A 57,671-nucleotide genomic window follows, 5' to 3' on the forward strand; every position below is an offset into this window, starting at 1 on the left:
CTCGGCCGCTTCCGGCTCGACCTGATCCACCCGCACCCGCTGCCGTCCCCCGAGGACGTCCAGCGCGGCGAGCAGTTCCTCACCCGGCTGCGCGAGTTCTGCGAGACCAAGGTCGACGGCGCGCTCATAGAGCGCGAGGCCCGCATCCCCGACGACGTCGTCAACGGCCTCAAGGAACTCGGGGCCCTCGGCATGAAGATCGACGTCAAGTACGGGGGGCTCGGCCTCACCCAGGTCTACTACAACAAGGCGCTCGCCCTGGCGGGTTCGGCGAGCCCGGCCATCGGCGCGCTGCTCTCCGCCCACCAGTCCATCGGCGTACCGCAGCCCCTGAAGATCTTCGGCACCCAGGAGCAGAAGGACACCTTCCTGCCCCGCTGCGCCCGCACCGACATCTCCGCCTTCCTGCTCACCGAACCGGACGTCGGCTCCGACCCGGCGCGGCTGGCCACGACCGCGGTGCCCGACGGAGACGACACGTACGTACTCGACGGCGTGAAACTGTGGACCACCAACGGTGTCGTCGCCGACCTGCTCGTGGTCATGGCCCGCGTCCCGGCAGGGGAGGGCCGCAAGGGCGGCATCACGGCCTTCGTCGTGGAGGCCGACTCCCCCGGCATCACCGTCGAGCACCGCAACGCGTTCATGGGCCTGCGCGGCATCGAGAACGGCGTCACCCGCCTCCACCAGGTCCGAGTACCCGCCGCGAACCGCATCGGCCCCGAGGGCTCCGGGCTGAAGATCGCCCTCACCACCCTCAACACCGGCCGGCTCTCCCTCCCCGCCATGTGCGCGGGCTCCGGCAAGTGGTGCCTGAAGATCGCCCGCGAATGGTCCGCCGCCCGCGAGCAGTGGGGCAAGCCCATCGCCCGGCACGAGGCGATCGGCTCCAAGATCTCCTTCATCGCGGCGACGACCTTCGCCCTCGAAGCGGTCCTCGACCTGTCGTCCCAGATGGCCGACGAGAAGCGCAACGACATCCGCATCGAAGCGGCCCTCGCCAAGCTGTACGGCAGCGAGATGGCCTGGCTGATGGCCGACGAACTGGTCCAGATCCGCGGCGGCCGCGGATTCGAGACGGCCGCCTCCCTCGCAGCCCGCGGCGAACGCGCCGTACCCGCCGAGCAGTTGCTCCGCGACATGCGCATCAACCGGATCTTCGAGGGGTCCACCGAGATCATGCACCTGCTGATCGCCCGGGAGGCCGTCGACGCCCATCTGTCGGTGGCCGGCGACCTCATCGACCCCGACAAGTCCCTGTCGGAGAAGGCGAAGGCCGGCGCCGGCGCCGCCGCCTTCTACGCCCGCTGGCTCCCGAAACTCGTCACCGGTCGGGGCAGGCTCCCGCGCTCCTACTCCGAGTTCCACCCCGCGGGGCACACCGACCTCTCCCCGCACCTGCGCTACGTCGAGCGGTCCTCCCGGAAGCTCGCCCGCTCCACCTTCTACGCAATGTCCCGCTGGCAGGGCCGGATGGAGACCAAACAGGGCTTCCTCGGCCGGATCGTCGACATCGGCGCCGAACTCTTCGCGATGAGCGCGGCCTGCGTCCGCGCCGAGATGCTGCGCACCACCGGTGAGCACGGGCGCGAGGCCTACCGGCTGGCCGACGCCTTCTGCCGGCAGGCGCGGCTGCGTGTGGAGGAGCTCTTCGACCGGCTCTGGAGCAACACCGACGAGCTCGACCGCAAGGTCGTCGCCGGTGTGCTCGACGGCGCCTACACCTGGCTGGAGCAGGGCGTCGTCGACCCCAGCGGCGAAGGGCCGTGGATCGCCGACGCCACCCCAGGCCCGGCCACCCAGGAGAACGTCCACCGCCCCATCCGCTGACCCGGGCCGTGCGCGGCCGGTCCGCGCCCGTCCGCCCACGGACACCGCCCCTGCCGACCCGGCGGCACGGCAGGGGCACCCGTGCGGCAAGAATGGGGGGATGAGCGACAGCCCAGCCCCCCTCGCCGACCCGCACATCGTCTTCGACCCCTCCGAAGGCCGCCGGGACATCGTCGTCCTCGGCTCCACCGGGTCCATCGGCACCCAGGCCATCGATCTGGTCCTGCGCAACCCCGACCGGTTCCGGATCACGGGGCTCTCCGCCGCGGGCGGCCGGGTCGCCCTGCTCGCCGAACAGGCACACCAGCTCCGGGTACGGACCGTCGCCGTCGCCCGCGAGGACACCGTCCCCGCCCTGCGCGAAGCCCTCGCCGCCCGGTACGGCGCCGGTGAGCCGCTGCCCGAGATCCTCGCGGGCCCGGACGCGGCCACCCAGCTCGCCGCATCGCCCTGCCACACGGTCCTCAACGGCATCACGGGCTCCATCGGGCTCGCCCCCACCCTCGCCGCCCTCGAAGCCGGCCGCACCCTGGCCCTCGCCAACAAGGAGTCGCTGATCGTCGGCGGCCCGCTCGTCAAGGCGCTCGCCAAGCCCGGCCAGATCATCCCCGTCGACTCCGAGCACGCGGCGCTCTTCCAGGCGCTCGCCGCCGGCACCCGGGCCGATGTACGCAAGCTGGTCGTCACCGCCTCCGGCGGGCCCTTCCGCGGCCGCACCCGCGCCGAACTGGCGCACGTCACCCGTGAGGACGCCCTCGCCCACCCCACCTGGGCCATGGGCCCGGTGATCACGGTGAACAGCGCCACACTGGTCAACAAGGGCCTGGAGGTCATCGAGGCCCATCTGCTCTACGACATCCCCTTCGAGCGCATCGAGGTCGTCGTGCACCCCCAGTCGTACGTTCACTCGATGGTGGAGTTCACCGACGGCTCGACGCTCGCCCAGGCCACCCCGCCCGACATGCGCGGCCCCATCGCCCTCGGCCTCGGCTGGCCCCAGCGGGTGCCGGACGCCGCCCCGGCCTTCGACTGGGCCACGGCGTCCAGCTGGGAGTTCTTCCCCCTCGACACCGAGGCCTTCCCCGCCGTGGGACTCGCCCGGCACGTCGGCGCGCTGGGAGGAACCGCCCCTGCGGTGTTCAATGCCGCGAACGAGGAGTGCGTCGAGGCATTTCTCGCAGGCAGACTCCCGTTCAACGGCATCATGGACACCGTCACCGAGGTCGTGACCGAGCACGGGACCCCCCGCGGGGGAACTTCCCTCACGGTCGGGGACGTCCTCGAAGCGGAGACCTGGGCGCGGGCCCGGGCCCGTGAACTGGCCGGGGAACTCACCGGAGAGAGCACAGCGGAGGCGCGCGCATGACGATGATCCTGATGACGGTCCTCGGCGTACTGATCTTCGTCGTCGGTCTGCTCGTCTCGATCGCCTGGCACGAGCTGGGTCACCTCTCGACCGCCAAGCTCTTCGGCATTCGTGTCCCGCAGTACATGGTCGGCTTCGGCCCGACCATCTGGTCCCGCATGAAGGGCGAGACCGAGTACGGCATCAAGGCGCTCCCGCTCGGTGGCTACATCCGCATGATCGGCATGTTCCCGCCGGGGCCGGACGGCCGGATCGAGGCCCGGTCCACCTCCCCTTGGCGCAGCATGATCGAGGACGCCCGCTCGGCCGCCTTCGAGGAGCTCCAACCGGGCGACGAGACACGGCTCTTCTACACGCGCAAACCGTGGAAGCGCGTGATCGTCATGTTCGCCGGCCCGTTCATGAACCTGGTCCTGGCCGTCGCGATCTTCTTCGGCGTCTTCATGACCGTGGGCGTGGCCCAGCAGACCACCACCGTCGAATCGGTCCAGCCCTGCGTCATCGAGCAGACCGAGAAGCGCCGGGACTGCCGGTCCAGCGACCCGGAGGCGCCGGCCAAGGCGGCCGGTCTCCGGGCCGGCGACACGATCGTCGCCTTCAACGGCAAGCGGGTGGACGACTGGCAGACGCTCTCCGAGAGCATCCGCCGGACCATCGGCCCCGCCACCGTCACCGTCGAGCGCGACGGCCGGGAGACGGTGCTGAACGCCACGCTCACCAGCAACAAGGTCGCCCAGAAGGACGAGAACGGCAACATCGTCCCCGACAAGTACGTCGAGGCCGGCTACCTCGGCTTCGCCGCGGAGACCGTCGACAAGCCGCTCACCCTGGCCCAGTCGGCCGACCGGATGGTCGACATGATGGAGTCCGGCGTCCAGGCCCTGGTCGACATGCCCTCCAAGGTCCCCGACCTGTGGAACGCCGCCTTCAACGGCGCCGAACGCAAGGCCGACTCCCCGGTGGGCGTCGTCGGAGCCGCACGCATCGGCGGCGAGATCTTCGGTCTCGGCCTGCCGATGGAGAACACGATCGGCATGTTCCTGTTCCTCGTCGCGGGCTTCAACCTCTCCCTCTTCCTGTTCAACATGCTGCCCCTGCTGCCCCTCGACGGCGGACACATCGCGGGGGCGCTCTGGGAGTCCCTGCGCCGCAACGTCGCACGCCTGTTCCGGCGTCCCGACCCGGGACCGTTCGACGTGGCCAAACTGATGCCCCTCGCGTACGTCGTCGCCGGCATCTTCATCTGCTTCACCCTGCTCGTCCTCATCGCGGACGTCGTCAACCCCGTCCGCATCTCCTGAGAATCCTGTGAGCAGAAGGGCCGGACACCCCCGGGTGTCCGGCCCTTCACGTCCGGTCCCGCTCCCGGCTGACACACGGACGTGATGTGCTCCGCGCAAGGCTCGTGCCGTAGTCTCGGAGACCGGAGCCCGCTCCTATCGGGACCTTGATCCACACCTTGGGGTTGCACAGCAGATGACTGCGATTTCTCTGGGAATGCCGTCCGTTCCGACGAAGCTCGCCGAGCGCCGCAAGAGCCGGCAGATCCAGGTCGGATCCGTGGCGGTCGGTGGAGACGCACCCGTATCGGTGCAGTCGATGACGACGACCCGTACCTCGGACGTGGGCGCCACGCTCCAGCAGATCGCCGAGCTCACCGCGTCCGGCTGCCAGATCGTCCGGGTCGCCTGCCCGACCCAGGACGACGCCGACGCCCTGGCGACCATCGCGAAGAAGTCCCAGATCCCCGTCATCGCGGACATCCACTTCCAGCCGAAGTACGTCTTCGCCGCAATCGACGCGGGCTGCGCCGCGGTCCGCGTCAACCCGGGCAACATCAAGCAGTTCGACGACAAGGTCAAGGAGATCGCCAAGGCCGCCGGGGACGCCGGCACCCCGATCCGCATCGGCGTGAACGCCGGTTCCCTCGACCGGCGGCTGCTCCAGAAGTACGGCAAGGCCACGCCCGAGGCGCTGGTCGAGTCCGCACTCTGGGAGGCCTCGCTGTTCGAGGAGCACGGCTTCCACGACATCAAGATCTCGGTCAAGCACAACGACCCCGTGGTCATGGTCAACGCCTACCGGCAGCTCGCCGCCCAGTGCGACTACCCGCTGCACCTCGGAGTCACCGAGGCCGGACCGGCCTTCCAGGGCACCATCAAGTCCGCCGTCGCGTTCGGCGCGCTGCTCAGCGAGGGCATCGGCGACACCATCCGCGTCTCGCTCTCCGCGCCGCCGGCCGAGGAGGTCAAGGTCGGCATCCAGATCCTGGAGTCGCTGAACCTCCGCCAGCGCCGGCTGGAGATCGTCTCCTGCCCCTCCTGCGGCCGCGCCCAGGTCGACGTCTACAAGCTCGCCGACCAGGTCTCCGCCGGCCTGGAGGGCATGGAGGTGCCGCTCCGCGTCGCCGTCATGGGCTGCGTCGTCAACGGCCCCGGCGAGGCCCGCGAGGCCGACCTCGGCGTCGCCTCCGGCAATGGCAAGGGACAGATCTTCGTGAAGGGCGAGGTCATCAAGACCGTGCCGGAGTCGAAGATCGTGGAGACCCTCATCGAGGAGGCCCTGAAGATCGCCGAGCAGATGCAGGAGGACGGCATCGCCTCCGGCGAGCCCCAGATCTCCGTCGCCGGCTGACCCGCCGTCGCGCTCACCGGAACCGCGGTCCTGCTCACCGGACCGCCGTCCTGCCCGGCAGCCCCTGCGCACCGTTCACCGACCCCGCTCCGCGCCCAGGCGCGGAGCGGGGCCGCAGCCGTGTTCGGCACGCCCGGCGCCCGCCGGGTACAGTGCGGAGATCAGCAGACCTGATGGTGAGGCCCCCACGTGTTGACGCAGACCACCACCCGGGTCCTCGAACCCAGCGACCTCGACGCAGCGCTCGCCGTCCTGGACCGTGACCCCGTCACCAACGCCTTCGTCGCCTCCCGCGTCCGCGCCGCGGGACTGGACCCCTGGCGGCTCGGCGGCGAGATGTGGGGCTGGTACCAGCAGGGCGCCCTCACCTCTCTCTGCTACTCCGGCGCCAACCTGGTGCCCCTCTGCGCCACCCCTGACGCCGTGCGCGCCTTCGCCGACCGCGCCCGCCGCGCCGGCCGCCGCTGCTCCTCGATCGTCGGCCCCGCGGAAGCCACCGGCCGGCTCTGGAAGCTCCTCGAACCCAGCTGGGGCCCCGCCCGCGAGGTACGCGCCAACCAGCCGCTCATGGTCACCGAGACCATGCCCGAAGGAATCGAGCCCGACCCCTGCGTGCGCCGCGTCCGCAAGGACGAGATGGACGTGATCATGCCGGCCTGCGTGGCCATGTTCACCGAGGAGGTTGGCGTCTCACCGCTCGCCGGCGACGGCGGACTCCTCTACCAGGCGCGCGTCGCCGAACTCGTCGGCGCCGGCCGTGCCTTCGCCCGCATAGAAGACGGCGAGGTCGTCTTCAAGGCGGAGATCGGCGCCGCCACCCCTCAGGCCTGCCAGATCCAGGGCGTCTGGGTCGCCCCCGGGCACCGCGGCCGCGGCCTCTCCGTCACCGGCATGGCCGCCGTCCTCCGCTACGCCCTCGACGAGGTCTCGCCGGTCGTCAGCCTCTACGTCAACGACTTCAACACCGCGGCCCGAGCCTGCTACCGCCGTGTCGGCTTCCGGGAGACCGGGGCCTTCATGAGCGTGCTCTTCTGACATCTGTTGCGTGCTCTTCCGACATCCACACCCGCGGCCGACGAGTAGGGTCGAGCCCATGATGGACGTCGTGGTCGGCCCCCTCGACCTCACCGCACGCGTCGACGACGCACTCGCCGTACAGGCCGTCGCCTTCGGGCTCAGCGACGACGAAGTCAGCGTGCGCCGCCACATCGTCCTGCGGCACCTCACCAACCCCGGCGCCCGCGCGTTCGGCGCGACCACCCGGGACGGAAGCCTCGTGGGCTTCGTCTACGGCATGCCCAACGACCGTACCCACTGGTGGTCCACCGTCGTCGAGCCGTACATGCGCAGGCGCGGCACTGACGGATGGCTCGACCAGTCCTTCGTCATCACCGAACTGCACGTCCACCCCGACTACCAGGGACGGGGCCTCGGCCGCTCGCTGATCACCACGATCACCGACACCGCGGCCGAACCCCGGTCGATCCTCTCCGCGATCGACACCGAGAGCCCGGCCCGCGTGCTGTACCGCGCACTCGGCTACACCGACCTCGCAAACCAGGTCTACTTCCCGTCCGCGGCTAGGCCCTACGCCGTGATGGGGGCACCCCTGCCGCTGCGCAGGGACTGAGCCCGGACCGTTGCCGCGGCCGCCGTACGCCCAATGGATTTCCGCGTGCCCCCGGGCCCCGGCTAACCTCCTGGGACCACCTTTCACACGCAGGAGAGAACCCCATGGCCCAGGTCCAGCGCATGTCCCGGTTGATGGTCAAGACATTGCGCGACGACCCGGCGGACGCCGAGACGCTCAGCCACAAGCTGCTCGTCCGTGCCGGCTACGTCCGCAGGACGTCCGCCGGCATCTGGACCTGGCTGCCGCTGGGCAAGAAGGTGCTGGAGAACATCACCCGCGTCGTGCGCGAGGAGATGGACGCCATCGGCGCCCAGGAGGTGCTGCTGCCGGCGCTCCTGCCCAAGGAGCCCTACGAGGCCAGCGGCCGCTGGGAGGAGTACGGCGACCTGCTCTTCCGCCTCAAGGACCGCAAGGGCTCGGACTACCTCCTCGGCCCGACGCACGAGGAGATCTTCACCCAGGTCGTCAAGGACCAGTGCACGTCCTACAAGGACCTGCCGGTGATGCTCTACCAGATCCAGACCAAGTATCGGGACGAGGCCCGCCCCCGCTCCGGCGTGCTGCGCGGCCGCGAGTTCCAGATGAAGGATTCGTACTCCTTCGACACCACCGACGAGGGCCTCGCCGAGTCCTACCGGCTGCACCGCGAGGCCTACATCAAGATCTTCCGCCGTCTCGGCCTGGACCACCGCATCGTCTCCGCGGTCTCCGGCGCCATGGGCGGTTCGGCCTCCGAGGAGTTCCTGGCGCCCGCCGCGGCCGGCGAGGACACCTTCGTCGACTGCCCGAACTGCGACTACGCGGCCAACACGGAAGCGGTCACCTTCCGCACCGAGCCGGAGGACGGCACGGCCCACGGTCCCGTCGAGGAGCTCGACACCCCCGACACCCCCACCATCGAGTCGCTCGCCGAGCACCTGGGCGTTCCTGCCTCCGCGACCCTGAAGAACCTCCTGGTCAAGGTGGACGGCGAGATCACCGCCGTCGGCGTGCCCGGCGACCGTGAGGTCGACCTCGGCAAGCTGGGCGAGCACCTCGCCCCCGCGGTGGTCGAACTGGTCACGGCCGAGGACTTCGAGGGCCGCCCCGACCTGGTGCGCGGCTACGTCGGCCCGCAGGGCCTGGAGAAGGTCCGCTACATCGCCGACCCGCGGGTCGCACCCGGCACCGCCTGGATCACCGGCGCCAACAAGCCCGACAAGCACGCGAAGAACGTCGTCTGCGGACGCGACTTCGAGGTCGACCAGTACCTCGACGTCGTGGTCGTCGAACCCGGCGACCCCTGCCCGCAGTGCGGCGCCGGACTCAAGCTCGACAAGGCGATCGAGATCGGCCACATCTTCCAGCTGGGCCGGAAGTACGCCGACGCCTTCCAGCTCGACGTCCTCGGCCAGAACGGCAAGCCCGTCCGCGTCACCATGGGCTCGTACGGCGTCGGCGTCTCACGCGCCGTGGCCGCGCTGGCCGAGCAGACCGCCGACGAGCAGGGCCTGTGCTGGCCCCGCGAGGTCGCCCCGGCCGACGTGCACGTCGTCGCCGCCGGCAAGGCGCTGCAGACCGAACTCGCCCTCGACGTAGCCGAGAAGCTGAACGCCGCGGGCGTGCGGGTCCTCGTCGACGACCGTGCCGGTGTCTCGCCGGGCGTCAAGTTCACCGACGCGGAGCTGATCGGCGTCCCGAAGATCCTCGTCGCCGGCCGCCGCTCGGCCGAGGGCGTTCTCGAGCTGAAGGACCGCCGTACGGGCGAGCGCGAGGAGATCACCGTCGACGAGGCCGTCGCCCGCCTCAGCGCGTGACGACGCGCGGCGCATGACGACGTCTCGCGTATGACCAAGGGCCCGGGCTCCAGCCCCGGGCCCTTCGGCGTGTCCGGGCGTGACACCGGGAAGGACCCGACCCCGAGGATCAGACCCCGAGGATCAGACCCCGAGGATCAGACCCCGGGGATCAGAGCCAGCCCGCGAACTCCAACAGCAGCTCGGCGTCCTGGTGACGCCCGGCCGCACGGGCGCGGACGCCCGACTCGACCGCCCGGAAGAGGGTCCAGCCGTGCAGACGGGCGCGGTCCACATCGAGGGAGTCGGCGAGCCGGCTGACCCGCCGACGGGCCGCCGCCGCGCCCGAGGGGGCGGCGATCAGGTCTTCGACACGGTCGCGTACCAGCCGGGCCAGGTCATAGGCGCGCTCCCCGACGAGGGGCTCCGGACCCACCGCCAGCCAGGGGGCGCGGTCACCGGCGAGCACCTTGCTCTGGCGGAAGTTGCCGTGCAGCAGCAGGACCTCGGAGGAGGACCCGACCAGCTCGGAACGGGCCGCGAGGGCAGCCTCCACCAGGGCCGCGCTCTCCGCGTCCGCGTGGCGCCGCATCGGCTCGGCCTCCCGGCGGGTGCGCTCCTCGACCGTCTCGAAGGGATGCCCCTCGGCCGGCGGGACCCACAGCCGCCGTACCGTTCCGGCGGCCTCCAGCAGTGCCTTCGCCTCGGGCAGCGAGCGCAGCGACACATCGGGATGCAGCCGCTCCAGCAGCAGCGCCCCCGAGTCCGCGGTGCCGTCCAGCAGCCGCACCGCGCCCGAGCCGTTCCAGTGCTCCAGCGCCGCACGCTCCAGATCGGGACGGGCCCGGGCCGGCGCGATCTTCAGCGCTGCCGGGGTGCCGTCCGGCCGGCGGACGAGGACGACCAGGCTGCTCCGGCCGCCGGGGGCCTGCACCCGGTCGGCGGTCAGTCCCATGCCGGCCATCGCCTCGTCGGTGAGTGCGGGCAGCCGTGCGAGCCACTGCTGCGCCGCCGCGTCACCGTACGTCTCGCCGAGCGCTCGTACGAGCCGCTGCGGCGGTTCGAAAGCCATGCGTGCGTCGTCCCTTGGTCAGGTACCTGAGGGGGCTGCCGTCGCGGTGGCCGGAACCGACCGTTCGGCGAGCCCAGGAAAGGCTACGCTCCCGCCGCGCCAGCGAACCGCCCGCACTGCCGCCTCGCGCAGCGCGCCCGCCGCGTCCCGCCGCAGCGGCCCCCCGGCGGCCCGCACCAGGTCTCCGTAGACGCCCGCGATCCGCTCCTCCAGATGGGCGGCGAGGCGGGCCGCCGCCGCTCCGTCCGGCACCGGGAAGGGCAGCGCGTAGCCGGCGGCGGCCGGCACCGGGGTGCCGCCGAGGTCGCGCACGGTGCGCTCCAGCATGTCGCGGCGCGCGCGGTGCGCGGTGTAGGCGTCGCGGGCCTCGGCCGTGCGGTCGGCGCCGACCCGGGCGCCGACGACCCCGTATCCGTAGACGGCGGCGTGCTCGGCGGCGAGGGCGGACTGCGCGGCGGTGAGTGCGGTGTCGGTCACGAGCGGTTCCCTTCCGTCAGCAGGTACGCGTGCGCGGCGGCAGCCGCGGCGACGGACGCGAGCAGCCGCGCGAGCTCCGGCGGGGCCGTCTCCAGGGCCTTCAGATGGGTGTCCGAAACCCGTCGGGCGGCGGACGCGAGGTCCCGGAGCGCGGCCGCCGGCTCGGCGGCGACGGCCGGCCGGCCCGCGACCCCGGCGCCCGGCGCGGCGGGCGGCGAAGCAGGGGCGGACGGCGCGGCCGAGGGGCTCGTTCCGGCGGCGGGCCGTGCGGACCCGGGGGACAGCGCCTCGGCGTGCCGCTCCGTCTCGGCCCGCAGGACCGCGATCCGGTCCGCGGTCGACGGATGCCGCGCGGTCACCGCGTCGTACAGTCCGAGGAGTTCGAGGCTGGTGCGGGCGGACCGCTGCCGCAGTGCCGCCTCGGCACGGGCGGCCGCCCTGCGCCGCCGGGCGGCGGCGTCCTCCTCGCGGCTCCGCGCGCCGTCGTCGGAGCAGCCCGCGAGCAGCGCCGCGGCGGCGCCCGTCGCGAGGAGCGCGTGTCTCCGGGTGGGTCCGCTGCTCGGCACGTCCGCCTCCTCTGGCCGGGGCCCGCGCCCTCCGTCACTGATCACCGCAGGCGAGCGTACCCGCGGGTCAAGCGCAGGTGGACGGCAACACCCCCCGCGACCGGATACCCTTTGATCTGACACGCGACGTATCCACAACAGCACACGCGGCCGAGGAGTCACCCGGATGAGCACCACCCAGAGCGAGAGGCTGCGCGGGCTGGTCGAACCGCTCGTCAGCGCCAAGGATCTGGATCTGGAAGAGATCGAGGTGTCCCGGGCCGGAAGGCGTCGCGTGCTGAGGATCGTCGTGGACTCGGACGAGGGCGTGGAGCTGGACGCCTGCGCCGATCTGAGCCGTGTCATCTCCGAGAAGCTCGACGACTCCGACGTCATGGGCGACGACGAGTACGTCCTCGAAGTGAGCTCCCCGGGTGCGGAGCGCCCGCTCAAGGAGCCCCGTCACTACGTACGCGCCACCGGCCGGCTGGCCCGGTTCCACCTGCACGAGGGCGGCGAACTGGTCGCGCGCATCCTGCAGGTGGACGAGGACGGACTGGACCTGGAGGTCCCGGGCGTGAAGGGCCGCAAGGCCACCACCCGGCGGATCTCGTTCGAGGACGTCGACCGCGCGCGTGTGGAGATCGAGTTCAGCCGCAAGGACAAGAAGGAAGAGGAGGCGTAGCCGTGGACATCGACATGAGCGCCCTGCGGGGCCTGGTGCGGGAGAAGGAGATCTCCTTCGACCTGCTGGTCGAGGCGATCGAGTCGGCCCTCCTCATCGCCTACCACCGCACCGAGGGAAGCCGCCGCCACGCGCGTGTCGAGCTCAACCGCGAGAACGGGCACGTGACGGTCTGGGCGAAGGAGGATCCGGCGGAACTCGAGGAGGGCCAGGAGCCCCGCGAGTTCGACGACACGCCGTCGGGCTTCGGCCGGATCGCGGCCACCACCGCCAAGCAGGTGATCCTCCAGCGTCTGCGGGACGCCGAGGACGAGATCACCTTCGGGGAGTTCGCCGGCCGGGAGGGCGACGTCGTCGCCGGTGTGGTCCAGCAGGGCAAGGACCCCAAGAACGTGCTGGTCGACATCGGCAGGCTGGAGGCGATCCTGCCGGTGCAGGAGCAGGTCCCCGGCGAGGACTACAGTCACGGCACCCGGCTGCGGACGTACGTCGTCCGGGTCGTCAAGGGTGTCCGTGGTCCGTCCGTGACGCTGTCCCGCACCCACCCGAACCTGGTGAAGAAGCTCTTCGCGCTGGAGGTGCCGGAGATCGCGGACGGTTCGGTGGAGATCGCCGCCATCGCCCGCGAGGCCGGCCACCGCACCAAGATCGCCGTTCGGTCCACCCGTTCGGGTCTGAACGCCAAGGGCGCCTGCATCGGCCCGATGGGTGGCCGGGTCCGCAATGTGATGGCCGAACTGCACGGCGAGAAGATCGACATCGTCGACTGGTCGGACGACCCCGCCGAGATGGTCGCCAATGCCCTGTCACCCGCACGGGTGAGCAAGGTGGAGGTCGTGGACCTCGCATCGCGCTCCGCACGGGTGACGGTGCCGGACTACCAGCTGTCGCTGGCGATCGGCAAGGAGGGGCAGAACGCCCGTCTGGCCGCACGGCTCACCGGATGGCGCATCGACATCCGCCCGGACACCGAGCAGCCGCGGACAAGGCCTGACGAGCCCGCGGACAAGGACTGACCAGCCCGCCCCGGCCGGCCGCGGGCCATACAGCGGATTTTGAGACATCAAGTGTTCGATTTTTCCCCCAAAGGGGTTAGGTCGGCGCGGGGAGGTAGACTTAAGCGTGTCTGGCCGGACGCATGCCCGCGCATGCCCTGAGCGAACCTGTGTGGGATGCCGGGAGCGAGCGGCCAAGAACGAACTGCTGCGCATCGTGGCGGTCGGGGACGCCGTCGTCCCCGACCCTCGCGGTACGCTGCCCGGCCGGGGTGCCTATGTACACCCCGCCTTGGTCTGTCTCGACCTGGCGGTCCGCCGCCGGGCGTTCCCCAGGGCCTTCCGGTCCAGGGGACCGCTCGATGCCGCGGACGTCCGCCGGTACGTCGAGCAGGCAGCACCGTGAGCAGTGACGGAAACAGAAGTACGGCACGGAACCCCGTGCGGTCAGGTACCTCGCGAGTCGGAAGTAGGTCGAGATTGCGATGAGCACTCGATGAGTACGCGATGAGTACGCCCATGAAGTAGCGACGGTCCGGCGACAATCCGGACCTAAAAGGAGCGAAGTGGCTAAGGTCCGGGTATACGAACTCGCCAAGGAGTTCGGCGTGGAGAGCAAGGTCGTCATGGCCAAGCTCCAAGAACTCGGTGAATTCGTCCGTTCGGCGTCCTCGACCATCGAGGCGCCGGTTGTGCGCAAACTGACTGACGCTTTCCAGCAGGGCAGCGGCTCCGGCCGCGCCGCCGGTAAGCCCTCGGCCCCCAAGAAGGCCGCCCCCAAGCCCGCCGCGCCGTCCCCGGTGCAGGCGGCACGTCCGGCTGCCCCCAAGCCCGGCGCCCCGGCCCCCCGGCCGGCTGCTGCCGAGGCCTCGGCGAGCAGCGCTCCCGCAGCGGTCCCGAGCCCGGGCCCGCGTCCCACTCCGGGTCCGAAGCCCGCGCCCAAGCCGGCGCCCGCGGCTCCGGCCGCCCCGGAGTTCACCGCGCCTCCGTCGGCCCCCGCGGCCGGCCCCCGGTCCGGTGCCCCGACCCCCGGCCCGCGCCCGGCGGCTCGTCCGTCCGGCTCCGGCCGCCCCGAGTCGGGCCGTCCCGGCGCCCCGAAGCCGGGCCAGCAGGCCCCGCGTCCGGGTGCCCGCCCCGCGGGCCCGCGTCCGGGCAACAACCCCTTCACGTCCGGCGGCTCCACCGGCATGGCGCGCCCGCAGGCGCCCCGTCCGGGTGGTGCCCCGCGTCCCGGCGGCCCCGGTGCTCCGGGTGCCCCGCGTCCCCAGGGCGCCGGTCAGGGCGGTCCCCGTCCGCAGGCCGGTGCCGGCGGTCCGCGCCCGACCCCGGGTGCCATGCCGCGTCCCCAGGCTCCGCGTCCCGGCGGCGGCCCGGCCGGTAACCGTCCCAACCCGGGCATGATGCCGCAGCGTCCCGCTGCCGGCCCGCGTCCGGGCCCCGGCGGCGGCGGTCGCGGCCCCGGTGGTGCCGGCCGTCCCGGTGGTGCCGGTCGTCCCGGCGGCGGCTTCGCGGGTCGTCCCGCGGGTCCCGGCGGCGGCGGTCGTCCGGGCGGCGGCGGCGGCTTCGCCGGCCGTCCCGGTGGCGGTGGCCCCGGCGGCGGTGGCGGCGGCTTCGGTGGCGGCGGTGGCCGTCCCGGCTTCGGCGGCCGTCCCGGCGGTCCGGGTGGCCGTGGTGGCACGCAGGGTGCGTTCGGCCGTCCCGGCGGTCCGGCGCGTCGTGGCCGCAAGTCGAAGCGGCAGCGGCGCCAGGAGTACGAGGCCATGCAGGCCCCGTCCGTCGGCGGCGTGATGCTGCCTCGTGGCAGCGGCGAGACCGTCCGTCTGTCGCGCGGTGCCTCCCTCACCGACTTCGCGGAGAAGATCAACGCCAACCCGGCGTCGCTCGTCGCCGTGATGATGAACCTCGGCGAGATGGTCACGGCCACGCAGTCCGTCTCGGACGAGACGCTGCAGCTCCTGGCCGGCGAGATGAACTACACCGTTCAGATCGTCAGCCCGGAGGAGGAGGACCGCGAGCTCCTCGAGTCCTTCGACATCGAGTTCGGCGAGGACGAGGGCGGCGAGGAGTTCCTGGTCGCGCGTCCGCCGGTGGTGACCGTCATGGGTCACGTCGACCACGGTAAGACCCGGCTGCTGGACGCGATCCGCAAGACGAACGTCATCGCGGGCGAGGCCGGCGGCATCACGCAGCACATCGGTGCGTACCAGGTCTCCACCGAGGTCAACGACGAAGAGCGGCGCATCACCTTCATCGACACCCCGGGTCACGAGGCGTTCACCGCCATGCGTGCCCGTGGTGCCAAGTCGACCGACATCGCGATCCTCGTGGTGGCGGCCAACGACGGTGTCATGCCGCAGACGGTCGAGGCGCTCAACCACGCCAAGGCCGCGGACGTCCCGATCGTCGTCGCGGTCAACAAGATCGACGTCGAGGGCGCCGACCCGACGAAGGTGCGCGGTCAGCTGACCGAGTACGGCCTGGTGGCCGAGGAGTACGGCGGCGACACCATGTTCGTCGACATCTCCGCCAAGCAGGGCCTGAACATCGACAGCCTGCTGGAGGCCGTGGTCCTGACCGCGGACGCCGCCCTGGACCTCCGGGCCAACCCGGAGCAGGACGCGCAGGGCATCGCGATCGAGTCCCACCTCGACCGCGGCCGCGGTGCCGTCGCGACCGTCCTGGTCCAGCGAGGCACCCTGCGGGTCGGCGACACCATGGTGGTCGGCGACGCCTACGGCCGTGTCCGCGCGATGCTCGACGACAAGGGCAGCAACGTCGAGGAAGCGGGTCCGTCGACTCCCGTCCTGGTCCTGGGTCTCACCAACGTCCCGGGCGCCGGCGACAACTTCCTGGTCGTCGACGAGGACCGCACGGCCCGCCAGATCGCCGAGAAGCGTGCCGCCCGTGAGCGCAACGCCGCGTTCGCCAAGCGCACCCGCCGGGTGTCCCTCGAGGACCTCGACAAGGTGCTCAAGGCCGGCGAGGTCCAGCAGCTCAACCTCATCATCAAGGGCGACGCGTCCGGTTCGGTCGAGGCCCTCGAGTCCTCGCTGCTCCAGCTCGACGTCGGCGAGGAGGTCGACATCCGTGTCCTGCACCGCGGTGTCGGTGCGGTCACCGAGTCGGACATCGACCTGGCGATGGGCTCCGACGCCATCGTGATCGGCTTCAACGTGCGCGCCGCAGGGCGTGCCACGCAGCGGGCCGAGCGCGAGGGCGTGGACGTCCGGTACTACTCGGTCATCTACCAGGCGATCGAGGAGATCGAGGCGGCCCTCAAGGGCATGCTCAAGCCGGAGTACGAAGAGGTCGAGCTCGGTACGGCGGAGATCCGCGAGGTCTTCCGCTCGTCCAAGCTGGGCAACATCGCCGGTGTGCTCATCCGCTCCGGCGAGGTCCGCCGGAACACCAAGGCCCGTCTCATCCGCGACGGCAAGGTCGTCGCGGAGAACCTCACCATCGAGGGCCTGCGTCGCTTCAAGGACGACGTCACCGAGATCCGCGAGGGCTACGAGGGCGGTATCAACCTCGGCAGCTTCAACGACATCAAGGTCGACGACGTCATCGCGACGTACGAGATGCGCGAGAAGCCGCGCGGCTGACGCGTGCCGTGTTCGGGGCCGGTCGGCGGGACGAAATCCCGTCGATCGGCCCCGGCCGTTGCGTGTACGGTGCTGATGTCCCTGCCAAGAGCGGGCGGGACATCGACCAAACCCGTACCGGCGGGACATCCGGACATACATGTATGTGGGGACGTTGTCCTTCGACCTGCTCCTCGGCGACGTACGGTCGCTGAAGGAGAAACGCTCCGTGGTCCGCCCGATCGTGGCCGAACTCCAGCGCAAGTACGCGGTGGCGGTGGCCGAGGTGGGCGGCCAGAACCTCCATCGCAGGGCCGAGATCGGCCTCGCGGCGGTGTCCGGGGACCCCGGACACCTCACGGACATACTGGACCGGTGCGAGCGCCTCGTCGCCGCCCGGCCGGAAGTGGAGCTGCTGTCGGTTCGACGGCGGCTGCACGGCGACGACGAATGACGGCTGTCTTCCCGGGGGCTGTGACACAGCGGCTCCGCCGCGGGCCCCCGGAACACACAGCAGGACAGAACAGAGAAGGGAACGGACCGGTGGCCGACAACGCGCGGGCCCGCAAGCTGGCCGATCGCATCCAGGTCGTGGTCGCGGAGACCCTGGACCGGCGAATCAAGGATCCGCGGCTGGGTTTCGTCACGATCACGGATGCCCGGGTGACCGGCGACCTGCGGGAGGCCACGGTCTTCTACACGGTCTACGGAGATGACGAGGAGCGTGCCGCCTCCGCGGCCGCCCTGGAGTCCGCGAAGGGCGTCCTGCGCTCCGAGGTCGGACGGCAGACCGGGGTCCGCTTCACCCCGACCCTGACGTTCGTCCCGGACGCTCTCCCGGACAACGCCCGCACCATCGACGACCTGCTCGACAAGGCGCGGCTCAAGGACGCCGAGGTACGGGAGGCGTCCACGGGCGCCACGTACGCCGGCGAAGCCGATCCGTACCGCAAGGCGGGCGAGGACGCCGACGAGGACGACCGGTAGGAATGAAGCACTCCGCAAAGGTGCCCGACGGTCTTGTCGTCGTCGACAAGCCGTCGGGCTTCACTTCGCACGACGTCGTCGCCAAGATGCGCGGGATCGCCAGGACCCGCCGCGTCGGGCACGCCGGCACCCTCGACCCGATGGCCACCGGCGTCCTCGTCCTCGGCGTCGAGCGGGCCACCAAGCTCCTCGGCCACCTCGCGCTGACCGAGAAGGAGTACGTGGGCACGATCCGGCTCGGGCAGACGACGATCACCGACGACGCCGAGGGCGAGATCACGTCCTCGGCCGACGCCTCCGGGGTGACCCGGGAAGCCATCGACGCGGGCGTGGCACAACTGACCGGCTCCATCATGCAGGTGCCGTCCAAGGTCAGCGCCATCAAGATCGACGGTAAGCGGTCGTACGCGCGCGTCCGCGGCGGCGAGGACTTCGAGATCCCCGCCCGCCCGGTGACCGTCTCGTCCTTCCAGGTGTACGACGTCCGCGAGGCCGTCGCCGAGAACGGCACCCCGGTGGTGGACCTCGTCGTCTCCGTCGTCTGTTCCTCCGGCACGTACATCCGCGCCCTCGCCCGCGACCTCGGCGCCGGGCTCGGCGTCGGCGGCCACCTGACGGCCCTGCGCCGCACCCGGGTCGGCCCGTACAAGCTGGACCGGGCCAGGACCCTCGACCAGCTCCAGGAGGAGCTGACGGTCATGCCCGTCGCCGAGGCCGCCGCGGCCGCGTTCCCGCGCTGGGACGTGGACGAGAAGCGCGCCCGGCTGCTGCTGAACGGGGTCCGGCTCGACATGCCCGCCTACCCGGCGGGTCCCGTCGCCGTGTTCGGCCCGGACGAGCGCTTCGTCGCGCTCGTCGAGGAACAGCGGGGGAAGGCCAGGAGCCTGGCGGTCTTCGGCTGACACGGGCGCCGTCCCGGCCTCCGGCCCCGCGTCCGTGGTGCTGACGGCCGGCGATCGGCTGTGGCTGACGCCGGTCCTGTTCCGGCCTCCGGCCCATCTCCGAGTTCCGGTCCCTGGCGTACGTTGCCGGGACCGCTCGTCGGCGGTGTCGCCGGGCCGGTTCTCTACCGCCGCTCGTCGGCTGGTCTCGTGGGGTGCGGCCGTCCGCCGTCGGTCGGTGTCGACGGCGCTGTTCCGGCTGGTGCCGGTCTCCCGGTCTTCCTGTCTTCCTGCCCACGACGCAGTCTCGTCCCGGCGGAAGTCGCGGAACCGGTCGTCGGCTCGGGGCATGAGGCCGGTCGGTGTCGAGGCCGCCGTACCGGCTGGAGCCCGTGTTCCGGTCCCCGTCCGACGTCGTGCGCTACGGGTGTGTGGATCACGCCGTGGAACGGTCCTTGGCTGATGTCGTGGGGCCGGTCCGGAGCCGTCGTCGGGACGGCCCGCCCGGGCCGACGGCGGGGGCGGCCTCCCAAGGCCCGCTTCCCAAGGCCCGCTTCCAAGGCCCGCGGCGTCCGCCCGGCCCGAGCGATCATCGTGGAGCGGGCCGGCGCCCGTGGCCCGCTCCACGATCCCCCCGCGGGAGCTCTATCCACGCCGGCCCCGGGATTCACCCCATCGAGCAGGCGCTCGGAGTGAACCAGGGGGGCACTCGGGGGCGCTTTTGAACTACGTCCTTCTCGGGCGGATCCTCCCAGACCTACCGTTTCGCAACATGAAACACAGGCTCGGGGAAACGCTGGTTCGCATCCGTGACCTGGCCGGGCGTCCCCGAGGGACCGGCTTCGTCGCCGACGACCGGGGGACGGTCGTCACCAGCCACGAAGCGGTCGACGGGCTCGCCCGCGTCGTGCTGCACGCGGACGCCGCCGACGGCCCGCCCGACGCCGCAGCACACGCAGGACGGGCTCCGTTCGCCGAGTCCGACGCCATCACCCCGCTGCCGGAGCACGGACTCGCCCTCATCAGCGCCGAGGGCCTCCGCGTACGGCCCCTGCCGATCACCACTCGGGACGGCGCCACCGCCCCCGGCGCGTACGTACGGATCCCCGCGGGCGGCTGGCGCGAGGCCCGGATCCTCGGCACCACGCCCGTCACCCACGTCGCCGGAGATCGCTCGCACCACATCGGCCACGCCGTCGAGCTGGCGCTCGGCACCGACGGCAGCGACGCCCTCCACAGCGCCGCGGGCGCCACCGGGAGTCCCGTCCTCGACGCCACCACGGGTGCCGTCCTCGCCGTCGTCGGCACCGGCCTGGACGCAGGGCACCGGACCGCGGGCCTCGCGCTCCCGCTGGACGCGACGGCAGCCGCGGACCCCGGGGGGCCGCTCGCCGCCCTTCTCCGCCGCAACGCCGCCACCGTCCCCGGGCACGGGGAAGACCTCAACCTCGCCGGGGTCCTCCACCTCACGGCGCTCACCCTCGGGCCCGCCCTGGCCGCGCTCACCAGGACGGTCCTCGTCGAGCGTCCCGGCCCCGCCGGCGAGTTCGCCCGGTTCGCCGCGGAGAGCGCCTCCGTACTCGCCCTCGTCGGCGGTCCGGGAACCGGACGCACCACCGCACTCGCCACGTTCGCCGCCCGCCGCGTCCAGGACCGGGACCCGGCCCCCACCGTGTGGCTGCGCGGCGCCGACCTGGAGGCCGGTGACGCCTCCGTGGCCGACGCGGTGGGCCGCGCGCTCGGCCGGGCCCGCCGCCGCACCGACGCGCGGGGCGGCGCGGCACCCGTCACCCCCGAACGCGTCGCACGGCTCGCCGCGGACGCCGGACGGCCGCTGTTCGTGCTCCTGGACGGCCCCGAGGAAATGCCCCCCGCCCTCTCGGGCCGACTGCGCGAATGGACCGAGGGCACGGCGGAATGGCTGCGGCACCACCGGGTGCGCCTGGTCGTCGCCTGCCGCCCCGAGCACTGGGAGCAGGCCGGCCCCCACTATCCCGCGGCCGTGCTCCACCGCCCCGCGCACCCGGTGCCCCGCATTCCGCACGCCGCGGGGATCGGGGACCTCACCCCGGCGGAGGCCGGAAGCGCCCGGGAACGTCACGGGCTGCCGCCGGAACCCCTCGTGGCCGCCGACGCCCGGCACCCCCTCACCCTTCGGCTCCTCGCCGAGGTCCGCGACGCCCTGCCGCCGGTGTCCCCGCCCCGCCCCCTCTCTCGGGCCGAGGTCCACTCCGCCTACCTCGACCTGGTCTGCCTGCGCATCGCGCAGCGGCTGGCAGCGGCCGTCCACCCGCCCTTGCGGGGCACCGCCGTCCGCCGCCTCGCGGCCCGGGTCGCCGGACGCGTCCACGAAGCGGCCCGCCACTGCCTCGGCCCCGGGCACGGCGCACTGGACCGCGAGACCTTCGAGCGGCTCTTCCCCTGGAAGGGCGGCTGGGCACCGGCCGTCCTCACCGAGGGCCTCCTCGCCCCCGTCGGCCGCGAATACCGCTTCACCCATGAATCACTCGCCGACTGGCTCCAGGCGGCCCACCTCGACGTCGACGCCGCCCTCGAAGCGCTGGTCCACCGCCCCCTCCGCCCGCCGTCGCGCCGGCCCGGGCGTCCCGCCGTCCCGGACGCCCGGGGTCGGGAGACAGCCGTTCGACCATGGTGTGCCCGACCGGCGGACGACGTGACGAACGACGTGACGGCCGATGTCCGGTTGCCCGTCGTACAGGGCCGCTGGGGAGGCGGGCCCGGAGAGTCGGCGGCCGCCTGGCCGGAGGGCGGCTCGTCGGCGGAGTTCCGGACGGTCGAGCGGCCCAGGCACGTGCCGGAATGGCCCTGTCCGCTGGCTCCCGTGGCAGGGAACGACATGACGTTCGTCACCTGGGTTCCGTCGCCGGGTGGGGCGGTCGGCACGTCGTGGGCCGCGGGCCGGGGGAGCGGCAGGGTGGAGAACGCCCGGGTGCCTGCTCCCGGCCTCGCGGACGCGGGGCCGGGCGGCCCGACGGCAGGCCGACGGCACGACGAGGTGCCGGTCTCCGGCGCTGTGCCGCCCCCGGCCGAGGTCCACGTCGGGGTGGGCGCGCCGGGCGGCCGTGGCAGCGTTGCCGGCGGCAGCCTGCCGGTCGCCCGCAGGGCGGGATCGACGGGGGCGGCCGGGTCGTGTGGCCGCGAAGGCGGGGCTCGGGTGGCTCCGGTACCGCACGGCGGTCCTGGCGGAGACGCCCGGGTCGTGGGACCACTCGCCGTTCCTCCCGGAGCCGTTGCCGGAGATGCCGCCGTCCCAGGAGATGTCACCGGTCCTGCGGACGCCGGCGGCTCGTGCACCGTGCCGCGGCACCGGGCCGGTGTCATCGCCCAGGCACTGCTCATGCTCGACAGCCGGGCCGACGAGAGCTCGCTCTCCCGTCGGCTGGACGGGCTCGTAGCGAGCCTCGCCGGTGGTGGGGACGACGGGGGATCCCACGCCGTCGAGGCCCGGTGGTGGGCGGCTCGCCTGCTCGGAGAGGTGCTGCCGCACGTGCGGGATCCACGGGCGTACCGGGATGTGCTGCGACGGCTCGCGGACGTCGTCGCGTCCCTCGTGACACCGTCGAAGGGCGGGGGGACGACGGGTGCGTCGGAGGTGTTCGGGCCCGGGTTCTGGGAGGGGCTCGACGTGGGCGAGGACCAGCGGATGGACCTCCTGCGGAGACTCGTCACCGCCGACGGCCCCCCGGACGCGGCGCGGTGCCGGGATCGCTTCCTCGACGTCGTCGACCGCAGGCTCAGGGACGACCCGCGTACCGTCCAGCCGCTGCTGTGCCGGTGGTTCGGCGACGAAAGGGCACTGGCGGTGGGCGACACCGCGCCCCCGGCGGTCCGCGCCACCGTCGCCGGGGCCGCCCAGGCGCTGCTGCACGCCCGACGGCGACTGGCGGTCGACGACCTCTGCGAGGCACTCGCCGCCACCGATCATCCGCACGCCGAGGAGCTGCTCGCGGCGCTCGCCGAGGACGAACCGTCCGCCGTGTGCCGCGCCGTGGACCGCTGGGCCCACGACGAACGTACGGACCGCCGGGCCGCGGCCGCCGCGTACGGGCTGCGGGCGGCCCCGCGCGTCACCACCGGCGGCGATCGCGCCCTGCTCGGGTTCGCGGCCCGCGCGCTGCTCGCCCGGCCCGCCGACACCGGTCTCCACGGGCCGGCGCTCGCCCTCCTGGTCCGCGACCCCGAGAGCCGGGCCGGTCACCTGGAACACGCCCTCGCACGCTTCGTGTCCGGCGACCCGGCCCTGACCGTCAGCGCGCTCGTGCCCGCGCTCGGCACGCACCCGGAGCCCGTCCTCGCCGCGTTCCGGGCCCGTCTCCTGTACGAAGGCGATGCCTCCGGCGCACCCGGTATGCCCGGCGCGGACCCGGGGGACGTGCTCGGCGCCCTCGCCGACGTCACCGCCCCAGCTCCGGCCCCAGCCCAGGCCCAGGCCCAGGCCCCAGCCCCGGCACTGGCCCGGCACGCCGCGGTCGTCGTCCGGGAGTACGCGGAGCATCGTCCGGAAGGCGCCGTCCATGTCGCGGCCTTCGTCGACCGGTGCCTGGAGCGGGGCGGGCCGGACGCCCGGGACGCCCTGGTCCCGCTGGTCGCCACACTCCTGGGGGACGGCAGCGCGGAGGTGCGGACCGCGCTCGCCACCGTTCTCGCCGCGCCCGGCGGCCGCGCCTCGCGACCGCTGCGCACGGAACTGCTGGACCTGCTCCTGGCCGGTGAGAGCCGGCGCACGAGCGCCCGGAGCCAACACGTCGCGCCCGGCCACCACGTCGCCCCCGGCCACCACGCCGCCCTCGGCCGACACGGCGTACCCGGGAGCCTGTCCGTCCTGGACGCCCTGCTGGGAGCCGCCGCCCGGGGAGCGGAGAAGAGGCCCGACGCCCACACGAGGGACCTGGTCCACCGCGCCGCCCTGCTGCTGCTCCGCACCCCCGCGGGCGCCACCGCCCTGGACCGGAGGCTGGTCGCGCTCGCGCGGGACGTGCCCGGCTTCGCCGCGCGGATCGTGGGCTGGCTCGCCGCGGCCCCACAGGCATGGGCCCCGCTCATCGGCCCCAGCGCCCGCCGCACCATCGAGACCCTGGGGGGCGCGATCGACTCGCGCACGCCCCGGACGCCGGGCACGACGGGCACTGCGGGCACCCCGGACATGGCCGGGACCGTGTCCCGGCGGGCGCCCGTCGCACTCCCGAGTCCGGTGCCGATGCCGGTCGAGGAGCTCGGGCATGGCACTCTTAGTCCTGCATAAGGAGACAGGACGTACACGGGTTCGGGTACCGGGCGAGGAGCGGTCACAGTGCAGCGCTGGCGTGGCTTGGAGGACATCCCCGAGGACTGGGGGCGCAGCGTCGTCACCATCGGGTCCTACGACGGTGTGCACCGCGGACACCAGCTGCTCATCGGCAGGGCCGTGGCGCGCGCCCGTGAGCTGGGCGTACTCGCCGTCGTCGTGACCTTCGACCCCCACCCGAGCGAGGTCGTGCGCCCCGGCAGCCACCCGCCGCTGCTGGCCCCGCACCACCGCCGTGCCGAGCTGATGGAACGGCTCGGCGTGGACGCGGTGCTGATCCTGCCCTTCACCGCCGAGTTCTCGCAGCTGTCCGCGGCGGACTTCATCGTGAAGGTGCTGGTCGACAAGCTGCACGCCCGTGCGGTCATCGAAGGCCCGAACTTCCGCTTCGGCCACAGGGCGGCCGGGAACGTCGAGTTCCTCGCCGAGCTGGGCGGGACGTACGACTACGAGGTCGAGGTCGTCGACCTGTTCGTCCGGGGCGAGGCGGGCGGCGGCGAGCCGTTCTCGTCCACCCTGGCGCGACGCCTCGTCGCCGAGGGCGACATGGAGGGCGCGGCGGAGATCCTGGGCCGCCCGCACCGCGTCGAGGGCATCGTGGTGCGCGGCGCCCAGCGCGGCCGCGAACTCGGCTACCCGACGGCGAACGTGGAGACGCTGCCGCACACCGCGATCCCCGCGGACGGCGTGTACGCGGGCTGGCTGACCGCGAACGACGAGCGGATGCCCGCCGCGATCTCCGTCGGCACCAACCCCCAGTTCGACGGCACCGAGCGCACCGTCGAGGCGTACGCCATCGACCGCGTCGGCCTCGACCTGTACGGACTGCACGTCGCCGTCGACTTCCTGTCCTACGTCCGCGGCCAGGAGCGCTTCGAGTCGATCGAGGCGCTGCTGGAGGCGATCGCGGCGGACGTGAAGCGCTGCCGGGAGCTCACCGAGACGTACGACACCCCGTAACGGTTCCGCACCCCTGGGGGCAGCCGCGGGCAGGCCGGCCGGCCACCACCGGGCCGTCGGCTCTCGACACCGGGCTCGTCAACGGTCACGGGCCCCGCCCGTCCGTCGCCCAGCGCGACGAGCGTGCCGCCGCCCAGTGGCAGGCCGCGCGCTTCATACCGTCTCCCGGCAGGACGGGCAGGTCGAGCGTCCGGCAGGCGGTGGCGACCCCGGCGGCCTCCGCCTCGCCCGAGGCGAGGACGTGGCAGCGGGCGTGGAAGCGGCAGCCGTCCGGGATGCGCGTGGGGTCCGGGGGCTCGCCGCTCAGCACCACCGGAGGGGTCGAGGACTCCGGCAGCACGGACAGCAGCGCCTGCGTGTAGGGGTGACGGGGCGCCGACAGTACGTCCTCCACGGGACCGGTCTCAACGATCCGCCCCAGGTACATCACCGCGACCCGGTCGGCGATGTTCCAGGCCAGCCCCAGGTCGTGCGTCACCACCAGCGCCGACAGCCCCAGCTCGGCCCGCAGCCCGAGCAGCAGGGCGAGGATCTCGCCGCGGACGGACGCGTCGAGCGAGGCCACCGGCTCGTCCGCCACGATCAGCTCCGGTTCCAGGACCAGCGCGCCCGCGATCACCACACGCTGCCGCTGACCGCCCGACAGCTCGTGCGGATAGCGCAGGAGGAACCGTTCCGGCGGACGCAGTCCCGCCCGGGCGAGCGCCCCCGCGACGGCCGCCCGCTCGTCCTCCGCGTACCGGTGGATGCGCAGGCCCTCGGCGACGGCCTCGTACACGGTGTGCCTGGGGTTCAGCGAGCCGCTCGGGTCCTGCAGCACGAGCTGCACCCGCCGGCGGTACGCCTTGAGCGCACGGGGGCCGTAGTCCAGCGGCCTCCCGCCGAACGACACCGCTCCGGACGTGGGCCGCACCAGCCCCAGCAGGGTGCGTGCGAGAGTCGTCTTGCCGCACCCGGACTCGCCGACCAGCGCGACGATCTCACCGGGCCCGATGTCGAGGTCGACGCCGTCGACCGCCCGGGCGGCGGGGGCCCCGCGCCGGCCCGGGAACGTGACCTGCACGCCGGACGCGGACAGCAGGGGAGCGGCGGGGACCGACGGGTCGGGGGCCGTGGGCGGGGTGGGTGGAGTCGGGGCGGTGGTGGTCACTGGGCGCTCCTCGACGTCGGCACCTCGGGAGGGACATGGACACAGGCCGCCCGGTGCCCCGGTCCGGCCTCCCGCAGAGCGGGGTCGTCGGCGGCGCAGGATTCCAGTGCGACCGGACAGCGGGGTCGGAAGGAGCAGCCGCCGGGCAGGGCGGCCGGATCGGGCGGGTCGCCCGGCAGCCCGCGCGGGGCCAGGCGGGAGGCCTGGTCGCCGATGCGCGGGAACGCGGCGGACAAGGCCCGGCCGTAGGGGTGCTCGGCCGCATCGTAGACCTGCTGGGCGGGGCCCTCCTCGACGACCCGGCCCGCGTACATGACGGCGAGCCGGTCGCAGGTGCCGGCGAGCACCGCCAGATCGTGACTGATCATCAGCAGACCGATGTCCTGGTCGGCGACGAGCTGTTCGATGAGCCGTAGGATCTGCGCCTGGATCATCACGTCGAGCGCGGTGGTCGGTTCGTCGGCGACGATCAGCCGGGGTTCGCAGGCGAGCGCCATGGCGATCATGACGCGCTGCCGCTGTCCGCCGGACAGCTCGTGCGGGTATGCCTGTGCCCGCGAGGCCGGCAGGCCGACCTGCTCCAGCAGCGCGCCGACCCGCTTCCGGGCGGTGGCCGGGGTGGCCTTCCCGTGCAGCAGGAGGGGTTCGGCGATCTGGTCGGCGACCCGGTGTACGGCGTTCAGGGAGTGCATCGCGCCCTGGAAGACGATCGAGGCGCCCGCCCAGCGGACCGCCCGGAGCCGCCCCCAGCGCATGGTGAGGACGTCCTCGCCGTCCAGCAGGATCTGCCCGCTCATCCGCGCCGTGGCGGGCAGCAGCCGCAGTAGGGCGAGCGCCAGGGTCGACTTCCCGCAGCCGGACTCGCCCGCCACCCCGAGCTTGCCCCCCGGCGGGAGCACCAGGCCGACACCGCGTACGGCGGGGACCGCGGCGGCGCCCGTCCCGTAGGTGACATGCAGGTCCCTGACCTCCAGAAGGCTCAATGCGCCACCCCCAGCTTCGGATTGAGGACGGCCTCGACGGCCCTGCCGCAGAGCGTGAACGACAGCGCGACGAGGGCGACGGCGATTCCGGGCGGGGCCAGGTACCACCAGTGCCCGGACGACACGGCGCCGGCCTCCCGTGCGTCCTGGAGCATGCCGCCCCAGGAGACGACGGACGGATCGCCGAGCCCGAGGAAGGCGAGCGTCGCCTCGGTCAGGATCGCGTTGGAGATGCACAGCGTGGTCTGGGCGAGCACCAGCGGCAGAACGTTCGGCAGCACGTGCCGGCCCATGATGTGGCCGTGGCCGCCGCCCAGCGCGGTCGCGCGCTCGATGTAGGGGCGGGACTCCACGGCGAGCGTCTGGGCACGCACCAGCCGTGCGGTCGTCGGCCAGCTGGTGACGCCGATAGCCACGATCACCGTCCACACACTGCGCGACATCACGGTCGCCAGCACGATCGCCAGGACCAGCGTCGGCATCACCAGGAACCAGTCCGTGACCCGCATCAGCACGGTCGATAACCAGCCGCCGAAGTGCCCCGCGACGATCCCCACCAGGGTGCCGATCGCCACGGACAGGGCCGCCGCGAGCAGCCCCACGGTGAGGGAGATCCGCGCGCCCCAGATCAGCAGCCCCAGCAGGGACCGTCCGAACTGGTCCGTCCCCAGGGGGAACTCTGCGCTCGGCGGCTCCAGCGCGCCCCCGGGGGCGTCGGTGACACTCCGCACGTCCCCGCCGGTCAGCAGCGGCGCCGCGACGGCGATCAGTGCGATGAACGCCAGTCCTGCCAGGCCGTACAGGCCGGCCCGGTGCGTGCGGTACTGCCGCCAGAAGCGCATCGCCGACTCCCGGCGGCGGGCCCGGGCGAGCGCCGCGGCCGTCCGTCGGCTGGCTCCTGTCGTCTGCCGGTCGGTCCCGGATGTCTGTCGGTCGGTTCCGGATGTCTGCCAGTCGGTTCCGGTTGTCTGTCGGCGGGTCCCGGCCGTCCGCCGGTCAGTCCCCGCCGTCCGTCGGTCCGTTCCGGTCCGTGATGCGTCCGCGCCGGTCGTCCGTGCGTCCGTGCCGGTCTTCTGCGGGTCCGTTCCGGTCGGTTGTCCTTCGGTCCCGCCCGGTCGGTCTTCCGTCCCCGCCGTCATCGGGCCACCCGGGGGTCCAGTAGCGGATAGAGCAGATCTGCGACGAGATTCATGAGGATCATCGCTCCCGCGAACACGATGAACAGACCCTGCACCAGCGGCAGGTCGGGCACGCTCAGCGCCTGGTAGAACAGTCCGCCCAGGCCCGGCCAGGAGAACACGGTCTCGACGAGGATCGACCCGGCCGCCACATGTCCGAGGTTGATGAACACCATGGTGACCGTGGGCAGCAGCGCGTTGGGCACGGCGTGCCGGCGCCGCACCAGATCGTCCCGGAGCCCTTTCGCCCTGGCCGTCGTCAGATAGTCGCTGCCCATCTCGTCGAGCAGCGAGGACCGCATGACCAGCAGTGTCTGGGCGTAGCCGACCGCCACGAGCGTCAGCACCGGCAGGACCATGTGGTGCGCGACGTCCAGTACGTGACCGAGTCCGTCGCCTGTTCCCGATTCCATGCCGCCGGTCGGGAACAGCCCCGGCAGCGGTCCGGCACCGACCGAGAAGGTGATGATCAGCAGCAGTCCGAGCCAGAACGACGGCACGGACCACAACGTCAGTGCCACGCCCGTGCCGATCCTGTCCCCGAGCCCGCCGTGCCGCCACGCCGAGCGGGTGCCGAGCCACAGACCGAGCGTCGAGTAGACCACCACCGCCACCCCCGTGAGCAGCAGCGTCGCGGGCAGCTTCTCGGCGATCAGCTCCCCGACCGGGGCGTGGAACTGGTACGAGACTCCGAGGTCCCCGGTGATCGCACGGGCGCAGTAGTCCGTGAACTGCTGCCACAGCGGCAGGTCCAGGCCGAGCTGGCGCCGTAGCGCCGCCAGCTGCTCGTTGGAAACCTGGCGCCCGTGGGTCATGGTGCGCACGGGGTCGCCGGGGACGATCCGGAAGAGGAAGAACCCGGTGACGAGCACGGCGAGCAGCGACACGGCCGCGCCGGCGAGCCGTCCGCCGAGATACGTGAGGTAGGCGGCCGCGGAGCCGGAGCGGGCTCCGGCCCGTCCGGACGCCCCGGTCCTCGCCGGGCCGCCGTCCGCCGTGTCCCGGACCGCTCCGGGGGTACTGGCCGTGGTCATCGACTATTCACGGTCGTCCGCGCCGGCGCGGCGTCGCCGCGCGCCGAGCACCCCGAGGGCTGCCGCCGCGACGACGGCCACACCGACCCCGATCGCGACACCGGTGCCCGAGCCGCCGCCCGGCACCCGGCCACGGTCCGTCGGGGCGGCCGACCACCAGCTCCAGTAGCCGTCCTGGCCCCAGATGTTCCCGGCGGCCTTCGGCATGGTCGTGATGGACGAGATGTGGTCGGTGCGGTACGCCTCCACGGCGTTCGGATACGCCATGACGTTCATGTACCCCGTGTCGTACAGCCGGGACTGCATACGTTTGACCAGATCCGCCCGCTTGGCGGGGTCGTATTCGGCGAGCTGCTGTGCGTACAGCCCGTCGAACTGCTTGTCGCAGATGAAGTTGTCGGTGGCCCCGGTGTCCTTCGGGGTGGCGGGCAGTGCGGCACAGGTGTGGATGGACAGCACGAAGTCCGGGTCGGGGTTCACGGACCAGCCGTCGAACGCCAGGTCGTAGTCACCGGCGGCCCACGGGTCGGAGACGTTGTCGAGGCACTCCACCTTCAGGGCGATGCCGAGCTTCCCCCACCACTCCTGGAGGTACTGGCCGACGGCCTTGTCGTTGGGGTCCGTGGCGTGGCACAGGATGCGGAGGGCCAGCGGCCGGCCGTTCTTGTCGGCCCGGACGCCCGCGCGGTTCTTCTTGTATCCGGCCTCGTCGAGGAGTGCCGCCGCCCGCGCCGGGTCGTAGGCGATCCGCTGGGCCTCTTCCGGCTTCCAGAAGTACGAGGAGAAGCGCGGCGGGATGTAGCCCTCGCCCTCGACGGCGTGCCCCTGGAAGACCTTCTCCACGATGGCACGGCGGTCGGTGGCGGCGAACAGGGCGTGGCGCACCCTCTGGTCGCGGAGCGCGGGGTGGCCGGTGCCGAACGCCTTGCCGTTCCGCGCCTGCGCCCCCGGGTTGGTGGCCAGGGCGTAGAAGCGCCGGCCGGGTGCGTCGTTGACCTTGATCTGCGATGCCTTGCCGAGTGCCGCCGCCTGAGCCGGGGTCAGACCGGAGACGAAGGACACCTCGCCCTTGCGGAGAGCGGCGACAGCCGCGTCCCCGTCCTTGTAGTACTTGAATACCAGTTCGTCGAACTTCGGTGCGCCGCGCCAGAAGTCCTCGTTGGGCTCCAGCTTCAGGTACTGGTCGACCTTGTAGTCCGTGAGGACGTACGGGCCGTTGCCGACGACCGGGAACTTCTTGTCGTTGTTGAACGTCGAGAGGTCGCCGACCTTCTCCCACACGTGCCTGGGCACGATCGGCACGTCGAGGGCCAGCATCGTCGCCTGGGGCTTCTTCAGCCGGATGACCAGTGTCTGCGGGTCGGGGGCCGTCACCTTCTCGAAGTTGCCGACGAACGATCCGTTGGCGGTTGCGGCTCCCTCGTCGGTCATCATCTTGTTGAACGTCCATGCCGCGTCCTCGGCGGTGGCCTGCCGGCCGTCGGACCACTTCGAGTCCTTGCGGATGGTGTACGTCCAGGTCAGCTTGTCCGGGGACGCCTTCCAAGCGGTGGCGAGTCCGGGGATCGCGTGGCCGTCCTCAGCGTCGTAGTTGGTCAGGTAGTCGTACATCAGACGGTGCACGCTGGTACTGAGCAGCCGCTGGGCGAGGAACGGGCTCAGTGAGTCGACGCTCTGCGACACGGCGACGGTGAGGACCCGCTTGCCGTCGTCCGCGGCGGCCTGTGGGGGCGCGGCGGTGGCGACGAGGGCGAGTGCGGCGGAACCGATGACCAGGAGTCGGCGGATGTCGGGGCGTTTGTCCATGGACTGACCTCGCGTCATGACTCGCACGGAGAAGGCGGGTTGAGCAGGAGACGCCGGCTGGTGCAGCGATGGTGTATCAGCGGCCGTCGACCGCGTCAACGGGACACGAAACCATGTCTGCACCCTGTGTGGGCTGCGGAAACGCCGAGGGGCCCGCACCGTGAACGCGGTGCGGGCCCTCAATGGTCCAGACCCCTGACGCCTTACTGCTGAGGGGCTGGCGGTACCTGCGGAGGCCATCCGGCCGGAGGAACCGGAGGCTGTTCATCCGATTGTGTGGATGGCGGTTGCTGCTGCCAGCCCTGCGGCGGATACGGCTGCGCGGGTGGCTGCTCGCCCCCGTGCGGCGGCTGTGGCGGGGCGGGGTACGGCTGCTGGCCGTACGGCGGCGGGGGCTGCTGGCCGTAGGGCTGGCCGGGGACCGGGGGCCGGCCGGGCGGGAACGGCTGCCCGGGTGCCGGCGGGGCCTGGTGCTGTCCGGGCGCTGCCGAGGCCGGGTGCTGCCCGGGGAACGGCTGTGGACTGGGGAACGGCTGTGGACTGGGGAACGGCTGCGGACCGGGGGCGGGTTGGTGTCCGGAGGCGGACTCGTGTCCGGGCGCCGGGTGTGGTCCGGGCGCGGGCTGGCCGGGCAACGGCTGGCCCGGTATGGGCTGGCCGGGCACCTGCTGGCCGGGCATGGGCGGGGCCATCTGCGGCGGCGGACTGCCGTTCGCGGTCCACAGCCCCTGCACCTGCTGGGCACGCGCGAAGTCCTCGGCGACCATCGCGGACAGATTGAAGTACGCCTCACGGGTCTTCGGGCGCATCATGTCCAGGTCGACCTCGGCGCCGGCCGCAAGGTGCTCGTCGAACGGAACGACCACGACGCCGCGGCAGCGCGTCTGGAAGTGCTGCACGATGTCGTCGACCTTGATCATCTTTCCGGTCTCGCGCACCCCGGAGATCACCGTGATCGAGCGCTGCACCAGCTCCCCGTACCCGTGCGCGGCCAGCCAGTCCAGCGTGGTGCTCGCACTGCTCGCGCCGTCCACGGACGGCGTCGAAATGATGATCAGCTGATCGGCGAGGTCGAGGACGCCCCGCATCGCGCTGTAGAGCAGGCCGGTGCCGGAGTCCGTCAGGATGATCGGGTACTGGCGGCCCAGCACGTCGATCGCCTGCCGGTAGTCCTCGTCGTTGAAGGTCGTCGAGACCGCCGGGTCCACGTCATTGGCGATGATCTCCAGACCGGAGGGCGCCTGCGAGGTGAACCGTCGGATGTCCATGTAGCTGTGGAGGTACGGGATCGCCTGTACCAGGTCGCGGATGGTCGCGCCGGTCTCCCGCCGGACCCGTCGGCCGAGCGTGCCCGCGTCCGGGTTCGCGTCGATCGCCAGGATCTTGTCCTGCCGCTCCGTCGCCAGCGTGGCACCCAGTGCGGTGGTCGTCGTGGTCTTGCCGACACCGCCCTTGAGGCTGATGACGGCGATCCGGTAGCAGGACAGCACGGGCGTCCGGATGAGGTCCAGCTTGCGCTGGCGCTCCGCCTCGGCCGCCTTCCCACCGATCTTGAAACGCGAGGCGCCCGACGGGTTCCGGCTGCTCTTCGTCTTCTGCTTGTTGCGCAGCAGCCGGTCGGAGGACAGCTCCACGGCGGCGGTGTACCCGAGCGGCGCACCGGGGACGGACCGCTCCCGCTGGTCGTGCGTGACGGCCGCGGGCCAGGCGGCGCCGGCCCGGGGGTCGACCGGCCCCTGCCCGTGCACCGGGGTGGGCGCGGGGCCCGGCTGCGGGAATCCGTATCCGGCCTGTGGTGCGTGCGGCGCCTGCGGAGCTTGTGGTGCCTGCTGGGCGTGCGGGGGCTGCTGGGCCCGTGCGGCTTCCGGAGGCTGGGGTGCGTTCGCCGCATCGGAGCCCGGCTGGGCGTGCGGTGCGGACGCCGGGTTCGCTGCGGGCGGGGTGCCCGGTGCTCCCTGCGGGAAGCCGTATCCGCCCTGCGGGGGTACGGGTGCGGCCGGGGTGGGGGGCTGGGGCCGGCCGGGCTGGGGCAGCGGGAAGTCGTGGGCGCTCTGGGGCGGTACGGGCGCCGGGCCGGGTTGGACCGGCTGTCCGGGCTGGGCCTGCGGGAAGCCGTATCCGCCCTGCGGGGGTACGGCCGGGGCCGGGAACTGCGGTGTGCCGGCCTGCTGCGGCTGCGGGAAGCCGTATCCGCCTTGTGGGGGTGCGGGTGCGGCCGGGGGCTGCCCGGGTGCGGGTGCGGACGTGTCCTGGGGTACCGAGTCTGCGGGGCCGGTTTGCGGTGGCTGAGGTGTGCCGGCCTGCGGCGGCTGCGGGAAGCCGTATCCGCCCTGTGGGGGTACGGGGGCGGCCGGGGGCTGCGGCCGGCTGGGCTGGGCCGGTGGCTGAGGTGTGTCGGCCTGCGGCGGCTGCGGGAAGCCGTATCCGCCTTGCGGCGGGGTCGACGGCAGCCATCCGGGAAGCGGTCCGGGGATGGAGTTCGGCGTCGGCGTTCCGGGCTGGGCCGGAGCCTCGGCGTCGGCTGCCGCGGCCACACCGGGCCACGGCGGCGCGACGGCTGGTGTCGCCGGCGGGAAGCCCTGGGGGAGAGGCGGCAGGGCACCGTCCTGCGGCAGCCGCTCGGGCGACCACGGCAGCATGGCTGCCGGGACGTCGTCGTGCGGGGATTCCTGCTGCAGGTTCCGCGGGGTGTCCTGCGGGGCCTCCGCGGTCACGTCCGCCGGCTTGTCCTGAACAGCCTTCTCCGACGTGCCGTCATCGGAGGAAGGTACGGAGGCCGTTGTGTTCCGGGCCTCGCCGTCGTCCTCGGCCGGGGGTGTCGTGTCTTCGGTGGCCGAGGTTGAGGCCTTGTCGGCGTCACCGCCCCGGTCGTCGCGCTCGGCGCTCCGTGCGGGGGCGTCCGTCTCTGCTTCGGCGGCCTGAGCGGCACCGGTGCCTGCGTCCGCGTCGCCGTCCACGGAAGTTCCGGCGCTCGGTGACGTCTTCGCTCCGTCGCGGTCCGCTTCCGTGTCCACGCGGTCCGATACGCGCCTGTCAGCCGCCTCGTCGGCGCTTCCCGTCCCCTCCGCCGACGCCTCGGCATGCTCGTCGGACCCGGCGACCGCCTCCGTGTGTGCGTCAGCCGGATCGGACGCCGCCGGACCGGCGCCCCCGTCGACGTTCTCCGCAACGCCTGAAGGGTCGCCTGCACGGTCGGCGAGAGCCTTCGTGTCCTCCGAGGCGGCCCCGGTCCCGGCCGCTTCCCCGGCCTTGCGAGCCGCGGCGTCACGCTCGGCGAACTCCCGCCTGAGCGCTGCGGGCGAGAACCTCATCGTGGCGCCGCTGTCCAGGTCTCCGCCGCCGAACGCCTGCGCGGCAGGCTGCTGTCCCGGCTGGGCGGGCGGCGGCAACTGCTGCTGCGCGGATGGTGCCTGCGCCGGGTGCGGCAGCGGCGCGGGCGCCGAGGACTGCGGCTGGTACGGGAACTGGGGCGGCTGCTGGTTCGGCTGCGGCACGGCAGGAGAGACGGGAGAGGAGGTCTGCGGCGCGGGCCGCGTACCGGAACCGGCGTCACCGCCCGGTGCGTCGGCCCCGGCCGTGTTCTGCGTGTACCAGGCGGGAGGGGTGTAGTCGATGGTGAACTCACCCGTCGTCTCGGCCTCCGCGTCCGACTGATCGCCGACGGGCTCATTCCAGCCCTCGCGGATCGCCTCGCGATCGCCGTTCACTTTGCCTCCTGGTTTCGTTTCATCCGCACGGCTCTCTCCCCCGTCTGGTGCGGCCGCGCGGCCCCAGCCTAATCGTCGGTAACGACATACAGGCAGGCCCGGTCCGGAGTCCCCGGCACGGGCCCGTGGGCGTTCGCGGCCCTCAAGTGACGCCCAGGTGAAGCCGACACGCCCGAGTGTGAAGACCGAAACGGTCAGACATGAATATCCCGGCACAGAAAGGCGGGAGTTCAGTCCACTCTGCGGGCACCGCCCAACAATCCGGTCTCGGCATCCGTCGCTTGTGTCATGACGAGCTGCCGGTCGCGCCGGTTGCACCACAGGGTGACTCCGTCGGCGAGAGCGGACAACGCCCGCCACTCCTTCCGGGGAAGGCCCATGATCCGGCCGACGTGTGCCGCCTCGTCGGGGGACACCCGCTGGACACCGACGACGGCCGCCTTCTCCAGCAGCCGCGGTGCCGCCGAACTCAGATACGGCAGCAAGGTCAGGACCGACTGCCACGGGCCGGGAACCGCGCGTCCGCACGGCGGCCGTGCGCCGCAGTCCCGCACCACCAGGACGGGAGCTCCCGCGGACGCCACCAGCGGCGGGACCCGCCCCACATCGTGCAGCGTGATGCAGGGTCGTACACCACAGGCCGCCCGTACGAGAGCCGTCCATGCCTGCGCCCGTCCCGTTTCCACCGCCACCCGCGTGCCGGTCCCCGCGGCGCGCAGCGCCAGTACCTGCGCGGTCCACAGCCCGCCGACGAGCACCGTCTCGTACGCCCACGGGCGGTTGACGCCCAGCACGGCCGGCCTGCCCTCCGTGTCGACGCCGATCACCACCCCGTCGTCACCGACGGGCAGGGTCAGCGTCCCCAACTGGTCGAGGGCGACGGCATGCCGGTCGTGACGCGGGCCCGCCGGACCGAAGCCGAGCCGCAACCACCGCCCCCTCCAGCGTCGCGCCGCCGGGTCTGCCGTGGGAGGGGCAACCGTCCGAGCAGGAACGGAGGACATCAGCGGGCACCTCCCAGCGGCAGCGTCGCCAGCATTCCCGGCACCTGCTCACGGTCCAGTCTGACCAGTCCGGTCCTCGTGGCGCGTGCCCGACGGACCAACTCGCGTCCTGCCGACCTGAGTTCCTCGTCACCATGCTCCGTGATCCGCAGATGACCCGTCACGGTCGCTTCGCGAGGAGCACCGGCACCGTCACCGCGCCCCAACGTCAGGCTGAACGTCGTCGCCTGCGCCGGAACCGAGGTCAGCTGCGCCACCCACTGCGGCAGCGTCATCCCCGTGTCGCCTCCCAGCCGGGGCCACCGCTCCACGCGGTACGTCGTGTGCCGGTGCTCGTCGCAGTGCCAGGTCCGCGAGGTCTCCCGCGTGCGCCGTCCCCGGGCCGCGCCCCGGTCGGGCGGGGCCACGACCCCCGCCCCGGCACACGCGGAGGCAGCCATCGCGGAGACCAGCTCGTCCTCGGTCAGGACCGACGCCCGGAATCCGGCACCGGCCAGCCCGACCGCCAGCCGGTCCGCCACCCGCACCACACACCGCTGGGCCCCGAGGAGCCCTCCGCCGCGCGCGCCCACCGCCTCCTGGCACAGCTCCGGGTCGAGCTTCAGCGCGATCCAGGTGACCCGCACCGCCGGAGAGCCCGTCCGCGCCTGCAACGGCACGTAGTTGCGTGCGACGAACGACCGGGACGCCGGGTGGACGGCGGGGGCGGGCCGGGTGTGCTGGACGACCTGGGCCGACTCCAGGCGGATCCCGTCGACGTCGAGAGCGTCCCGTACGAGCCCGAGAGGCAGGGGCCACGCTGTCCGTCCGGCGTCGCGCAGCACCGTGGCGTCCCTGTCGACCTGCAGCACCGCGGTGAGGAAGGTCCCGTCGCCGATCAGGCCCACCGGCCGCCGCTCCCGGCCGTGGAACGTGTACGTCCGCAGCGCCGGATCGCACTCCACGACGGGCACCAGGCCCGGGTCCGTACCCTCCGGTGCCACCGCCGTCGCCGCCCCGCGGGTCCGTGCGCGCAGCGCGAGCAGCGTGGACATCCACTCGGCCGGTGAACGCCGCCGCCCGGCTGCCACGGCCAGAACGGTCAGCACGGTGGTGAGGACGACGGCCGGCACGAGCAGCGGCCCGCCGGCCGTCGCACCCACGAGCAACAGAGCCGCCGCCACTTCGAGCATGACGAGTTGTTGCAATCGAAACGATGCGATGCGCACGTGACCGGACTTCCGTCGGAACACGACCGCCTCGGTCGCGCCTGAGGCCGGCCTCCCGGGGCCCTCCGGTTGTGCGGCCGGGGCACGGCACGCCGGTGCCGCAGCAGTCATCACCCCAACTCCCCCCACTCGTTGACCGTCGTCAGCAGGCATAGTAGGGGGCCGGTCGGACAACCGGGGCCGGCGACGACGTCACCGGCGCTGCCCTGTGAAGGGTGCCCGCGGGGAGAAGGCGGCAACTCATGGCATCGCGGCGGGAAGAACTCAACGCGTACACGTTTGCGAAGAGGCGGATCGTCGCGGCGTTCCTGCAACCCTCCGCGGCGGGAACCGAAGAGGGCGCCCCGCGCGCGCTGCGGGCCGTTCTGCCCGGCGTGATCGTGGCGGCGCTCGTCGTCGCGGGGTTCGGGGCATGGGGGATGTACCGGCCGGCGGCGCCCCGTAACTGGGCGGACCCCGGAGCCCATGTGATCGTGGGCGAGGAGTCCACCAGCCGCTACGTCGTCCTCCCCGACGCCACCGGAAAGGGCGGGACCAAGAACCTCCTCCACCCCGTACTGAATCTTGCCTCGGCCCGACTGCTGCTAGACCCGCGGAGGTTCCGGGTGATCAGGGTCCACGACGACGTGCTCGATGCCGGGCGGCCGCCCCGCGGGCCAGTCCTCGGCATCCCGTACGCCCCCGACCGGCTCCCCACGGCAGCGGACGCGGGTACGGCCAAGCGCTGGGCCGTCTGCGAACAGCCCGGCGGCGGGCGAGCCACCGTCCAGAGGGCGGCCTTCGTCCTCGCCGCCGCCGACGGGGCCGTCCGGACACTCGACGGCCGGCAGCGGCTCACCGGCGGTCAGGTCCTCTACGTCGTTGGCCCCGACGGCACCCGCTACCTCGTCGACGCCCGGGGCACCAAGTACCCGATCCGCGGCACCGCCGCCGACGCGGCACACCTCACCGACACCCTCGTCGGTACGCGCGAGCCGCAGCCGGTCACGGGCGACTGGCTCGGCACGCTCCACGACGGTTCCCCCATCGCCTACCCCGTCGTTCCCGGGGACGTCGGCGCGGCCGCCCATGCCCCCGGACGGCTCTCCGCCGACGAGAACAGGGTCGGCAGGGTCCTGCGCACCGAGACCGGCGAAGGCCCCCAGCACTATGTGGTGCTCCCGGGGAAGGTCCGGCCCGTCTCGGAGTTCACCGCCTGGCTGCTGGTCAACTCGCCGCAGACAGCCTCCCTCGACCACGACGGCCGACCGCGCACGGTCGGACTCCAGGACTTCCTCCCCGACCGTCGGCCCTTCGCCGGACAGGGCGCCCGATGGCCCCGGCACCGTGCCGTCCAGGTCAACTCCCTCGACGCCGACGCCGACGCCGACGCCGACGCCGACGCCGACGCCGACGCTGGTGCGTTGCGTGGGGAGGGTCGCGACACGGTGTGCAGCGTCCTGCGCGGCGTCGACGAAGCCACCGGTACGACCACCCTCGGCACCTGGGCGGGCACCGCGTACCCCGCCGGGATCACCGCGACCGGAACCGGCGCCTACGTCACCCTGGGCAGCGGCCTCCTCTACACCCAGGTCCGCGGCACCCGAGCCGAGGACGGATCACTCTTTCTGCTGACGGACACAGGACTGAGGTACGCCGTACAGGCGAACGCCGACGGTCGTGGCCATGGCGACGACAACACCGACGGTCGCGGCCGCGGCGACGACGGCGCCACCGGCAAGTCCGGCGCCGGGATCCGTACAAATGCCGGCGAAGCCCAGATCCGGCTCGGGTACGAGAACGTCACCCCCGCGATCGTCCCCGCCGAGTGGTCGGAGTTCCTCTCCAAAGGCCCACGGCTCGACACCGACAGCGCCCGCCGGCCCCAGGCGTCCTGAAACGAGCGACAGAAGAACGGACATGACGAAGCCGGTCCGGACGGCCACGGCCGCCGCGCTGCTCCTGGCCACGACGGCCACGTCCTCCTCCGCCACCGGAGAGGCTCCGCTGCGCCCGGACGGCACCGGCGCATGCGCCTTCCCGATGGCGCAGCAGATCCCCGGCGTCCCCTGGCCGCTGCAACGCGTCGACCTCGACGAACTCTGGCGGCACACCAAAGGCAGAGGTGTGCGCGTCGCCGTCATCGACACGGGGGTCGACAACGACAACCCGCAGCTGAGGGACGCGGTCGACGCCCGCAGCGGCGCCGACTTCCTCGACCGCGGAACCCGAGCGGCAGCCGGTACGACGACGAGCCCGTCGCGGAGGACCGACGGCACTGTCGACGAGGTGGGTCACGGGACCAAGGTCGCCGGGATCATCGCCGCGCGCCCCCGGGAGGGAACCGGCTTCGTCGGCCTCGCCCCCGAGGCCACCATCATCCCCATCCGTCAGAACGACGCGGAGCACAACGGTGACTCCCGCACCATGGCCGCCGCCATCGAGCACGCCGTCGCCCGCCGCGCCGACGTCATCAACATCTCCCAGGACACGACCCGGCCGCTCCCCGCCACCTCCTCGCTCGCCGCGGCCGTCCGCCACGCGCTCACAAGCGGTGTCGTCGTGATCGCCTCCGCAGGCAACGACGGACTCGGCGGCCACGAGAAGAAGACCTACCCGGCGGCCCTCGACGGCGTCCTCGCCGTCGCCGCGTCCGACCGCAACAACGAACGCGCGCCGTTCTCCCAGGCGGGCGAGTTCGTGGACGTCGCAGCCCCCGGAGTCGACATCGTCTCCACTGTCCCCGGCGACGGTCAGTGCGTCGACAGCGGCACCAGTTTCTCCGCCCCCTACGTCGCCGGGATCGCCGCGCTCATCAAGGCCCGGCATCCCCACTGGAAACCCCGGCAGATCGTCGCCCGGATCGAGCAGACCGCCGAACGTGTCGTCAACCGTCATGACCGCTTCATCGGATGGGGTGTCGTCGACCCCGTCCGTGCGGTCACCGGAACGGGCCCGGCCCACCCGCCGACGGCCCCGACCCCCGGCCCCGCCCGGCCCGGGCCTCCCGCCCCCGACGTCGCCCCTCTCACCCTCACCGAGACCCGCCGGGAACGCGACGAGCGCTACGCCACGTACGCCCTGGGAGTCGCCGCGACTCTTGTCGCCGTCCTCGTCGCCACGGCCGCCATCGCCCGCGACGTGCGCCGTCTGCGCCGCCGGACAGGTCGTGGGAAATGGCTAGAGTGACCGCGGACTTCACGTATGTGATGAACGGGAGGAAACGTGCCCGAGCCGGACGGGGGCGGCGGCAGCACCCACGACCTCGAACTCGGAGTAGTGACGCTCCGAGCCTTCAGGGAACGCATGCAGGAACTGCTCCGGTCCCTCGACGAGTCACCCGCACAGCACAAGAGGATCGGCGCACAGACCATCGCCGTCGCCGCCTATGGAACCGGCTTCAGCGCCGCGGAAGACCTCGCCAAGGCCTACGCCAAGGTCCGTACCCGACTCGAAGGCCTCACCCGTACGTTCGGCGAACAGATCGAAGCCATGCGCATCGCCGTGGCCATCGCCGACAAGGGCTACGGCGGCGTGGACACCGCCGAGGCCCGGCGCTTCGAAGAGATCCGCAGGCACACCCTCGACACCTATGAACAGCGCATGGAGCCACGCCCGGACCACACCACGGACACCACCGGCACCGGTGGCTTCCGCTGACCGGACCGACGCACATGGCAGTTGACGCTTTCGAGGGAAAGACGCTCGCCGTCCTGCACGCGATGGTGGCGACGGCCAGGCCCGCCGACCTCACCGACGCGGGCGAGGCCCTCGCGCTCGCGGCGCCGGAGATCCTCGCCATCGCCCGCGACCTCAAGTGGTACCTCACCGAGGTCGACTGGCAGGGCGCCGGCGGCGACGCGTTCCGCGAATGGGGCGGCGGCATGGTCGCCCAGACCGAGGTCCTCGCCGACCTCACGGACACCGTCGCCCAATGCATGGTCCGCGCCGGCGGCGCCCTCGCCCACGCCCAGGCCACCATCCCGAAACCGTCCACCACCTGCTCCCCGGACCCGGCCCAGGAACGCGCCCGCCTCCAAGCCGAGACGGGCCCGCACCTCCGGGAAGCGATCAACGCGATGAACCGCCTGTCGTCGTTCTACGACGCGGCGCGGGAACGGATGGAGGGGGAGAGGGAGCCGGTGTTCGTGCCCCTGGGGAATCCAAGCATTCAAGGCGGGGAGCAAAGGTTCAGGGACGCCGCCACGGTTACCGCTCGTGCTGTCGGCAATGGAAGTGCCGGTGACTCCCCCGGTGTCGTGAGTCTCCCAGTAGAAAGGGGTAGCGAATATCTCTCGGAGGCTGTGCGCAGTTCAATGTCGCTACCGTCACTAGTCGCAGTGGATCCATCGCGCGCTCCCGTCGAGGCGCCTATCAGCACGGTTCCCAATTCGATTACTGCCACTGAAAGCCCAGTGAAGGGTGCGCCTAGTCTCGATGGGCACCTGAGCCCTCCACTATCAATGCGCAGTGACACGGCTATCAACGTGCCATTCGTTGTGCCTGGCTCCGCTCTTGCGCGTGGTAATTCCCCTGTGGAGGGGACCGGCTCAAGTTGGATGAGTGGCGGAATTAGTCGCGTCGGAATGGCGCGGTCAGGTCCCCTTGCTGGCGTTCCAGGTTTAAGTATTCCGCATGGAGGGGCTAGTGGTGGGCCTCTCGTTGGAGGCTCGATCGGTCAACATCGCACGCCTATTGGTGCGTCGATGCCCGATGACCGCGGCGTCTACGGTCACAGTGCCGTGCCAACAGTTCCTGGCTACATGGGTGGAGCGATCGGCAGTGGGGTTAGTGCAATGACGGGTCCTCGGCTGGCCTCGCAGCCTGGCGGAAGGGTCGGCGACCAGCGCGGGTCTGCGTTTGGCCGAGTGCTCGCAGAGTACACACCCGGCGGCTCGGGCCTGGTGCGCACGCCCTCGGGAGAGAATTGCCCGCCGCGTGCGCCAGTGCCCCAAAGCGGGCACGGCTCTCTTTCGCGGGACGATGAGACACGGTTCAGCGGCAGAAATATTGTCGTCCCTCCTGTGATCGAATGAGGTGCCATATGTCGATGCGTAACAGCATGCGAGGGCGATGTCTGCTGGTTGTCTGCATCGTGGCATTCCTGCTAAGTTTCTTGCATTCGACCAGTGTTGCGGGGACGCGCGAGTGGTATTTGGATGCGATGCGAGCGGATGAATTGTGGAAAGTGAGCACAGGTGAGGGCGTGACTGTTGCCGTCTTAGATAGTGGTGTTGATGCGAGTGACAGGGCACTTCGAGGCCGTGTTCTCAACGGTATAAATGTCATCGGGAAAGGCGGCAACGGGAAACAGGATGCGAGTGGCCACGGTACCAACGTTGCTCTCCTCATCGCAGGTAATGGTGAAGGTGGTGCCGCTGGCCTCGCTCCCGGTGCCAAAATCCTGCCGGTGAAGGCCGCTGGGGATGTGAGTGACATTTCGTCTGTAACTGCAGGTATTCGTTACGCGGCAGACAGTCAGGCGCGCGTCATCAACATGTCACTCGTGGGATGGCCGTCAAAGGATGAGCGTGTAGAGCTTGAGGAAGCGGTTAAGTACGCTCTGCGTAAGGGCAAGCTGTTGTTTGCCGGCTCAGGCAACGACGGCCGAGAGTCAACCAATTACCCGGCATCAACCCCAGGCGTAGTAGCCGTAGCCGCCCTCGGCACCGACGGCCGCGTCACCAAGTTCTCCGACTACGGCAGCCACATCGCCCTCGCCGCGCCAGGCGACAAGATTCCGCAGCGCTGCACGAAAAGCGACGGCATGTGCCTCGCATGGGGCACGAGCCACGCCACCGCCCTCGCCTCCGCCTCCGCCGCCCTCATCTGGTCCGCGCACCCCGACTGGACCGCCAATCAGGTGCTGCGCGTGATGCTGCAGACCGCCGGTCACGACGGGCCCGTGCCCAGCAAGTACATCGGCTACGGAAGCGTCCGCCCAGGCCAGGTGCTGCTGGACGGCAAAGGCGACCCGGGCCCGCCCGACGTGCACCCGCTGCTCGCCGCGCGACGCCACGCGGCGGGGACCACGGCAACGCCCACGTCCACCGCCGTGGCCACGAAAGCCCGAAGCCCCGCCCCGACAGGGACGGCGACACGGACGACGGAAGGAGGCGACGGCACAAGCTCGCTGACCTTCGCCGCGATCGCCGCGGCGACCGTGACCGCGGCCGCCGCAGCCGTCGGCGTGATCGCGGCGGTACGCGTACGGAACAGGCGCGCGACGTAGACGCACACATCGTTCGGAGCTCACGAGAGGAAGAGAAGAATGACGACTCCCAGTGGCGGCAGCAGCATCGGCTACGCGCAGATCGCGCGGGCGAGGACCGCCATCGAGGACACGTCCATCGCGATGACCAGGCAGATCAAGGTCCTCACGGACACGCTCGCGACGGTCGGCGCGGGCTGGACGGGCCAGGGCGCCTCGGAGTTCGTGAGGGCGCAGCGGTGCCTCAACGACGACCACGACGCCATTCGCCGCGACCTGGGCGTCCTCCACCACGCCGTGGGTGAGACGAAGAACCTCAACCAGGCCAACGACGACGAGGTCCTGGCCGCCTTCAGGACGATCGATGTGACCCGCGGCGCGGGTTCCCCGCCGAACACCTCCGGCCTGAACGACCTCTAGCCGCCAGCAGAGCACCGCAAGGGTGAAGAGAAGGAGAGGACATGTCCGACGGCGCCGACCTCAAGGTCCGGTACGACAACGTCCAGACGATCGCGGACAGCATCCGCAGGATCGCCAAGGACATCGCCGACGATCTGACGCGTATGGAGGGCGCGGTACGGATGGTCGCCGACACCTGGGACGGCGAGGCGCACGCGAAGTACCTGGAGCTCCAGCGTCGTTACCGGGTCCGTGCTACGCACATCCAGCAGACCATGGAGAGGATCGCGGTGACGATCGAGCAGGGCAAGGAGAGCTACCGGGCCACCGACCGCAAGGCGTCGGCTCTCTTCGACACGGCCTACTGAGCCGACAGAAGGCCGCACAAGGGGGCGCGCCGTAAGCGGACGCCCCCCGTCGGCCAGGGCCTCAGCGCAGGTCGAACTCGCCGTCACGCGCGCCCAGGACGAACGCGCGCCACTCCGCCTCCGTGTATCGCAGCACGGTCTCGGGCTCGAGCGACGAGCGCATCGCGACCGCGCCGCCCGGTAGATGCGCGATCTCCACGCGCTCCTCGGCCTCTTCCGTGCCGGGCGCGCTCCGCCATTCCACCCCCGAGATGTCGAGCGCGTACAGCTCTTCCTTCTCCTGCTGGGTGCCCATCTGCCACGTTCCTTTCCCCGCCGGTGCGTGGGCCTCAGACTATGCCGTCGATGCGGCGCGCCGGGGGGAGTTGGGCAGGACTTCCCCCGTGCGAGGTGCTCCGGGCCGGACCAGAGTCCGCACTGTCCGGCCGTGGCCGTCCACACCCCGTCGGTCACCGTTCCCCCGGAGTCCGCACGGTCCGCCCGGTGCCGACCACACCCCACACCCCACCGCTCACCGTTCCCGCAGCCACGCCGTCTGCACCAGCGGCGTACCCCGCTTCCGGGACACGAAGTATCCGCGGCCCGGCGGCAGCGGACGGGGCCGTACTCCGCCCAGAAGGTCGCCCTCGCCCGGATCGCCGGAGAGGACCAGGCCCTGCGCGCCGAGTTCCCGGATGCGTTGCAGGAACGACTCGTACATGGCCCGCGACGCGCCCGCCGAGCTGCGCGCGACGACGAGGCGGACGCCGGCGTCCCGGGCGAAGGGCAGGGCGTCGACCAGCACGGACAGGGGGTTTCCGGCGTTCGTTGCGACGAGTTCGTAGTCGTCGACGAGGACGAACACCTTCGGGCCGGTCCACCAGGAGCGGTCGCGCAACTGCTGCGGGGTGACGTCGTCCGGCGGCATACGGCGCTGCATCAGCTCCGCGAGGGCGTTCATGTGTGTCTGGAGGGACGCCGCCAGGGGCGCGTACTCCAGCAGGTGGGTGTCCGGCACCGCGCCCAGCAAGGAGCGCCGGTAGTCGCCGACGACGATCTTCGCCTCGTCGGAGGAGTAGCGCTCCGAGATCTGCTTCGCGAGGTGGCGGAGCACCGCCGTCTTCCCTGCTTCGCTCTCCCCGAAGACCAGGAGGAACGGATCGGTGTCGAAGTCGACGAACACCGGTTCCAGGCCGGTCTCGTCGATGCCGATGGCGACGCCGTGCTGCGGGTGCTCGAAGCCCTTGGGCAGCCGGTCGGCGGGCAGTACGCGCGGCAGCAGCCGTACGGCCGGGGCGGCCGGGCCCCGCCAGGCGTCGCGTACGGCACGTACCAGCGACTCCGTGGCCCCGGGTAGCGTCTCGGGATCGCACGACCCGTCGGTACGCGGCAGCGCCGCCAGGAAGTGCAGTTTCTCCGGCGCCTGGCCCCGGCCCGGCGCGCCGACGGGGACGCCGGCGGCCACCCGGCGGTCGAACTCGGAGTCCATCGGGTCACCGAGGCGCAGCTCCAGCCGGCCCAGGATCTGGTCCTTCACCGCCGCCCGTACCTCCATGTAGCGGGACGCGGTGATCACGAGGTGGACGCCGTAGCCGAGGCCGCGGGCGGCGATGTCCGAGACCAGGCCCTCCAGCATGTCGTAGTCGTTCCGGAAGGCGCCCCAGCCGTCGATGACGAGGAAGACGTCGCCCCAGGGGTCGCCGGGCGGACCGCCGGCGGCGCGGCGCCTGCGGTAGGTGGCGACGGAGTCGATGCCGCGGGCGCGGAACGACTCCTCGCGCCGGCGCAGCACGCCGGCGACCTCGGCGACGGTACGGCGTACCCGCTCCGGTTCGAGACGGGACGCGATGCCGCCCACGTGTGGCAGGTCCGCGAGCGAGGCGAGCCCGCCGCCGCCGAAGTCCAGCCCGTAGAACTGCACTTCTTCCGGGGTGTGGGTCAGGGCGAACGCCGTGACCAGTGTGCGCATCAGGGTCGACTTGCCGGACCGCGGGCCGCCGAGGACCAGCATGTGGCCTGCGGCGCCGGAGAAGTCGCCGGACAGCACCTCACGGCGCTGCTCGAAGGGTCTGTCGACGAGCCCCAGAGGGACGACCAGCCCACCGAGTCGCACGCCGCCACCGGAACCGTCGTTCCCACCGGTCCCTGCGTTTCCACTGAGCCCGCCCTGCCCGGCGGCCTGCAGACCGCGGTCCCCGGTCTCCTCGACGCCGGGAAGCAGCTGGTCCAGCGTCGCCGCGTCCCCCAGCGGCGGCAGCCATACGCGGTGGGCGGGCGGCCCCTGGCCCTCCAGCCGCCGGACGACGACGTCGAGCACGGTGTCGGCGCGCCCCGCCTCCCCTTCCCCGTCACGCCGGGCGCCGGCCGGGGCCGACGCAGAAGCGGGACGCATGGCCGCCGGCCCGACGGGCACGGGCGCGGCCGTGAAGAGCGCAGGACGCCGTTCGGCGGCCGGCGCCCCGCCCGTGGGCTGCCCGGCCGCACCGTCCCGGTACGCCCCGGACACATACGCGGCCTTGAACCGGACCATCCGGTCGGTGCCCGGCTTCAGATAGCCGGAGCCGGGTACGGACGGCAGGTGGTACGCGTCCGGCACCCCCAGCGCCGTCCGGGACTCGGCCGCCGAGAACGTCCGCAGGCCGATCCGGTACGACAGGTGCGTGTCCAGGCCGCGCAGCCTGCCCTCCTCCAGGCGTTGCGAGGCGAGCAGCAGATGCACCCCGAGCGACCGGCCGATGCGGCCGATCTGGATGAACATGTCGATGAAGTCGGGCTTCGCCGTCAACAGTTCGGAGAACTCGTCGATCACCAGGACGAGTGAGGCCAGCGGTTCCAGCGCCGCTCCGGCGGCCCGCGCCCTCTCGTAGTCGTGGGCACTCGCGTAGTCGCCCGCGGACCGCAGCAGTTCCTGACGCCGCTGGAGCTCGCCGCGGACGGCGTCCCCCATCCGGTCGACGAGCGTCAGATCGTCCGCGAGATTGGTGATGACCGCGGCGACGTGCGGCAGCCGCGACATCCCGGCGAACGTCGCTCCGCCCTTGAAGTCGGCGAGGACGAAGTTGAGCGTCTCGGAGGAATGCGTGACCGCCAGTCCGAGGACCAGGGTCCTCAGCAGCTCGGACTTGCCGGAGCCGGTCGCACCCACGCACAGGCCGTGCGGCCCCATGCCCTCCCGGGCGGCCTCCTTGAGGTCCAGCATCACCGGAGCCCCGTCCTCCGCGACGCCGATCGGCACCCGTAACCGCTCCGCCGCGGGCCGCGGCCGCCACGTCCGCTCGACGTCGACGGACGCCGCGTCCCCGAGGGCCAGCAGATCGGTGAAGTCCAGGCCCGCAAGCAGCGGTTCGTCGTCGTCGCCCCCACTCGTCCGCAGCGGCGCCAGCTGCCGGGCCAGCGCCTCCGCGGCGGGCAGCGAGATCGCATCGGGTGCGCCCTCGTACACCAGGCCGGTGGCGTCCGCCAGGCGCAGCCGCCCCGGCCGTACGACCATCGACAGACCGCCGCGCGGCGCGTCGAGCTCTCCCGGCACCACCTCGACGACGGTGACGCCCTGCATCCCCTCGGCCGAGGCGAACAGCGAGTCCGGAGGCACCGTTCCGCCGTCGAGGACCACGACGACGTGCGGCCGGTCCAGCACCGGCCGGTTCTCCCGGTCGAACCGGGCCCGTCCGTCGAGGCTGCTGCGGAGCGCCTGCTCGATGTCCCCCAGATCGTCGCCGAACAGCCGTCCGATGCCGGCCCCGTCGACCTGCCCGCGAGCGCGGGTGTGCGGCAGCCACTTCACCCAGTCCCACCACGGCACCGCGTCCGGTGCCGCCGCCACGGCGAGCACCAGGTCGTCGGGGGAGTGGAAGGTAGCCAGCTGGGCGACCATCGCGCGGGCCGCCGACCGTGCCGACTCCGGATCACCGGACACCGTCATGTGGTAGAAGGCCCGCGTCGACACGGCCATGGGTAGCCCGTCCAGCGAGCCGTGCACCGCGAGGAACCGCCGCATCGCGCCCGCGCACAACGGCTCCAGTTCGTCGACCGGTGCGGTCTCGGGGGCCACCAGCACGGTGGCGAGCCGCTGGGTGCCGAGGCCCGCCCGCGCCTGCCCGAAGTCCGCGTCGCCGACGCGCCGTTCCCACACCCGCGAGCCCTCCGCGACGACCGCCCACAACTGCTCCGGGTCCGGATGCAGATACCACTGCGCGTCCCGCTGCCTCCGGGCCGTACGGCGGACCGTGCGCCGGGTCTGCGCGAGATACCGCAGGTAGTCGCGGCGTGCGTCGGCCATTTGCCCCTGCGCACCCCGCCGGTGTCTGACGAGCTGCGCGACGACCATGCCGGCCGTGGACACCAGCATCAGCATGCCCATGATCCGCAGGAAGGGCGGTGCCCCCGGCGAGAAGAAGAAGACCACCGACGAACCCATGCCGAGCACCGGCAGGACCTGCATCAGCAGGTCCTCCCGCTGTCCGCGCGGAAGTTCGGGCGGCGCCTCCAGACGCAGTTCTCCCGTGGGGACTTCGGGTGGCAGGGCGCGAGGCGGGCGCCTGACGACGATCTGGCTCACGGGAGCATCAATCCCTCGGGGCGGAGGGCGGCTTGCCTACCGCGCCCCCGTGGCGACGGTCTCCCTCCGCGCGAGCGGCGATCCTACGGGCGCCCCGTCCCACGGCCGGGCCGACAAGGGCCCGCGGGGCCCGCCGAGGTTCCCCCCGGGCTCGCTAGGGTGACGCGCGCAGCGTGCGCGACCGCGAGCATCACCGCTGATCAGGGGGCCATGTCAGGTGAGTACGATCCCATCGACCGGCTTCCGCAGGGTCACCGTCGTGGCGCCGGACCGCCGTATCGATGTCGCTCTTCCGGAGGACATCCCGGTCGCCGACATCCGGCCGGAGATCCTCCGTCTCGCCGGCTGTACCCAGCCGGTGGGCACACCGCCCGGCCACCAGCTGGTCCGCCGCGACGGCACCGTCCTCGACGCCGCCCGCAGCCTCGCCGCCCAGCGGATCCTCGACGGCGAGGTGCTGAGCCTCCGCCCGTTCGCGGAATCGCTGCCGCCCGCCGTCTTCGACGACGTCTCCGACGCCGTCGCCTCCGCGGTCGCCCGCGACCGGCGCCTGTGGAGTGACGACATGCTGCGCGGCGCCGGACTCGCCGGGGGTGTGCTGCTGTTCGTCCTGCTGGGTCTCCTCCTCTGGTACGCCGACCCCGTGCGCCACGACATGCACGGCCTCCCCGGTGTCGTCGCCGGGACCGTGGGTCTGCTGCTCACCATCCTCGCCGGTGTCCGTGCCCGCCTCTACGCCGACCGGCCCACCGCGGCCGCCCTCGGCCTCGGTGGTCTGCCGCTGCTGATGATCGCCGGCTCCGGCATCGTCGGGCCCGACACCGGCCACGGACCCGGACGGCTCCAGTTCCTGCTCGGCTGCCTCACCGTGCTGGTCGCCTCCGTCGCGCTGACCGTCCTCTCCCCGAGCGGCCGTGCGCCCTTCGTCGCGGCGACCGTCGTGGCCGCTGCGGGTGCCGTCGCCGGATTCGTCGCCGTGGTCACCGGGGCCTCGGCCGCCGCGACCGCGTCCGTGTGCGTCCCGGCGGCCATCGGTCTCGTCGCGTTCCTGCCCGGCCTCTCCGCGCGCTCCGCCCGCATCCCGATCGGGTACGTCCCACCGCACGGCGCCCGGACCCGGGGCGGGAGCCCGCCCGGCAGGGCGTCCTCCACCGGCCTCCCCACCGGATTCCCCGCGGGCCCCGGCACGACTCCCCGCCCGGGCATGAGAACGGACCCGGGCCACGACCCCGGTCGCGCCCCCGACCACGGCCCGGCCCACGACCCTGATGACGGCCCCGCGGAGCCCGTGGACGCGAACCTCGTCGCCGCCCGGGTGCGCCGCGGCCACGAGACCCTGCTGGGCCTCGTCGGCGGCTGCGCGGCGGTCGTCGTCGCAGCCGCCGGCGTACTCGCCTTCTCGGGCGACGGCTGGGGGCGCCTCCTCCTGCTCGCCGCGGGCCCCGCGATGCTGCTGCGCGCCCGGCTCTTCCGGCACACCCCGCAGGTGCTGTGCACCCTCGTCTCCGGTGCGGCCGTCCTCGCCCTGCTCGTCGTGGGCCTCGCCCTGGACCGGTCGGCCGGGGCGGTCCAGGAGCTGGTGCGGTACGGCGATCGCGGGGCCCTCGACGTCCGCACGATCCGGCTGTCCGCGGCCGTCGCCGCCGCAGCCGCCCTGGTCACCGCGCTCGGCCTGATCGTCCCGGAGAGGGGACTGTCACCTCTCGGGGGCCGGCTGCTCGACCTGGCCGAGGCCACCGTGCTGCTGTCCCTCGTACCGCTGTGCCTGGCGGTCCTGGACGTCTACACCACCGTCCGCTCCCTCACCGGCTGACCCTCGTGACCGCGTTCGGCCCCGTGGACCTCCGGCTGGGCCGATCCCGGAGCCCGAAGCCATCGGAGCCCGCAGCCCGCAGCCCGGAGCCCGAAGCGCCCGGAGTCCGAAGCCCTAAGCGCCCGGAGCCCGGTGCCTGTCCCGGTCCCCCGGCCCCCCGGACCCCCCGGGGAGCTCCCCGGAGAAGCCCGGCACCCGCCCCACCACCGGGCCGCCGGAATCCGAGTGCCCCAGTACTGGTACGCTGTGTGACGGCCGTTTGTGTACGCGCCACCGGAGCCCTCAAAGGGACGCCCCGGAGGCTGCGTCCGGCGGACCCCGCCTCCCGAGTCACGGAAGCTCCCCTGAGAAGCAGACCAGGGGCACTCGGAGGCAAGGAACCGAAAGAGGAGTACCGAGTGTCTCTCGACGCCGCTACCAAGAAGCAGATCATGGCCGAGTTCGGCACCAAGGAGGGCGACACCGGCTCCCCCGAGGTCCAGGTCGCGCTGCTGTCCCGCCGCATCTCGGACCTGACCGAGCACCTGAAGACCCACAAGCACGACCACCACTCCCGCCGTGGTCTGCTGATCCTGGTCGGCCAGCGCCGCCGCCTGCTGCAGTACCTGGCCAAGAAGGACATCCAGCGCTTCCGTGCGCTGGTCGACCGCCTCGGCATCCGCCGCGGTGCCGCCGGCGCCAAGTAAGACGCTGTGAAGGGAGCGGTTCCCACCTCAGGGGGCCGCTCCCTTTGCTGTACGTGCGACACCCGGCACACCCTTTGTAGTCTGGTCGCACAACGCAACACCGTACGGGCGTGCAGAAGCCTCCTCCTGGCCGCCGGTCCTCGGTAGTGGCCCCCGGGCGACAACGACCCGGGTGCTTCGATCGAAGACCGGCCCGCACCAAGGGAGTGCTTCTCCGCCACCGTTCCGTCCCCCTGCCACACGGGCAGCCCGGGGACGGAGGACGACGAAGAACACGGAGAAAACGCTAGTGGAGAACGAGACCCACTACGCCGAGGCCGTCATCGACAACGGTTCCTTCGGCACCCGCACCATCCGCTTCGAGACGGGCCGCCTCGCCAAGCAGGCCGCCGGCTCCGCCGTGGCGTACCTGGACGACGACACCATGGTGCTGTCGGCCACCACCGCGTCCAAGAACCCGAAGGACCAGCTCGACTTCTTCCCCCTGACGGTGGACGTCGAGGAGCGGATGTACGCAGCCGGCAAGATCCCCGGCAGCTTCTTCCGCCGTGAGGGCCGGCCCTCCGAGGACGCGATCCTCACCTGCCGTCTGATCGACCGCCCGCTGCGCCCGTCCTTCAAGAAGGGCCTGCGCAACGAGATCCAGGTCGTCGCCACCATCATGGCGCTGAACCCCGACCACCTGTACGACGTGGTCGCCATCAACGCCGCCTCCGCCTCGACCCAGCTGGCGGGCCTGCCCTTCTCCGGTCCGATCGGCGGCGTCCGCGTCGCGCTGATCCGCGGCCAGTGGGTGGCGTTCCCCACGCACACCGAGCTCGAGGACGCCGTCTTCGACATGGTCGTCGCGGGCCGCGCCCTCGAGGACGGCGACGTCGCGATCATGATGGTCGAGGCCGAGGCCACCGACAAGACCGTGCAGATGGTCAAGGGCGGTGCCGAGGCGCCGACCGAGGAGATCGTCGCCGCCGGTCTGGACGCCGCGAAGCCGTTCATCAAGGTCCTGTGCAAGGCCCAGGCCGACCTCGCCGCGAAGGCCGCCAAGCCGACCGCCGAGTTCCCGATCTACCTCGACTACCAGGACGACGTCCTGGAGGCGCTCACCGCCGCGGTCAGGGACGAGCTCGCCGCAGCGCTGACCATCGCCGGCAAGCAGGAGCGCGAGAGCGAGCTGGACCGCGTCAAGGCCCTGGCCGCCGAGAAGCTGCTCCCGCAGTTCGAGGGCCGCGAGAAGGAGATCTCCGCCGCCTACCGCTCGCTGACCAAGTCCCTGGTCCGTGAGCGCGTGATCAAGGAGCGCAAGCGTATCGACGGCCGTGGCGTCACGGACATCCGTACGCTCGCCGCCGAGGTCGAGGCGATCCCGCGGGTGCACGGTTCCGCCCTGTTCGAGCGCGGCGAGACCCAGATCCTGGGCGTCACCACCCTCAACATGCTCCGCATGGAGCAGCAGTTGGACACCCTTTCCCCGGTGACCCGCAAGCGCTACATGCACAACTACAACTTCCCGCCGTACTCCACCGGTGAGACCGGCCGGGTCGGCTCCCCGAAGCGCCGCGAGATCGGTCACGGCGCCCTCGCCGAGCGCGCCCTGATCCCGGTCCTGCCGACGCGCGAGGAGTTCCCCTACGCGATCCGTCAGGTGTCCGAGGCCCTCGGCTCCAACGGCTCGACGTCCATGGGCTCGGTCTGCGCCTCCACCATGTCGCTGCTGAACGCCGGTGTGCCGCTGAAGGCCCCGGTCGCCGGTATCGCCATGGGCCTGATCTCCCAGGAGATCGACGGCGAGACCCACTACGTCACCCTCACCGACATCCTCGGTGCGGAGGACGCCTTCGGCGACATGGACTTCAAGGTCGCCGGCACGAAGGAGTTCGTGACCGCCCTCCAGCTCGACACCAAGCTGGACGGCATCCCGGCCTCCGTGCTGGCCGCGGCCCTCAAGCAGGCCCGTGACGCCCGTCTGCACATCCTCGACGTGATGATGGAAGCCATCGACACGCCGGACGAGATGTCCCCCAACGCCCCGCGGATCATCACCGTCAAGATCCCCGTGGACAAGATCGGCGAGGTCATCGGCCCCAAGGGCAAGATGATCAACCAGATCCAGGAGGACACCGGCGCCGAGATCACCATCGAGGACGACGGCACCATCTACATCGGCGCCGCCGACGGCCCGTCCGCCGAGGCCGCCCGTACGACGATCAACAGCATCGCCAACCCGACCATGCCGGAGGTCGGCGAACGCTACCTGGGCACGGTCGTCAAGACCACCACCTTCGGTGCGTTCGTCTCCCTGCTGCCCGGCAAGGACGGCCTGCTGCACATCTCGCAGATCCGCAAGCTGGCCGGCGGCAAGCGTGTGGAGAACGTCGAGGACGTCGTCGGCGTGGGTCAGAAGGTCCAGGTCGAGATCGCCGAGATCGACTCCCGCGGCAAGCTGTCCCTCATCCCCGTGATCGAGGGCGAAGAGGCTGCCGACACCGAGAAGGACGACACCGACAAGTGACGTCCCGTAGTTCCAGGACGACGGCCCGCACCTCCTCGGAGGCGCGGGCCGTCGCCCGTACCCAAACCCTCCTCAAGGGCAAGGACGGCATCGGAACGGTCCGCCGGACCACCCTGCCCGGCGGTCTCCGCGTCATCACCGAGACCCTGCCCTCCGTACGCTCCGCCACCTTCGGCATCTGGGTCCACGTCGGCTCCCGGGACGAGACGCCGTCTCTGAACGGCGCCACGCACTACCTGGAGCACCTCCTCTTCAAGGGCACCAGGAAGCGCAGTGCCCTCGACATCTCCGCCGCGATCGACGCGGTCGGCGGCGAGATGAACGCCTTCACGGCGAAGGAGTACACCTGCTACTACGCGCGGGTGCTGGACACCGATCTGCCGCTCGCCATCGACGTGGTGTGCGACATGCTCACCGGATCCCTGATCCTCGAAGAGGACGTCGGTGCCGAACGGGGCGTCGTCCTCGAAGAGATCGCGATGACCGAGGACGACCCGGGTGACGTCGTGCACGACCTGTTCGCGCACACCATGTTCGGGGACACCCCCCTCGGCCGTCCGGTCCTCGGCACCGTCGACACCGTCAACGCACTCGACGCGGACCGCATCCGCCGCTTCTACAAGAAGCACTACGACCCGACGCACCTGGTCGTCGCAGCCGCGGGCAACGTCGACCACGCCACCGTGGTCCGCCAGGTCCGTGCCGCCTTCGAGGAGGCCGGAGCCCTGGGCCGGAGCGACGCCGCGCCCGTCGGGCCCCGGGCAGGCAGGCGCGCCATCCGCACTGCAGGCCGGGTCGAGCTGCTGGGCCGCAGGACCGAGCAGGCCCATGTCGTCCTCGGCATGCCCGGCCTGCCCCGCACCGACGAACGCCGCTGGGCGCTCGGCGTACTGAACACCGCCCTGGGCGGCGGCATGTCCTCCCGCCTCTTCCAGGAGGTCCGGGAGAAGCGCGGTCTCGCCTACAGCGTCTACTCGTACACCTCGGGCTTCGCCGACTGCGGCCTCTTCGGCGTCTACGCGGGCTGCCGCCCCAGCCAGGTCCACGACGTGCTGCGGATCTGCCGGGACGAACTGGACCGGGTCGCCTCCGAGGGCCTCTCGGACGACGAGATCAGCCGTGCGATCGGCCAGCTGTCCGGCTCCACGGTGCTCGGCCTGGAGGACACCGGGGCGCTGATGAACCGCATCGGCAAGAGCGAACTGTGCTGGGGCGACCAGATGTCCGTCGACGACATGCTGACCGCCATGGCCGCCGTCACCCCCGACGACGTCCGCGAGGTAGCCCGGGACGTCCTGGGACAGCGCCCGTCGCTGTCCGTCATCGGCCCGCTGAAGGACAAGCAGGCTGATCGCCTGCACGAATCCGTCTCCTAGGGAGTCACAGGAATGAGCAAGCTGCGCGTGGCCGTTCTCGGCGCCAAGGGCCGTATCGGCTCCGAGGCCGTACGAGCCGTCGAGGCCGCGGAGGACATGGAACTGGTCGCCGCGCTCGGCCGGGGCGACAAACTGGAATCCCTCGCCGAGACCGGTGCCCAGGTCGCGGTCGAGCTGACCACCCCCGCCTCGGTGATGGGCAACCTCGACTTCTGCGTGCGCCACGGCATCCACGCCGTCGTCGGCACCACCGGCTGGACCGACGAACGCCTCGCGCAGCTCCGCTCCTGGCTCGCCGACTCGCCGGAGACCGGTGTCCTCATCGCCCCGAACTTCTCCATCGGAGCGGTGCTCACCATGAAGTTCGCGCAGCAGGCGGCGCGGTACTTCGAATCCGTCGAGGTCGTCGAACTGCACCACCCCAACAAGGTCGACGCCCCCTCCGGTACGGCCACCCGCACCGCCCAGCTGATCGCCGCTGCCCGCGCCGAGGCCGGCTGCGCCCCGCAGCCGGACGCCACCGTCACCGCCCTCGACGGTGCCCGCGGCGCGGACGTCGACGGCGTTCCGGTGCACGCCGTCCGGCTGCGCGGACTCCTGGCCCACCAGGAAGTGCTGCTCGGCGGTGAGGGCGAGACCCTCACCATCCGGCACGACTCCCTGCACCACAGCAGCTTCATGCCGGGCATCCTGCTGGGCGCGCGCCGCGTGGTGTCCACCCCGGGCCTCACGTTCGGCCTGGAACACTTCCTCGACCTCGGCTGATACCGGGACCCCCACCATGCGCGCCAAGATCACCTACTTCGTCACGGCTGCCGTCCTCGTCGTCTACTTCGTCCTGGTCGGCAGCCGGGGAGTGATGCTCATCCGGCAGGGCACCGCCCTGACCGTCGCCTTCGGGGCCGCGGTCCTCATCCTGCCGGTGATCGGCCTGTGGTTCCTGTGGAAGAACACCCAGTTCGTCCGCAAGGCCAACCAGCTCGCGGCCGAGCTCGACGCGGAGGGCGGTCTGCCCGTCGACGAGCTGGTCCGCACCCCGGGCGGCAGGATCGACCGGGACTCGGCCGACGCGGTCTTCGCCAAGCGCCGCGCCGAGACGGAGGACGCCCCCGGAGACTGGCGCAGCTGGTTCCGCCTCGCCGTCGCCTACCACGACGCCCGGGACACTCCTCGGGCACGCAAGGCCATGCAGCGCGCCATCGCCCTGCACGACGGCAGGCCGGTGCGCGCCTGACGGGTCCGTGGCCCTGCCGCGAGTGACGGTTCCCCGCCATGGACCGGGTGCCATCGGGGACCTCGCGCCACCGCGCGGCGGTCGCGACGGGGCCGGCGCCCGGCAGCCGGCGGGCGGCACCGCCGCCGGAGGTGTCCGGCTGATCAGGGCCGGACGCCCTCAGGGGCGGGCGTACTCCTCGCCCCAGGCCTCGAGCGTGTCGGCGGCGCGGTCGAAGGCCTCCACCCGGGACAGGAAGTCGGCGTTGTGGTCCGTGATCAGCGCCACGGGTTCCCCGGCGGACCGCAGTACGGCGATCAGCGCCTGCCCCTGCACGGTCCGCGGCAGCCCCAGCCACCTCACCGGCTGCTGCACCGTGCGCACCGCCTCGACGTGCTCCCACGGCGTGGTCCCGGTACGGAAGAACCGTACGCGGCGCAACCCGTGCATGCTCACCCACGTGCCCATCCGCAGCAGGCGCAGCGCCACCGCGATCACCAGCACCGCAAGCCCCAGGCAGCCGCCGGCCGCCGGCAGGGCGCCCGCGAAGGCGATGATCATCGCGGCCAGCAGGATGAACGAGGCCAGCATCAGCAGTACCGCGGCCGGTCCCACCCGCCACGGGCCCGGACGGTACGGACGCCTCCAGCGATCGTGATCGTCGAAGGGCAGGGCTGCGTCGTCCGCGACCGCGTCGAATGCGCGGTCGGCCGTCAGAAAGGGCAGGGGCACGGCAGTTCCTCACTCACATGCACGCTCGAATGGCTGTGCCCGGTGAGGCTACCCACGTGGGTACAGCCCGGCGATGTCAGGGTGGCCGGACGAGCCGATGACCGTACCAGCGTAGGACGGTGCCCTGCGGGGCAGCGGGACGCTGATGAGGCGGCGGAGTGACGTTGGGACCCTCGTGGTGGTGCCGCCCGGCACCGCCCCGGCCCTCGGCCGAGCCTCGGTGCCCGCCTCCGGGCCCGGCGGCCGAACGGGGGAAATCATCTAGAGTGGGCTGGCCTACCGCGCCGTGAACTGGAAGGACCTGCAGGTGAGCGAGACCCTCGAACCGGAGTTCCGCAGCGATGTCACCGTGGAGCTGGTGAAGCACACGGCCGGGGACTCCGACGTGCTGTGGGCCGCCCGGGTCTCCACGGCAGGCGAGCAGTCGCTCGAGGAGCTGCAGAAGGACCCCGAGCGCTCCAAGGGGCTGATCAACTATCTGATGCGCGACCGCCACGGCAGCCCCTTCGAGCACAACTCGATGACCTTCTTCATCAGCGCCCCGATCTTCGTCTTCCGCGAGTTCATGCGGCACCGGGTCGGCTGGTCGTACAACGAGGAGTCCGGCCGCTACCGGGAGCTCCAGCCGGTCTTCTACGTGCCGGGCCGGTCCCGCAAGCTCGTGCAGCAGGGCCGCCCCGGGAAGTACGAGTTCGTGGAGGGCACCCCGGCGCAGCACGAGCTGGTCACCGAGACCATGCTGGACGCCTACCGGCAGGCCTACGACGCCTACCAGAAGATGCTGGCGGAGGGTGTGGCCCGAGAGGTCGCCCGTTCGGTCCTCCCGGTGGGTCTCTACTCGTCGATGTACGCCACCTGCAACGCACGCTCGCTGATGCACTTCCTCGGTCTGCGCACCCAGCACGAGCTGGCGAAGGTCCCCTCGTTCCCGCAGCGGGAGATCGAGATGGTCGGCGAGAAGATGGAGGAGCACTGGGCCCGTCTCATGCCGCTCACCCACGCCGCCTTCAACGCCAACGGGCGCATCGCCCCGTAACGGGACGGACGTCGCT

43 protein-coding genes (1 of these 43 cut by a window edge) are annotated in these 57,671 nt (G+C 72.1%); 29 read left to right on the top strand and 14 right to left on the bottom strand.

Translation table 11 applies throughout. The features are described 5' to 3' along the window. The 7 genes from ACZ4Z5_RS23615 to ACZ4Z5_RS23645 form a co-directional block, all read left to right on the top strand. A protein-coding gene (locus ACZ4Z5_RS23615; protein WP_468265851.1) for an acyl-CoA dehydrogenase family protein crosses the window boundary here: on the top strand, positions 1 to 1,830 show its 3' portion. Its footprint begins 108 nt before the window's first position; 1,830 of the gene's 1,938 nt are visible here — the last part of the coding sequence; its start codon lies off the left edge, out of view; the stop codon is at positions 1,828 to 1,830. Positions 1,831 to 1,930: 100 nt separating this feature from the next. After that, positions 1,931 to 3,196: a 1-deoxy-D-xylulose-5-phosphate reductoisomerase gene (gene dxr / locus ACZ4Z5_RS23620; protein ID WP_468265853.1), complete on the top strand. Its 1,266-nt coding sequence runs from the start codon at positions 1,931 to 1,933 to the stop codon at positions 3,194 to 3,196. Continuing rightward, positions 3,193 to 4,497, top strand: a complete 1,305-nt coding sequence (locus ACZ4Z5_RS23625; RefSeq protein ID WP_468265855.1) for a M50 family metallopeptidase — start codon at positions 3,193 to 3,195, stop codon at positions 4,495 to 4,497. Before dxr ends, ACZ4Z5_RS23625 begins: the two co-directional genes overlap by 4 nt. Positions 4,498 to 4,672: 175 nt before the next feature. Beyond that, positions 4,673 to 5,830 (top strand): flavodoxin-dependent (E)-4-hydroxy-3-methylbut-2-enyl-diphosphate synthase, encoded by a 1,158-nt coding sequence (gene ispG, locus ACZ4Z5_RS23630; RefSeq protein WP_468265857.1) that lies wholly within the window; start codon positions 4,673 to 4,675, stop codon positions 5,828 to 5,830. Positions 5,831 to 6,019: 189 nt separating this feature from the next. Further along, entirely contained in the window at positions 6,020 to 6,865 is an 846-nt protein-coding gene (locus ACZ4Z5_RS23635) for a GNAT family N-acetyltransferase (protein WP_468265859.1), read from the top strand. A 58-nt stretch (positions 6,866 to 6,923) separates the two neighbouring features. Further along, a complete protein-coding gene (locus tag ACZ4Z5_RS23640) occupies positions 6,924 to 7,460 on the top strand; it encodes a GNAT family N-acetyltransferase (protein ID WP_468265861.1) in 537 nt (178 codons plus the stop codon). A 104-nt stretch (positions 7,461 to 7,564) separates the two neighbouring features. Further along, positions 7,565 to 9,259, top strand: a complete 1,695-nt coding sequence (locus ACZ4Z5_RS23645; RefSeq protein ID WP_468265863.1) for a proline--tRNA ligase — start codon at positions 7,565 to 7,567, stop codon at positions 9,257 to 9,259. Between the two features lie 151 nt (positions 9,260 to 9,410). On the opposite strand, the gene ACZ4Z5_RS23650 is transcribed toward ACZ4Z5_RS23645, so the two are convergent. The 3 genes from ACZ4Z5_RS23650 to ACZ4Z5_RS23660 are packed head-to-tail and all read right to left on the bottom strand — an operon-like array spanning position 9,411 to position 11,353. After that, positions 9,411 to 10,310: an aminoglycoside phosphotransferase family protein gene (locus ACZ4Z5_RS23650; RefSeq protein WP_468265865.1), complete on the bottom strand. Its 900-nt coding sequence runs from the start codon at positions 10,308 to 10,310 to the stop codon at positions 9,411 to 9,413. 18 nt (positions 10,311 to 10,328) lie between these two features. Next, positions 10,329 to 10,787 (bottom strand): ferritin-like domain-containing protein, encoded by a 459-nt coding sequence (locus ACZ4Z5_RS23655; protein WP_468265867.1) that lies wholly within the window; start codon positions 10,785 to 10,787, stop codon positions 10,329 to 10,331. Next, positions 10,784 to 11,353, bottom strand: a complete 570-nt coding sequence (locus tag ACZ4Z5_RS23660) for a hypothetical protein (protein ID WP_468265869.1) — start codon at positions 11,351 to 11,353, stop codon at positions 10,784 to 10,786. The genes ACZ4Z5_RS23655 and ACZ4Z5_RS23660 overlap by 4 nt, the downstream gene beginning before the upstream one ends. A gap of 166 nt (positions 11,354 to 11,519) precedes the next feature. Between ACZ4Z5_RS23660 and rimP the strand changes: the two genes are divergently transcribed. The 9 genes from rimP (at position 11,520) to ACZ4Z5_RS23705 (ending at position 24,726) form a co-directional block, all read left to right on the top strand. Beyond that, a complete protein-coding gene (rimP, locus tag ACZ4Z5_RS23665; RefSeq protein ID WP_468265871.1) occupies positions 11,520 to 12,017 on the top strand; it encodes a ribosome maturation factor RimP in 498 nt (165 codons plus the stop codon). A gap of 2 nt (positions 12,018 to 12,019) precedes the next feature. Further along, a complete protein-coding gene (gene nusA / locus ACZ4Z5_RS23670; protein ID WP_468265873.1) occupies positions 12,020 to 13,033 on the top strand; it encodes a transcription termination factor NusA in 1,014 nt (337 codons plus the stop codon). Between the two features lie 106 nt (positions 13,034 to 13,139). Further along, positions 13,140 to 13,418 (top strand): YlxR family protein, encoded by a 279-nt coding sequence (locus tag ACZ4Z5_RS23675; RefSeq protein WP_468265875.1) that lies wholly within the window; start codon positions 13,140 to 13,142, stop codon positions 13,416 to 13,418. 160 nt (positions 13,419 to 13,578) lie between these two features. Continuing rightward, the gene (gene infB / locus ACZ4Z5_RS23680) at positions 13,579 to 16,614 is read left to right on the top strand and encodes a translation initiation factor IF-2 (RefSeq protein WP_468265877.1); all 3,036 of its coding nucleotides are present in this window, start codon (positions 13,579 to 13,581) and stop codon (positions 16,612 to 16,614) included. Between the two features lie 139 nt (positions 16,615 to 16,753). Then, a complete protein-coding gene (locus tag ACZ4Z5_RS23685; protein WP_468265879.1) occupies positions 16,754 to 17,047 on the top strand; it encodes a DUF503 domain-containing protein in 294 nt (97 codons plus the stop codon). Positions 17,048 to 17,136: 89 nt separating this feature from the next. Beyond that, complete coding sequence (gene rbfA, locus ACZ4Z5_RS23690) at positions 17,137 to 17,580, top strand: 30S ribosome-binding factor RbfA (RefSeq protein WP_468265881.1); 444 nt, start codon at positions 17,137 to 17,139, stop codon at positions 17,578 to 17,580. A 2-nt stretch (positions 17,581 to 17,582) separates the two neighbouring features. Beyond that, complete coding sequence (truB, locus tag ACZ4Z5_RS23695; RefSeq protein WP_468265883.1) at positions 17,583 to 18,482, top strand: tRNA pseudouridine(55) synthase TruB; 900 nt, start codon at positions 17,583 to 17,585, stop codon at positions 18,480 to 18,482. A 751-nt stretch (positions 18,483 to 19,233) separates the two neighbouring features. Next, positions 19,234 to 23,724 carry a serine protease gene (locus ACZ4Z5_RS23700; RefSeq protein WP_468265885.1) on the top strand — a complete coding sequence of 1,497 codons (4,491 nt, stop codon included), beginning with the start codon at positions 19,234 to 19,236 and terminating at the stop codon, positions 23,722 to 23,724. A 48-nt stretch (positions 23,725 to 23,772) separates the two neighbouring features. Then, entirely contained in the window at positions 23,773 to 24,726 is a 954-nt protein-coding gene (locus ACZ4Z5_RS23705) for a bifunctional riboflavin kinase/FAD synthetase (RefSeq protein WP_468265887.1), read from the top strand. Positions 24,727 to 24,811: 85 nt separating this feature from the next. Here ACZ4Z5_RS23705 and ACZ4Z5_RS23710 read toward each other — a convergent pair whose 3' ends face one another. The 8 genes from ACZ4Z5_RS23710 to eccE all read right to left on the bottom strand — a co-directional run bounded on the left by ACZ4Z5_RS23710 (position 24,812) and on the right by eccE (position 36,907). Next, positions 24,812 to 25,876 carry an oligopeptide/dipeptide ABC transporter ATP-binding protein gene (locus ACZ4Z5_RS23710; RefSeq protein WP_468265889.1) on the bottom strand — a complete coding sequence of 355 codons (1,065 nt, stop codon included), beginning with the start codon at positions 25,874 to 25,876 and terminating at the stop codon, positions 24,812 to 24,814. Further along, a complete protein-coding gene (locus ACZ4Z5_RS23715) occupies positions 25,873 to 26,859 on the bottom strand; it encodes an ABC transporter ATP-binding protein (protein ID WP_468265891.1) in 987 nt (328 codons plus the stop codon). The genes ACZ4Z5_RS23710 and ACZ4Z5_RS23715 overlap by 4 nt, the downstream gene beginning before the upstream one ends. After that, on the bottom strand, positions 26,856 to 27,701 hold the full coding sequence (locus ACZ4Z5_RS23720) for an ABC transporter permease (RefSeq protein WP_468265893.1): 846 nt from the start codon (positions 27,699 to 27,701) through the stop codon (positions 26,856 to 26,858). Before ACZ4Z5_RS23720 ends, ACZ4Z5_RS23715 begins: the two co-directional genes overlap by 4 nt. Before the next feature lie 293 nt (positions 27,702 to 27,994). After that, positions 27,995 to 29,071, bottom strand: a complete 1,077-nt coding sequence (locus ACZ4Z5_RS23725) for an ABC transporter permease (protein ID WP_468265895.1) — start codon at positions 29,069 to 29,071, stop codon at positions 27,995 to 27,997. Positions 29,072 to 29,074: 3 nt separating this feature from the next. Continuing rightward, positions 29,075 to 30,877, bottom strand: coding sequence for an ABC transporter substrate-binding protein (locus ACZ4Z5_RS23730; RefSeq protein ID WP_468265897.1), 1,803 nt, complete (start codon positions 30,875 to 30,877; stop codon positions 29,075 to 29,077). Positions 30,878 to 31,080: 203 nt separating this feature from the next. Beyond that, on the bottom strand, positions 31,081 to 34,584 hold the full coding sequence (locus tag ACZ4Z5_RS23735) for an SCO5717 family growth-regulating ATPase (RefSeq protein ID WP_468265899.1): 3,504 nt from the start codon (positions 34,582 to 34,584) through the stop codon (positions 31,081 to 31,083). 230 nt (positions 34,585 to 34,814) lie between these two features. After that, positions 34,815 to 35,588 carry a hypothetical protein gene (locus ACZ4Z5_RS23740; RefSeq protein ID WP_468265901.1) on the bottom strand — a complete coding sequence of 258 codons (774 nt, stop codon included), beginning with the start codon at positions 35,586 to 35,588 and terminating at the stop codon, positions 34,815 to 34,817. After that, a complete protein-coding gene (gene eccE / locus ACZ4Z5_RS23745; protein ID WP_468265903.1) occupies positions 35,588 to 36,907 on the bottom strand; it encodes a type VII secretion protein EccE in 1,320 nt (439 codons plus the stop codon). Before eccE ends, ACZ4Z5_RS23740 begins: the two co-directional genes overlap by 1 nt. Positions 36,908 to 37,038: 131 nt before the next feature. On the opposite strand from eccE, the gene ACZ4Z5_RS23750 reads away from it, so the two are divergent. The 6 genes from ACZ4Z5_RS23750 (at position 37,039) to ACZ4Z5_RS23775 (ending at position 43,753) form a co-directional block, all read left to right on the top strand. Next, positions 37,039 to 38,673 carry a type VII secretion protein EccB gene (locus ACZ4Z5_RS23750; protein WP_468265905.1) on the top strand — a complete coding sequence of 545 codons (1,635 nt, stop codon included), beginning with the start codon at positions 37,039 to 37,041 and terminating at the stop codon, positions 38,671 to 38,673. Positions 38,674 to 38,695: 22 nt separating this feature from the next. Next, positions 38,696 to 39,964 carry a type VII secretion-associated serine protease mycosin gene (mycP, locus tag ACZ4Z5_RS23755; RefSeq protein WP_468265907.1) on the top strand — a complete coding sequence of 423 codons (1,269 nt, stop codon included), beginning with the start codon at positions 38,696 to 38,698 and terminating at the stop codon, positions 39,962 to 39,964. Positions 39,965 to 40,000: 36 nt separating this feature from the next. Further along, on the top strand, positions 40,001 to 40,435 hold the full coding sequence (locus ACZ4Z5_RS23760) for a hypothetical protein (RefSeq protein WP_468265909.1): 435 nt from the start codon (positions 40,001 to 40,003) through the stop codon (positions 40,433 to 40,435). A gap of 1,384 nt (positions 40,436 to 41,819) precedes the next feature. Continuing rightward, entirely contained in the window at positions 41,820 to 43,007 is a 1,188-nt protein-coding gene (locus ACZ4Z5_RS23765) for a S8 family serine peptidase (RefSeq protein ID WP_468265911.1), read from the top strand. 39 nt (positions 43,008 to 43,046) lie between these two features. Further along, a complete protein-coding gene (locus tag ACZ4Z5_RS23770; RefSeq protein ID WP_468265913.1) occupies positions 43,047 to 43,406 on the top strand; it encodes a WXG100 family type VII secretion target in 360 nt (119 codons plus the stop codon). A 41-nt stretch (positions 43,407 to 43,447) separates the two neighbouring features. Continuing rightward, positions 43,448 to 43,753, top strand: coding sequence for a WXG100 family type VII secretion target (locus ACZ4Z5_RS23775; RefSeq protein WP_468265915.1), 306 nt, complete (start codon positions 43,448 to 43,450; stop codon positions 43,751 to 43,753). Between the two features lie 61 nt (positions 43,754 to 43,814). On the opposite strand, the gene ACZ4Z5_RS23780 is transcribed toward ACZ4Z5_RS23775, so the two are convergent. Both ACZ4Z5_RS23780 and eccCa read right to left on the bottom strand, forming a co-directional pair. Further along, a complete protein-coding gene (locus ACZ4Z5_RS23780) occupies positions 43,815 to 44,048 on the bottom strand; it encodes a DUF397 domain-containing protein (protein ID WP_468265917.1) in 234 nt (77 codons plus the stop codon). 216 nt (positions 44,049 to 44,264) lie between these two features. Beyond that, the gene (gene eccCa / locus ACZ4Z5_RS23785; protein ID WP_468265919.1) at positions 44,265 to 48,290 is read right to left on the bottom strand and encodes a type VII secretion protein EccCa; all 4,026 of its coding nucleotides are present in this window, start codon (positions 48,288 to 48,290) and stop codon (positions 44,265 to 44,267) included. A 217-nt stretch (positions 48,291 to 48,507) separates the two neighbouring features. On the opposite strand from eccCa, the gene eccD reads away from it, so the two are divergent. From eccD to ACZ4Z5_RS23815, 6 genes are all read left to right on the top strand, one after another. Then, positions 48,508 to 50,103 (top strand): type VII secretion integral membrane protein EccD, encoded by a 1,596-nt coding sequence (eccD, locus tag ACZ4Z5_RS23790; protein ID WP_468265921.1) that lies wholly within the window; start codon positions 48,508 to 48,510, stop codon positions 50,101 to 50,103. 398 nt (positions 50,104 to 50,501) lie between these two features. Next, positions 50,502 to 50,789 (top strand): 30S ribosomal protein S15, encoded by a 288-nt coding sequence (gene rpsO / locus ACZ4Z5_RS23795; protein ID WP_031484852.1) that lies wholly within the window; start codon positions 50,502 to 50,504, stop codon positions 50,787 to 50,789. Positions 50,790 to 51,078: 289 nt separating this feature from the next. Beyond that, complete coding sequence (locus ACZ4Z5_RS23800; RefSeq protein ID WP_468265923.1) at positions 51,079 to 53,298, top strand: polyribonucleotide nucleotidyltransferase; 2,220 nt, start codon at positions 51,079 to 51,081, stop codon at positions 53,296 to 53,298. Next, a complete protein-coding gene (locus tag ACZ4Z5_RS23805) occupies positions 53,295 to 54,674 on the top strand; it encodes a M16 family metallopeptidase (protein WP_468265925.1) in 1,380 nt (459 codons plus the stop codon). The genes ACZ4Z5_RS23800 and ACZ4Z5_RS23805 overlap by 4 nt, the downstream gene beginning before the upstream one ends. 12 nt (positions 54,675 to 54,686) lie before the next feature. Continuing rightward, positions 54,687 to 55,439: a 4-hydroxy-tetrahydrodipicolinate reductase gene (gene dapB / locus ACZ4Z5_RS23810; RefSeq protein WP_468265927.1), complete on the top strand. Its 753-nt coding sequence runs from the start codon at positions 54,687 to 54,689 to the stop codon at positions 55,437 to 55,439. 16 nt (positions 55,440 to 55,455) lie between these two features. After that, the gene (locus ACZ4Z5_RS23815; RefSeq protein ID WP_468265929.1) at positions 55,456 to 55,908 is read left to right on the top strand and encodes a hypothetical protein; all 453 of its coding nucleotides are present in this window, start codon (positions 55,456 to 55,458) and stop codon (positions 55,906 to 55,908) included. Between the two features lie 159 nt (positions 55,909 to 56,067). On the opposite strand, the gene ACZ4Z5_RS23820 is transcribed toward ACZ4Z5_RS23815, so the two are convergent. Then, entirely contained in the window at positions 56,068 to 56,619 is a 552-nt protein-coding gene (locus tag ACZ4Z5_RS23820) for a hypothetical protein (RefSeq protein ID WP_468265931.1), read from the bottom strand. 301 nt (positions 56,620 to 56,920) lie between these two features. Between ACZ4Z5_RS23820 and thyX the strand changes: the two genes are divergently transcribed. Beyond that, positions 56,921 to 57,655, top strand: coding sequence for an FAD-dependent thymidylate synthase (gene thyX, locus ACZ4Z5_RS23825; RefSeq protein ID WP_468265949.1), 735 nt, complete (start codon positions 56,921 to 56,923; stop codon positions 57,653 to 57,655). The last annotated feature ends 16 nt before the right edge of the window (positions 57,656 to 57,671 follow it).

The sequence above is a fragment of the Streptomyces sp. NPDC030222 genome, from assembly GCF_055573115.1.

Bases quoted from the DNA above. Each gene is read 5' to 3' on its own strand.
- ACZ4Z5_RS23775 (WP_468265915.1), top strand. From the start codon at position 43,448: ATGTCCGACGGCGCCGACCTCAAGGTCCGGTACGACAACGTCCAGACG.
- ispG (WP_468265857.1), top strand. From the start codon at position 4,673: ATGACTGCGATTTCTCTGGGAATGCCGTCCGTTCCGACGAAGCTCGCC.
- eccE (WP_468265903.1), bottom strand. From the start codon at position 36,907: ATGACTGCTGCGGCACCGGCGTGCCGTGCCCCGGCCGCACAACCGGAG.
- ACZ4Z5_RS23730 (WP_468265897.1), bottom strand. From the start codon at position 30,877: ATGGACAAACGCCCCGACATCCGCCGACTCCTGGTCATCGGTTCCGCC.
- ACZ4Z5_RS23770 (WP_468265913.1), top strand. From the start codon at position 43,047: ATGACGACTCCCAGTGGCGGCAGCAGCATCGGCTACGCGCAGATCGCG.
- ACZ4Z5_RS23780 (WP_468265917.1), bottom strand. From the start codon at position 44,048: ATGGGCACCCAGCAGGAGAAGGAAGAGCTGTACGCGCTCGACATCTCG.
- ACZ4Z5_RS23720 (WP_468265893.1), bottom strand. From the start codon at position 27,701: ATGCGCTTCTGGCGGCAGTACCGCACGCACCGGGCCGGCCTGTACGGC.
- ACZ4Z5_RS23740 (WP_468265901.1), bottom strand. From the start codon at position 35,588: ATGTCCTCCGTTCCTGCTCGGACGGTTGCCCCTCCCACGGCAGACCCG.
- ACZ4Z5_RS23640 (WP_468265861.1), top strand. From the start codon at position 6,924: ATGATGGACGTCGTGGTCGGCCCCCTCGACCTCACCGCACGCGTCGAC.
- ACZ4Z5_RS23650 (WP_468265865.1), bottom strand. From the start codon at position 10,310: ATGGCTTTCGAACCGCCGCAGCGGCTCGTACGAGCGCTCGGCGAGACG.
- ACZ4Z5_RS23625 (WP_468265855.1), top strand. From the start codon at position 3,193: ATGACGATGATCCTGATGACGGTCCTCGGCGTACTGATCTTCGTCGTC.
- ACZ4Z5_RS23815 (WP_468265929.1), top strand. From the start codon at position 55,456: ATGCGCGCCAAGATCACCTACTTCGTCACGGCTGCCGTCCTCGTCGTC.
- ACZ4Z5_RS23685 (WP_468265879.1), top strand. From the start codon at position 16,754: ATGTATGTGGGGACGTTGTCCTTCGACCTGCTCCTCGGCGACGTACGG.
- rimP (WP_468265871.1), top strand. From the start codon at position 11,520: ATGAGCACCACCCAGAGCGAGAGGCTGCGCGGGCTGGTCGAACCGCTC.
- ACZ4Z5_RS23750 (WP_468265905.1), top strand. From the start codon at position 37,039: ATGGCATCGCGGCGGGAAGAACTCAACGCGTACACGTTTGCGAAGAGG.
- ACZ4Z5_RS23700 (WP_468265885.1), top strand. From the start codon at position 19,234: ATGAAACACAGGCTCGGGGAAACGCTGGTTCGCATCCGTGACCTGGCC.
- ACZ4Z5_RS23645 (WP_468265863.1), top strand. From the start codon at position 7,565: ATGGCCCAGGTCCAGCGCATGTCCCGGTTGATGGTCAAGACATTGCGC.
- ACZ4Z5_RS23765 (WP_468265911.1), top strand. From the start codon at position 41,820: ATGTCGATGCGTAACAGCATGCGAGGGCGATGTCTGCTGGTTGTCTGC.
- dapB (WP_468265927.1), top strand. From the start codon at position 54,687: ATGAGCAAGCTGCGCGTGGCCGTTCTCGGCGCCAAGGGCCGTATCGGC.
- truB (WP_468265883.1), top strand. From the start codon at position 17,583: ATGAAGCACTCCGCAAAGGTGCCCGACGGTCTTGTCGTCGTCGACAAG.
- dxr (WP_468265853.1), top strand. From the start codon at position 1,931: ATGAGCGACAGCCCAGCCCCCCTCGCCGACCCGCACATCGTCTTCGAC.
- ACZ4Z5_RS23725 (WP_468265895.1), bottom strand. From the start codon at position 29,071: ATGACCACGGCCAGTACCCCCGGAGCGGTCCGGGACACGGCGGACGGC.
- mycP (WP_468265907.1), top strand. From the start codon at position 38,696: ATGACGAAGCCGGTCCGGACGGCCACGGCCGCCGCGCTGCTCCTGGCC.